Annotated in this window: 61 protein-coding genes and 2 pseudogenes (1 of these 63 running past the window's edge); 5 read left to right on the top strand and 58 right to left on the bottom strand. The window is 59.8% G+C overall.

From position 1 onward, the window contains the following. The 10 genes and pseudogenes from VM94_RS00305 to pilM all read right to left on the bottom strand — a co-directional run. Window positions 1–127, bottom strand: partial view of a molybdopterin dinucleotide binding domain-containing protein gene (locus VM94_RS00305; RefSeq protein ID WP_046681684.1) — the start only. Its footprint begins 3,095 nt before the window's first position; the window shows 127 of its 3,222 coding nt (coding positions 1–127); its start codon is at window positions 125–127; its stop codon lies beyond the left edge, outside the window. A 10-nt stretch (window positions 128–137) separates the two neighbouring features. After that, the gene (gene nrfD, locus VM94_RS00300; protein WP_046681683.1) at window positions 138–1,244 is read right to left on the bottom strand and encodes an NrfD/PsrC family molybdoenzyme membrane anchor subunit; all 1,107 of its coding nucleotides are present in this window, start codon (window positions 1,242–1,244) and stop codon (window positions 138–140) included. A 3-nt stretch (window positions 1,245–1,247) separates the two neighbouring features. Further along, complete coding sequence (gene dsrO / locus VM94_RS00295) at window positions 1,248–1,958, bottom strand: sulfate reduction electron transfer complex DsrMKJOP subunit DsrO (protein ID WP_046681682.1); 711 nt, start codon at window positions 1,956–1,958, stop codon at window positions 1,248–1,250. A gap of 204 nt (window positions 1,959–2,162) precedes the next feature. Beyond that, on the bottom strand, window positions 2,163–3,311 hold the full coding sequence (locus VM94_RS00290) for a deoxyguanosinetriphosphate triphosphohydrolase (protein WP_046681681.1): 1,149 nt from the start codon (window positions 3,309–3,311) through the stop codon (window positions 2,163–2,165). 1 nt (window position 3,312) lies between these two features. Further along, window positions 3,313–4,932: a bifunctional shikimate kinase/3-dehydroquinate synthase AroKB gene (aroKB, locus tag VM94_RS00285; RefSeq protein WP_046681717.1), complete on the bottom strand. Its 1,620-nt coding sequence runs from the start codon at window positions 4,930–4,932 to the stop codon at window positions 3,313–3,315. A gap of 106 nt (window positions 4,933–5,038) precedes the next feature. After that, on the bottom strand, window positions 5,039–7,252 hold the full coding sequence (locus VM94_RS00280) for an Ig-like domain-containing protein (protein WP_046681680.1): 2,214 nt from the start codon (window positions 7,250–7,252) through the stop codon (window positions 5,039–5,041). 112 nt (window positions 7,253–7,364) lie between these two features. Then, window positions 7,365–8,690 (bottom strand): annotated as a pseudogene (locus tag VM94_RS00275) (type IV pilus secretin PilQ); the annotation flags it as partial. Window positions 8,691–8,782: 92 nt separating this feature from the next. Further along, the gene (locus VM94_RS27105) at window positions 8,783–9,817 is read right to left on the bottom strand and encodes a pilus assembly protein PilP (protein ID WP_052755435.1); all 1,035 of its coding nucleotides are present in this window, start codon (window positions 9,815–9,817) and stop codon (window positions 8,783–8,785) included. 15 nt (window positions 9,818–9,832) lie between these two features. Then, on the bottom strand, window positions 9,833–10,372 hold the full coding sequence (locus VM94_RS00265) for a PilN domain-containing protein (protein WP_160309260.1): 540 nt from the start codon (window positions 10,370–10,372) through the stop codon (window positions 9,833–9,835). 5 nt (window positions 10,373–10,377) lie between these two features. After that, window positions 10,378–11,010, bottom strand: coding sequence for a pilus assembly protein PilM (pilM, locus tag VM94_RS00260; protein ID WP_160309259.1), 633 nt, complete (start codon window positions 11,008–11,010; stop codon window positions 10,378–10,380). A 300-nt stretch (window positions 11,011–11,310) separates the two neighbouring features. On the opposite strand from pilM, the gene VM94_RS00255 reads away from it, so the two are divergent. After that, entirely contained in the window at window positions 11,311–13,656 is a 2,346-nt protein-coding gene (locus tag VM94_RS00255; RefSeq protein ID WP_046681678.1) for a penicillin-binding protein 1A, read from the top strand. 66 nt (window positions 13,657–13,722) lie between these two features. On the opposite strand, the gene cyaY is transcribed toward VM94_RS00255, so the two are convergent. Beyond that, window positions 13,723–14,052, bottom strand: coding sequence for an iron donor protein CyaY (cyaY, locus tag VM94_RS00250; RefSeq protein WP_035824041.1), 330 nt, complete (start codon window positions 14,050–14,052; stop codon window positions 13,723–13,725). Here cyaY and lptM point away from each other — a divergent pair. Beyond that, window positions 14,051–14,275: an LPS translocon maturation chaperone LptM gene (lptM, locus tag VM94_RS29300; RefSeq protein ID WP_099378447.1), complete on the top strand. Its 225-nt coding sequence runs from the start codon at window positions 14,051–14,053 to the stop codon at window positions 14,273–14,275. The two genes, cyaY and lptM, sit on opposite strands and share 2 nt — an antisense overlap. On the opposite strand, the gene VM94_RS00240 is transcribed toward lptM, so the two are convergent. From VM94_RS00240 to VM94_RS00220, 5 genes are all read right to left on the bottom strand, one after another. Continuing rightward, window positions 14,272–14,925: a sulfite oxidase heme-binding subunit YedZ gene (locus VM94_RS00240; protein ID WP_046681677.1), complete on the bottom strand. Its 654-nt coding sequence runs from the start codon at window positions 14,923–14,925 to the stop codon at window positions 14,272–14,274. The genes lptM and VM94_RS00240 overlap by 4 nt on opposite strands. Before the next feature lie 9 nt (window positions 14,926–14,934). Then, window positions 14,935–15,912, bottom strand: coding sequence for a protein-methionine-sulfoxide reductase catalytic subunit MsrP (gene msrP / locus VM94_RS00235; RefSeq protein ID WP_046681676.1), 978 nt, complete (start codon window positions 15,910–15,912; stop codon window positions 14,935–14,937). Between the two features lie 72 nt (window positions 15,913–15,984). Next, window positions 15,985–17,136 (bottom strand): c-type cytochrome biogenesis protein CcsB, encoded by a 1,152-nt coding sequence (ccsB, locus tag VM94_RS00230; protein WP_046681675.1) that lies wholly within the window; start codon window positions 17,134–17,136, stop codon window positions 15,985–15,987. Between the two features lie 64 nt (window positions 17,137–17,200). Continuing rightward, on the bottom strand, window positions 17,201–19,297 hold the full coding sequence (locus VM94_RS00225) for a cytochrome c biogenesis protein ResB (protein WP_046681674.1): 2,097 nt from the start codon (window positions 19,295–19,297) through the stop codon (window positions 17,201–17,203). Window positions 19,298–19,480: 183 nt separating this feature from the next. After that, on the bottom strand, window positions 19,481–20,152 hold the full coding sequence (locus VM94_RS00220; protein ID WP_046681673.1) for a c-type cytochrome: 672 nt from the start codon (window positions 20,150–20,152) through the stop codon (window positions 19,481–19,483). A 186-nt stretch (window positions 20,153–20,338) separates the two neighbouring features. Here VM94_RS00220 and yihA point away from each other — a divergent pair, with 186 nt between their 5' ends. Next, window positions 20,339–21,082 carry a ribosome biogenesis GTP-binding protein YihA/YsxC gene (gene yihA / locus VM94_RS00215; RefSeq protein ID WP_034778293.1) on the top strand — a complete coding sequence of 248 codons (744 nt, stop codon included), beginning with the start codon at window positions 20,339–20,341 and terminating at the stop codon, window positions 21,080–21,082. Window positions 21,083–21,158: 76 nt separating this feature from the next. Here yihA and VM94_RS00210 read toward each other — a convergent pair whose 3' ends face one another. The 5 genes from VM94_RS00210 to VM94_RS00190 all read right to left on the bottom strand — a co-directional run bounded on the left by VM94_RS00210 (window position 21,159) and on the right by VM94_RS00190 (window position 28,780). Beyond that, entirely contained in the window at window positions 21,159–22,067 is a 909-nt protein-coding gene (locus tag VM94_RS00210; protein ID WP_046681672.1) for a hypothetical protein, read from the bottom strand. A 259-nt stretch (window positions 22,068–22,326) separates the two neighbouring features. After that, complete coding sequence (locus tag VM94_RS00205) at window positions 22,327–25,437, bottom strand: efflux RND transporter permease subunit (protein WP_046681671.1); 3,111 nt, start codon at window positions 25,435–25,437, stop codon at window positions 22,327–22,329. Further along, on the bottom strand, window positions 25,434–26,606 hold the full coding sequence (locus VM94_RS00200; protein ID WP_046681670.1) for an efflux RND transporter periplasmic adaptor subunit: 1,173 nt from the start codon (window positions 26,604–26,606) through the stop codon (window positions 25,434–25,436). Before VM94_RS00200 ends, VM94_RS00205 begins: the two co-directional genes overlap by 4 nt. 90 nt (window positions 26,607–26,696) lie before the next feature. Next, window positions 26,697–28,055, bottom strand: coding sequence for an ATP-binding protein (locus VM94_RS00195; protein WP_046681669.1), 1,359 nt, complete (start codon window positions 28,053–28,055; stop codon window positions 26,697–26,699). Further along, complete coding sequence (locus VM94_RS00190) at window positions 28,052–28,780, bottom strand: response regulator (protein ID WP_034753223.1); 729 nt, start codon at window positions 28,778–28,780, stop codon at window positions 28,052–28,054. Before VM94_RS00190 ends, VM94_RS00195 begins: the two co-directional genes overlap by 4 nt. 186 nt (window positions 28,781–28,966) lie before the next feature. Here VM94_RS00190 and VM94_RS00185 point away from each other — a divergent pair, with 186 nt between their 5' ends. Further along, a complete protein-coding gene (locus VM94_RS00185; RefSeq protein WP_160309257.1) occupies window positions 28,967–29,470 on the top strand; it encodes a Spy/CpxP family protein refolding chaperone in 504 nt (167 codons plus the stop codon). A gap of 105 nt (window positions 29,471–29,575) precedes the next feature. Here VM94_RS00185 and dsbD read toward each other — a convergent pair whose 3' ends face one another. The 33 genes from dsbD to creB form a co-directional block, all read right to left on the bottom strand. Further along, on the bottom strand, window positions 29,576–31,519 hold the full coding sequence (gene dsbD / locus VM94_RS00180) for a protein-disulfide reductase DsbD (RefSeq protein ID WP_046681667.1): 1,944 nt from the start codon (window positions 31,517–31,519) through the stop codon (window positions 29,576–29,578). A gap of 170 nt (window positions 31,520–31,689) precedes the next feature. Further along, window positions 31,690–32,082, bottom strand: coding sequence for a 50S ribosomal protein L17 (gene rplQ, locus VM94_RS00175; RefSeq protein ID WP_034753219.1), 393 nt, complete (start codon window positions 32,080–32,082; stop codon window positions 31,690–31,692). A 142-nt stretch (window positions 32,083–32,224) separates the two neighbouring features. Beyond that, window positions 32,225–33,202 carry a DNA-directed RNA polymerase subunit alpha gene (locus VM94_RS00170; RefSeq protein WP_008444343.1) on the bottom strand — a complete coding sequence of 326 codons (978 nt, stop codon included), beginning with the start codon at window positions 33,200–33,202 and terminating at the stop codon, window positions 32,225–32,227. Between the two features lie 106 nt (window positions 33,203–33,308). Further along, a complete protein-coding gene (gene rpsD / locus VM94_RS00165) occupies window positions 33,309–33,932 on the bottom strand; it encodes a 30S ribosomal protein S4 (protein WP_010394478.1) in 624 nt (207 codons plus the stop codon). A 258-nt stretch (window positions 33,933–34,190) separates the two neighbouring features. Further along, window positions 34,191–34,595: a 30S ribosomal protein S11 gene (gene rpsK, locus VM94_RS00160; RefSeq protein WP_010394475.1), complete on the bottom strand. Its 405-nt coding sequence runs from the start codon at window positions 34,593–34,595 to the stop codon at window positions 34,191–34,193. 17 nt (window positions 34,596–34,612) lie between these two features. Further along, window positions 34,613–34,978, bottom strand: a complete 366-nt coding sequence (gene rpsM, locus VM94_RS27610; protein ID WP_046681666.1) for a 30S ribosomal protein S13 — start codon at window positions 34,976–34,978, stop codon at window positions 34,613–34,615. Window positions 34,979–34,992: 14 nt separating this feature from the next. Then, window positions 34,993–35,106 (bottom strand): 50S ribosomal protein L36, encoded by a 114-nt coding sequence (gene rpmJ / locus VM94_RS27605; protein ID WP_010394471.1) that lies wholly within the window; start codon window positions 35,104–35,106, stop codon window positions 34,993–34,995. A gap of 42 nt (window positions 35,107–35,148) precedes the next feature. Beyond that, window positions 35,149–35,367, bottom strand: coding sequence for a translation initiation factor IF-1 (gene infA, locus VM94_RS00150; protein WP_005663428.1), 219 nt, complete (start codon window positions 35,365–35,367; stop codon window positions 35,149–35,151). An 18-nt stretch (window positions 35,368–35,385) separates the two neighbouring features. Beyond that, window positions 35,386–36,720, bottom strand: coding sequence for a preprotein translocase subunit SecY (gene secY / locus VM94_RS00145; RefSeq protein ID WP_010394438.1), 1,335 nt, complete (start codon window positions 36,718–36,720; stop codon window positions 35,386–35,388). Between the two features lie 32 nt (window positions 36,721–36,752). Further along, a complete protein-coding gene (gene rplO, locus VM94_RS00140; RefSeq protein WP_034753211.1) occupies window positions 36,753–37,184 on the bottom strand; it encodes a 50S ribosomal protein L15 in 432 nt (143 codons plus the stop codon). A 30-nt stretch (window positions 37,185–37,214) separates the two neighbouring features. After that, window positions 37,215–37,394: a 50S ribosomal protein L30 gene (gene rpmD, locus VM94_RS27600; RefSeq protein ID WP_010394435.1), complete on the bottom strand. Its 180-nt coding sequence runs from the start codon at window positions 37,392–37,394 to the stop codon at window positions 37,215–37,217. Between the two features lie 10 nt (window positions 37,395–37,404). Then, window positions 37,405–37,923, bottom strand: coding sequence for a 30S ribosomal protein S5 (gene rpsE / locus VM94_RS00135; protein ID WP_010394433.1), 519 nt, complete (start codon window positions 37,921–37,923; stop codon window positions 37,405–37,407). Window positions 37,924–37,932: 9 nt separating this feature from the next. Next, entirely contained in the window at window positions 37,933–38,295 is a 363-nt protein-coding gene (rplR, locus tag VM94_RS00130) for a 50S ribosomal protein L18 (protein WP_010394431.1), read from the bottom strand. A 13-nt stretch (window positions 38,296–38,308) separates the two neighbouring features. Next, a complete protein-coding gene (gene rplF / locus VM94_RS00125) occupies window positions 38,309–38,842 on the bottom strand; it encodes a 50S ribosomal protein L6 (protein WP_034778281.1) in 534 nt (177 codons plus the stop codon). 10 nt (window positions 38,843–38,852) lie between these two features. Then, window positions 38,853–39,248: a 30S ribosomal protein S8 gene (rpsH, locus tag VM94_RS00120; protein WP_034753208.1), complete on the bottom strand. Its 396-nt coding sequence runs from the start codon at window positions 39,246–39,248 to the stop codon at window positions 38,853–38,855. A gap of 14 nt (window positions 39,249–39,262) precedes the next feature. Beyond that, window positions 39,263–39,568: a 30S ribosomal protein S14 gene (gene rpsN, locus VM94_RS00115; protein WP_010394423.1), complete on the bottom strand. Its 306-nt coding sequence runs from the start codon at window positions 39,566–39,568 to the stop codon at window positions 39,263–39,265. A gap of 2 nt (window positions 39,569–39,570) precedes the next feature. Continuing rightward, window positions 39,571–40,110: a 50S ribosomal protein L5 gene (gene rplE / locus VM94_RS00110; protein ID WP_010394421.1), complete on the bottom strand. Its 540-nt coding sequence runs from the start codon at window positions 40,108–40,110 to the stop codon at window positions 39,571–39,573. A 6-nt stretch (window positions 40,111–40,116) separates the two neighbouring features. After that, window positions 40,117–40,431 (bottom strand): 50S ribosomal protein L24, encoded by a 315-nt coding sequence (gene rplX, locus VM94_RS00105; RefSeq protein ID WP_034753204.1) that lies wholly within the window; start codon window positions 40,429–40,431, stop codon window positions 40,117–40,119. Window positions 40,432–40,440: 9 nt separating this feature from the next. Beyond that, entirely contained in the window at window positions 40,441–40,809 is a 369-nt protein-coding gene (rplN, locus tag VM94_RS00100; RefSeq protein ID WP_008444317.1) for a 50S ribosomal protein L14, read from the bottom strand. 253 nt (window positions 40,810–41,062) lie between these two features. Continuing rightward, a complete protein-coding gene (gene rpsQ, locus VM94_RS00095; protein ID WP_010394415.1) occupies window positions 41,063–41,335 on the bottom strand; it encodes a 30S ribosomal protein S17 in 273 nt (90 codons plus the stop codon). Then, window positions 41,332–41,523, bottom strand: coding sequence for a 50S ribosomal protein L29 (gene rpmC, locus VM94_RS00090; RefSeq protein ID WP_010394412.1), 192 nt, complete (start codon window positions 41,521–41,523; stop codon window positions 41,332–41,334). Before rpmC ends, rpsQ begins: the two co-directional genes overlap by 4 nt. 12 nt (window positions 41,524–41,535) lie before the next feature. Further along, entirely contained in the window at window positions 41,536–41,955 is a 420-nt protein-coding gene (gene rplP, locus VM94_RS00085; protein ID WP_034753201.1) for a 50S ribosomal protein L16, read from the bottom strand. Between the two features lie 2 nt (window positions 41,956–41,957). Beyond that, window positions 41,958–42,782: a 30S ribosomal protein S3 gene (gene rpsC, locus VM94_RS00080; RefSeq protein ID WP_034753199.1), complete on the bottom strand. Its 825-nt coding sequence runs from the start codon at window positions 42,780–42,782 to the stop codon at window positions 41,958–41,960. 9 nt (window positions 42,783–42,791) lie between these two features. Beyond that, entirely contained in the window at window positions 42,792–43,124 is a 333-nt protein-coding gene (gene rplV / locus VM94_RS00075; protein WP_170840583.1) for a 50S ribosomal protein L22, read from the bottom strand. After that, window positions 43,121–43,396 carry a 30S ribosomal protein S19 gene (gene rpsS / locus VM94_RS00070; RefSeq protein WP_008444295.1) on the bottom strand — a complete coding sequence of 92 codons (276 nt, stop codon included), beginning with the start codon at window positions 43,394–43,396 and terminating at the stop codon, window positions 43,121–43,123. Before rpsS ends, rplV begins: the two co-directional genes overlap by 4 nt. Before the next feature lie 10 nt (window positions 43,397–43,406). Then, complete coding sequence (gene rplB, locus VM94_RS00065; protein WP_034753198.1) at window positions 43,407–44,234, bottom strand: 50S ribosomal protein L2; 828 nt, start codon at window positions 44,232–44,234, stop codon at window positions 43,407–43,409. Next, a complete protein-coding gene (rplW, locus tag VM94_RS00060) occupies window positions 44,234–44,551 on the bottom strand; it encodes a 50S ribosomal protein L23 (RefSeq protein ID WP_010394398.1) in 318 nt (105 codons plus the stop codon). Before rplW ends, rplB begins: the two co-directional genes overlap by 1 nt. Further along, entirely contained in the window at window positions 44,548–45,168 is a 621-nt protein-coding gene (gene rplD, locus VM94_RS00055; protein WP_034753197.1) for a 50S ribosomal protein L4, read from the bottom strand. The genes rplW and rplD overlap by 4 nt, the downstream gene beginning before the upstream one ends. Window positions 45,169–45,171: 3 nt before the next feature. Further along, a complete protein-coding gene (gene rplC / locus VM94_RS00050) occupies window positions 45,172–45,828 on the bottom strand; it encodes a 50S ribosomal protein L3 (RefSeq protein WP_010394393.1) in 657 nt (218 codons plus the stop codon). 301 nt (window positions 45,829–46,129) lie between these two features. Next, on the bottom strand, window positions 46,130–46,324 hold the full coding sequence (locus VM94_RS00045) for a hypothetical protein (protein WP_046681665.1): 195 nt from the start codon (window positions 46,322–46,324) through the stop codon (window positions 46,130–46,132). 219 nt (window positions 46,325–46,543) lie between these two features. Then, entirely contained in the window at window positions 46,544–47,929 is a 1,386-nt protein-coding gene (gene creD / locus VM94_RS00040; protein WP_046681664.1) for a cell envelope integrity protein CreD, read from the bottom strand. A gap of 86 nt (window positions 47,930–48,015) precedes the next feature. Next, complete coding sequence (gene creC / locus VM94_RS00035) at window positions 48,016–49,437, bottom strand: two-component system sensor histidine kinase CreC (protein ID WP_046681663.1); 1,422 nt, start codon at window positions 49,435–49,437, stop codon at window positions 48,016–48,018. Next, entirely contained in the window at window positions 49,434–50,165 is a 732-nt protein-coding gene (gene creB, locus VM94_RS00030) for a two-component system response regulator CreB (protein WP_046681713.1), read from the bottom strand. Before creB ends, creC begins: the two co-directional genes overlap by 4 nt. A gap of 166 nt (window positions 50,166–50,331) precedes the next feature. Between creB and VM94_RS27095 the strand changes: the two genes are divergently transcribed. Then, complete coding sequence (locus tag VM94_RS27095) at window positions 50,332–50,877, top strand: tetratricopeptide repeat protein (RefSeq protein ID WP_051991374.1); 546 nt, start codon at window positions 50,332–50,334, stop codon at window positions 50,875–50,877. 21 nt (window positions 50,878–50,898) lie between these two features. Here VM94_RS27095 and VM94_RS00020 read toward each other — a convergent pair whose 3' ends face one another. The 4 genes and pseudogenes from VM94_RS00020 to VM94_RS27595 all read right to left on the bottom strand — a co-directional run. Then, window positions 50,899–51,744 (bottom strand): DUF817 domain-containing protein, encoded by an 846-nt coding sequence (locus VM94_RS00020; protein ID WP_046681662.1) that lies wholly within the window; start codon window positions 51,742–51,744, stop codon window positions 50,899–50,901. Between the two features lie 143 nt (window positions 51,745–51,887). Continuing rightward, window positions 51,888–54,623: a TonB-dependent receptor plug domain-containing protein gene (locus tag VM94_RS00015; protein WP_235432774.1), complete on the bottom strand. Its 2,736-nt coding sequence runs from the start codon at window positions 54,621–54,623 to the stop codon at window positions 51,888–51,890. Between the two features lie 513 nt (window positions 54,624–55,136). Further along, the gene (rpsJ, locus tag VM94_RS00010) at window positions 55,137–55,454 is read right to left on the bottom strand and encodes a 30S ribosomal protein S10 (protein WP_010394389.1); all 318 of its coding nucleotides are present in this window, start codon (window positions 55,452–55,454) and stop codon (window positions 55,137–55,139) included. Between the two features lie 179 nt (window positions 55,455–55,633). After that, window positions 55,634–55,757 (bottom strand): annotated as a pseudogene (locus VM94_RS27595) (elongation factor Tu); the annotation flags it as partial.

Genomic DNA, 55,757 nt, shown 5'->3' with positions numbered 1-55,757 from the left:
TGGAAAAGCTGGCGGCAAACGCGGCCAGTCCGCCGCCGATGGCGCCGTAGCGCAGCAGCTTGCGGCGTTTTTCATTTTCGTCTTCGGGGACGTCGTTGCGGTCGTCGTTGTTTTTGCGTTCGTTCATTTTTGACTCCTCAGTGCGTGGCCATGGCGGGACGGTTGCGCAGCATGCGTCCGGCCCATGGCAAAAATTCCAGCATCAGCAACAGCAGCGCGATCCACAGGCCCGCCGTGCCGATAATCCCCATCAAGCCGTCGTTCCCCATCGGCAGGTGGTAGTCGTACAGGCCGGCGCCCGTTTTCGGGATCGTCTGGCCGCCGATGAATATCGTCCAGCGCATCATCCAGGCGCTATGCAGCGCGATCAGGCCGTTGACCAGGCCACTCGTGGCCGGGCGCCAGATGGCCAGGGCCATCGGCACGATGGCCGACAGCACGGCCCAGACGGCCGTGAACTGCCATTGCGGCATGCCGGCCACCTGCGTAAATGCCATGCTGTGGCTGGCGCTCACGCCGGACAGGCTGACGAACAGCCAGCCGCCGCCCAGGGCCAGCACCAGCGCCAGCGACAGGGCCAGCGCCCGGTTCAGCGATACTTCCAGCGCCAGGTCGCGGCCCGGCAGGAAACGGTTGAACAGCAGCGCCAGGCCCACCGCCCCGACAAAGGCCGTGGCGGCAAATTGCGCCGGCAGGAAGGGCGTAAACCACAGGGGACGGGCGCGCACCACCATCACTTCCATCCCCGTGTACAGGCCCACGACAAAGGCGGCCAGCAAGGTGCAAGCGGCGGCGGTGACGATGGCCTTGCGCGAGGCGGCGCCACCGCGCCCCAGCAGGCGGTAGGCAAAGGCCAGGCGGTCCTGGCCATGCCCCCGCGTGGCGAAGTCCACGCGCAGCGCCAGCCACGCGTACAGCATCAGACAGCCCAGATACAGGGGAATGAAGAACGAACCCCACGACATCCACGACTGCGGCTGGAAGTAAATGTAGAAATGGTAGAAGCGGCCCGGCCCGTGCAAGTCGGCCAGCAGCGCCACGGGCGCCGTCATGCCGCACACGAGCGACGCCAGCAGCGCGATGCGCCCCAGGCGTTCATACGCCTTGCGGCCGAAGACGAAGTACGGCAAGGTCAGCATGAAGCTGCCGTAACTGAGGCCGATGAGGAAAAAATACTGCACCGCCCACGGCAGCCATGCCGCTTCGCGCGTGACGTTGACAATTTCGGTGATGTGGCTGTCCATGGTTTATTTCCCGTGTTTGCTCGGTTGCCAAAGAGTCGCTTCGCCTTCGACGTGGCCGGCGAAGCGCGTGTCCAGTCCCAGGTAGAACACGTGGGGCTGGGTGCCCTGCTCGGGTTTCAGCACCTTCACCTTGTTCTCGGTGAGCAGCTGGTGCACCAGGCTTTTGGGGTCATTGAGGTCGCCGAAGATGCGCGCGCCGCCCACGCAGGTTTCCACGCAGGCCGGCAGCAAGCCTTCATCGACGCGGTGAGCGCAGAACGTGCATTTATCGGCCTTGCCCGTCTCGTGGTTGATGAAGCGCGCGTCGTACGGACACGCTTGCACGCAGTAGGCGCAGCCCACGCAGCGGTCGCCATCGACAACGACGACGCCATCCTTGCGCTGGAAGGTGGCGCCCACGGGACAGACGGGAATGCAGGGGGGATTGGCGCAGTGGTTGCACAGGCGCGGCAGCATGTAGGTACCGCAGCGGTTCTCTTCCTTGACTTCATAGGTCGAGACGACGGTGCGGAAGCTGTTTTCCGGCACGGCGTTTTCCATGATGCAGGAGACCGTGCAAGCCTGGCAGCCGATGCACTTCTGCACATCGACCACCATCGCCCAGCGCTGGCCGCCTTCGCCCTTCGTGGCCGCCTTGCTCGGCAGCGGCGCGATGGCCGCCCCGATGGTTACAGCTGGCAAGGCGCGCAAGAAACTGCGGCGCGATTCAATCATGACACTCTCCTTGACTATGGGCGGCAAGCCCTTGTTGACTTGCTGCCATGATAGAAAAGAAGGTGCTGCGGGGGTATTGGGGTGATAGTGCGGGGACCTAGATGATCATGCCAATTGACAGAGGATGTCGGATGGGTGTACGCGCTTATAACCCAACGGCAAATGCTGGGGTCAGACCCGGCGGGTCTGACCCCAAAATGACGGTTACAGCTCGTCGAGCGAATACAACCGGCGATGCTCGCGGATCGCGTAGCGGTCCGTCATGCCGGCGATGTAGTCGGCGATCTTGCGCGCCTGCTGCGTGACGTCGCCATCCTTATCGTGGCCAATCAGCTGATAGTCGGGGGGCAGCAGGGCCGGTTCGGCCATGAAGCTGTCGTACAGTTCGCGCACGATGCGGCTGGCCTTTACGCGCATGCGGTTGACTTGATAGTGGCGGTACAGGTTGGCCCGTAAAAAGCGTTTCAGGTCCGTCGCGTCCTTGCGCATGGCGTCCGAAAAACGGATCAGCGGGGCACTGGCGCGCACTTCGTTCACATCACGCGGCGCGGCATCGGCAATCAGGCCGGTCGAGGTGACGATCAGATCGTCGGCCAGGGCCGTGATCAGGCGGCGCAGGGTTTCATAGATGGCGCGCCGGCCCGACAGGCCGGGAAACGCCTGCTGCACGTCGCGCCACAGACGGCCGAAGAATTCCACCTCTTCCAGCTGGGCGATGGTGATCAGGCCGGAACGCAGGCCGTCGTCGATATCGTGGCTGTTGTAGGCGATTTCATCGGCCAGGTTGGTCAGCTGCGCTTCCAGGGTCGGTTGCGTGCGGTCGATGAAGCGCTGCGCCACGGGACCCAGTTCGCGCGCATGCGTCAGCGAGCAGTGTTTCAGGATGCCTTCGCGCGTCTCGAACATCAGGTTCAAGCCATCGAAGGCGCCGTAGTGCTCTTCCAGGGTGTCGACCACGCGCAGGCTTTGCAGGTTGTGCTCGAAGCCGCCATGCTCCTGCATGCATTCATTGAGCACGTCCTGGCCCACGTGGCCGAACGGCGTGTGGCCCAGGTCATGCGCGAGCGCGATGGCTTCGACCAGGTCTTCATTGAGGCGCAGGTTGCGCGCGATGGAGCGGCCCACTTGCGCCACTTCCAGGCTGTGCGTCAGGCGCGTGCGGAACAGGTCTCCCTCGTGGTTGAGGAACACCTGGGTCTTGTATTCGAGGCGGCGGAAGGCCGAGGAGTGGATAATGCGGTCGCGGTCACGCTGGAACTGGCTGCGCGAGGCGTGCGGCGCCTCGGCAAAGCGACGTCCCTGACCCTGTGCCGAATGGGCCGCGTAGGGGGCAAGGAAGTCTTCGGGCAGCATGTTATTGCACTCCGGCGGCCAGGGTGGCCAGCACCAGTTCGTGCGGCGCGGACGTGATGCTCGGGCTGCCCAGGGGTTTCAACAGGATGAACTTGATGGCGCCGCCCTCGTTCTTCTTGTCGACCTCCATCAGTTCCAGCCAGCGCGCGACACCGAGGTCCGGCGCCTTGACGGGCAAGCCAGCGGCGGCGACGAGCTTGCGCACGCGCTCGACGGCAGCCTGGTCGATATAGCCCATGCGGCAGGACAGGTCGGCCGCCATCACCATGCCGCAGCCGACGGCTTCGCCGTGCAGCCAATGGCCGTAGCCGAGGCCCGCCTCGATGGCGTGGCCGAAGGTGTGGCCGAAGTTCAGGATGGCGCGCAAGCCGCCTTCGCGTTCGTCCTGGCGCACCACGTCGGCCTTGATTTCGCACGAGCGGGCGATCGCATACGCGAGGGCGCCCTTGTCGCGCGCCATCAGCTTGGCCATGTTCGCTTCGATCCAGTCGAAGAACGCGGCGTCGATGATGGCGCCATGCTTGATCACTTCGGCCAGGCCCGCCGACAGCTCGCGCGCCGGCAGGGTTTCCAAGGTCGAGGTGTCGGCGATCACGGCGCGCGGCTGGTAGAAGGCGCCGATCATGTTCTTGCCCAGCGGGTGGTTGATGCCCGTCTTGCCGCCGACGGAGGAATCGACCTGCGCCAGCAGGGTGGTTGGCACCTGCACGAAGCCGATGCCGCGCATGTAGCTCGCTGCCGCATAGCCGGTCAGGTCGCCGATCACGCCGCCGCCCAGCGCCACCAGGGTGGTCTTGCGGTCGCATTTATTGGCCAGCAGCGCGTCGAAGATCTGCATCAGGCTGGCCCAGTTTTTATATTCCTCGCCGTCCGGCAGGACGATGCTGATCACTTCGCGGCCATCGCTGGCCAGCGCCGCCTGCAGGCGGCCCAGGTACAGCGGGGCGACGGTGGTGTTGGTGACGATGGCCACCTTGTGGCCGCTGATATGGCGCAGCAGCGCATCGGCATCGGCCAGGAGGCCAGGACCGATGGCGATCGGATAACTGCGTTCGTCGAGGTCTACGCTCAACAACATTTTGGATTGCTCGTTCATCGAAGGCTCTGCATGAATGACGCAGTTGGGCGAAGCCTCGCATTCGAGGCTGGCCAGCTGCATCAGGATGGTCTGGACCATCGATTGTACGTTAGGACGGCCCGTGTCGATCACAATGTCGGCCACTTCCATGTAATGGGGCTCGCGCTGCGCCGTCAGCTCTTCAAGCTTCCTGCGCGGGTCGGCCGTCTGCAGCAGGGGACGGTTCTTGTCGTGGCTGGTGCGCGCGAGGATGTTGCTCACGCTGGCGCGCAGGTACACGACCGTGCCCCGTTCCTTCAGATAGGCGCGGCTGTCGGCGTTGAGGATGGCTCCGCCGCCAGTGGCCATGACGATGCCTTCCTGGGCGCTCAGGTCGCGGATGACCTCGGCCTCGCGCCGGCGAAAGCTGGCCTCGCCCTCGATTTCAAAGATCCACGGGATGGTCGCTCCCGTGCGTGCCTCGATTTCGTGGTCGGAATCGACAAAGCGCAAGCCCAGCTTGCGGGCCAGGATGCGCCCGATCGTGGTTTTGCCTGCGCCCATGAGGCCGACAAGAAAGATATTACTGTTGGAAATTTCGGACACTTTTTATATCAATCAATCAGAAAATAACGGGTGCCACCCTCGACGGCCCCCGCTCCCCCGCAGGTCAAGGACAGGAGAATGTCAGTCTAAACGGGTAACTGGTGGCGTTGCCCAGCGGCGTCGTCACTGTCACATTAAACGTATTGACTACATCGGCTACACAGTTGGTCGGCGTCATACTGTTAATTGTAACGGTATGCAGGCTGCCCTGGTTACCCTTGATGTTGTTGCCCGTCCTGTCATCGACACCAAGCATATTGTGCGGGTAGATATTTTGCACGCTCGCCGGCAACACTGAAACCTGCCCATTGACGGCATTCGTGATTGTCACCGTACTACCGGATGGCATGGGATTTTGATGCAGATCGCTGATCAGCAGGCGGAATGTGCGGGGCAGGCTCGCCGACCGGGAACCCAGGTCATACGCCTGCGTCCCCAGGACAGCGGCGCTGCCATCGTCGTTCGTCAGGAAGACCTTGTCAGGATGGCTGTCGCTCAAGAAGACCGCGATCTTGGCAAACAATGTCGTGCTGCCATCCGACGTGCTGGCGCACACGGTCGCCAGGCCCGGCCAGTTACTGTCCGCCGTGCCGCCGTTTTTGAGGTCATTGCAGGGCGTCGCCGGCGGATTGGTCGCCACACGCGGATTCTGGCTGCGGAAATCGACCGAGCAGCCGCCATTGGTAGTGGTGCAGCCACCCATGCTCGATGAACCGATAGAGCCCAGGTTGCTCTGGAACGCCACCGGCGTGCCATCCGGTACCGGATTGCCCGCCTGGTCCGCCAACAGGACAGTGACGGTGGTGGCGGGGTTGCCCACGCCGCTGTCATAGGACCAGCCTTCCACGTTGGATTTAACCACGCTCAGCGAAAATGCCGTTTGCACGGGCAAGCCGGTCGTCACCAGGATGGAGTCGGACAAGGTGGATACGCCGGATACCAGGCTGGCCTTGACGCGGAACGTCGTCGGCGTAAGACCGGAATTGACCGTGGTGATGACTTCACCGTTGGCATCGGTGATGTCCTTCAGCTTATTCAACGTCACACCTGGGCCGTTCAGCAGCGAGAAAGTGACTTCCTGGCCTGGCAAAGGCCTGTTAAAAGTATCGAATACGCGGAAAGTCAGGGTCGCCGTTTCCGTGCGCGACAAGCCGCCCTGGCCTTGAATGACAAGCGATTTCCCCACCGGACTAACGGCGGAAAACTGTACCGATGCCGGCGTCGCCCGCGCGACGTTCAGGGTGGCGTGCAGTGCGGCGTTGCTACCGGTCACGGAGGCAAACAGCATGTCCGCGCCGCCGCAACCGAGATCGCGGTACACGGCCGTCGCCTTGCCATTGACGGCCGGCACGCCGCTGCTCACGCTGGCTTTGCCCGCAAAGACACAGTTCGAACCAAAATCCACCGTTACTCCCGTACCGGTGTAGGCCTTGCTGCCAGCCATGATATCGACCGACACATTTGCCGTGCCATAGGCAGGGATGCTGGCGGGCGAAAAGGTCATGTTGGCCAGCGTCAGATCTGTTGTTCCCAGCACATAGTTAATTTGGGTGCTGGTAAGAGCACCATTTACTGTCGTGCTTGCCCGCAAGCTAGCGGCGCCGCTGCTCGTCAGACTGAAAGGACGCATGGTAACGCTGGCCATACCCGTCGCGTCAGTCAGTGCCGTCCCTACCGACGGGGACAGTACAGCAACGGCATTGTCGGTAGAAAAAACCACCAGGGCATCGGCGATCGGCTTGCCGCTCAAGTCGGTAACAAGCGCCTTGGCCGTCAATGGCGTGGCGCTCGATAAAGAATTGCTTGCGCTGCTACCGCTGAACAGCGACAGCGTCATTTTCGCGCCAGCAGCTTGCGCTGCCTTGATTTCATAGCTCGCCTCGCCGGTGACCGTGGCGGTGGCCGTTGCGACAGTGGCCGTCAGCTTGCCCGCACCAGCGACCGTCGCATTCAAGGCCGAGACAGTGATGCTGGCATAGCCCTTGGCGTCGGTCAGCGCCGTGCCGTTGGTCGATGACAACGTTACCAACGCGGCGTCGGCCGAAAACGTGACCACGGCATTGCTGACAGGAACGCCATTTTTATCGTTGACGAGCGCCTTGGCCGTCAGCGGCGTAGTACTGCTGAGCGTACTGCCAGGCTGGCCAGCAGCGTTAAACAGGCTTACCGTGACCGTCGCGCCCACGCCGCCCGTCGTCCCACCACCATTGCCGCCATCGATGGTCGGATCACCGCCACCGCCGCCACACGCGGCCAGTACAGAGCTAATGACCAGCAAGACCAGCCAATTCGATACCCGACTCCAATAAGTGTTGCCCCAAGATACATTCCGCATAGTCGCCATCAGTCCGCTTTCGTGTGCATTGTTACTTAAACGTAAAGATGTGACATTAACGTGTTGCTGGCCGATCTGCCACTATTTTCGGCGTAATAAACACCATTAGTTCCGTTTTTTCTTGACTGCGGCCCGTGCTGCGGAAAAAAACACCGAGCACGGGGATGTCGCCAAGAATCGGCACCTTGCTGTCCGTGCCCCGTTCGGATTGCTGATAAATACCGCCCAGCACCACCGTGCCGCCGTCTTCCACCATCACTTGCGTGCGCACGTGCTTGGTGTCGATGGCGAAGCCGGAACGGGTTTCCTGGCCCACGCTATCCTTGTTAACGTCCACTTCCAGCACCACGTTGCCATCCGGCGTGATCTGCGGCGTCACTTCCAGACGCAAGTTCGCCTTGCGGAACGTGATCGACGTGGCGCCGCTGCTGGTGGCCACCTGATACGGCAGCTCGATGCCTTGCTCGATCAACGCCAGCACCTTGTCGGCCGTCACCACGCGGGGGCTGGAAATGATCTTGCCCCGGCCGTCCGCTTCCAGCGCGGACAATTCCAGGTTCAAAAAACGGTTGGCGGCCGCCGAAAACAGGCTCAGGGCGAAGCTGGCCGGCTGCAAGCCATTGATGCTGGCGGCCGGCAAGTTGACGAATTGCGTGTTCGGCACGAAGGCGCCGCTGCCGGCCACCGTTTGCCCCGTCGCCTCGCCCACGCCTTGGTAGCTGCCGCCGACAGCCGCGCGGCGCCCGCTGCCGCCCAGGGAAAAACCGGGCAACTGGCCTGCCGCCAAGCGCTGGTCCGTAAAACCCAGGCGCGCGCCCAGGTTACGGCTGAAACTGTCGTTCGCCTCGACGATGCGCGCCTCGATCATCACTTGGCGCGTTGGAATATCCGTCTTGGCAATCAGTTGGCGGATCTGTTCCAGGCGCGCCGGCACGTCGGTGACGAACAGCTGATTCGTACGCGGCTCGATCAGCACACTGCCACGGCGCGACAGCAGCCGGCTGCGCCCTTCCCCCGCGTCCAGGCCGAACACGGTGCGAAACGCTTCGGCCTTCTGGTAATTGAGCTGGAAGATGGCTGATTGCAAGGGTTCCAGTTCCGCGATCTGCGCGCGCTGTTCCAGTTCCAGCTTTTCGCGCGCAAGGATTTCCTCGCGCGGCGCGATCCACAGCACGTTGCCAGTGCGCCGCATGTCCAGGCCCTTGGCCTGCAGCAGCACGTCGAGTGCCTGGTCCCACGGCAAGTCGCGCAGGCGCACGGTCACATTGCCCGCCACGCTGTCGCTGGCGATGATGTTTTGCCCCGATGCATCGGCCAGGATGTGCAGGGCCGCGCGCACGCCCACGTTCTGGAAATCGACGGAGATTTTGTCGCCCGCATACAGGCGCGGCGCCGTCACCTGCACCACGGCCTTCTGGGCAAGACCGTTGGCATGCAGACACAGCATGGCGGCCAGGAGCATGCGGCGCGGCCTCATGGCGCCGCCTCGGGCACGCTGGCCTTGGCGTCGCCCGCCTTGCTCAACGACAGGCTGCCGCGCCGCTCGCGCCACCCGCCTCCCCCGTCCTGCAGCAACTCCTTGTACTGCAGCGCTCGTTCGCTGATGTCCGTCACCACGCCGTGATTTTGCCCCAGGTACTGGCCCACCGTCACCCGGTACACGCGCTGGCCCGCCAGCAGCAGCGCGCTCAGGCGCCCGTCCTGTTGCACGCTGCCAACCATGCTGATGGCGGGCAAGGCCACGCTTTCCAGCGGTTCGCGCATCCGCCGCAGGTCGGGCCCCGCCACACCGCCCCGCTGACCGGACACGGGCGCCGGCGGCAAGACATTAAATGGATCGGCCAAGGCAGCCGCTTCGTAGGGATGCGGCGCGACAGCGGCAAGCGGACGCCAAGTTGGTGTCACTGCGGGCGCGCCCGCCTTGGGCGGCAATGTCGCTTGCGCCGCCAGCTCCACCGCTTCGGGCAAGCGATACGCCTGCAGCACGGCGTCAAAGGTCAGCAAGCGATCCTTGCCGAGGGTCAAGACCAGCTCGTGCACCGTGACGATGCGCGGCAGGCGCGCCAGGTCCGCCAGCAACGCACCCATGGCGTGGTAACCGCCGCGCAACTGTATGGCGATCGGCAAGGCAACATACGGCGCTTGCGGCCGGGCAACACCCGGCTTGAACAGTGAAATTTGCAGGCCGCGCGACTGGCCTGCTGCGTTAATGTCCGTCAACAGCGCCGCCATTGCTTGCTGATCGGGCAGTTGCTGTTCCAGCAAGGCCAGTTCGGCGCCGGCCTGACGCTGCTGCGCACGCCACTGCGGCAACTGCTTCGCCCTGGTCTGTGCCGCCAGATAGTCGGCGCGCAAGCGGGCCGCCTCACTTTGCGCCACCTGCACGGCAGTCATCAGTCCAACCAGCCATGCAAGGTGCAGCAGCGTGGCCACCAGCGCACCGGCCAGGGCGGCGCAAGCGAGGCGCACCGGTAGCGGCCACAGCGACGCGGTCTTCAAGCTCAGCATGATCAACCTCCTGGATTAGGGTGCCAAAGCCAGCCGTATCGTCCACTCCACGGCGCCATCGACCGCGCCGCGCACTTCCAGCACTTCCGGGCGGGACCAGGGCGCGGCCTGCTCCAGCGCCAACAACAGTGCCGCGACCTTGTCCTGCGACACAGCCTGCCCTTGCAGGCGCACCATCACTGTTTCCTGGCGCACACTGTGCAAGGCCACGCCGGCCGGCATCGCCTGGGCCAGAACCGCCAGCATGCGCACCCAGGCATTGCGTTGCTCTTGCAAACTGGCAATGGCTTGCTGACGCCGCAGCAGCGCCCCCGTCTCCCCCTGCACCCGCTTGCCGGCGGCGAGGACGGCATTAACTTGCTGCATGGCATGGAGCCAGTCCTCCTGGCGGCGCAGTTGCGCGTCAAGCCGGTACTGCAGCCAGGCGCCCGCCGCCAGGGCCAGCAGCAGTCCCAGCAGCGCCCCGCCCGCCAGCTGCCACAGCAGCCACTGAACGCGCCTGCGGCGTGCCGCCTGGCGGTACGGCAAAAGGTTGATACATGGCACTTCCGCCACGGCTTTCATCGGGCGTACCGGTGCATAGCCAGGCCCCAGGCCAACTGGTAGCTCAGACCGCCGTCGGGCAAGGCTTGCCAGCCACCTTGCGCGAGCGCCGCCTGCAAGGCCAGCGCCTCGCTATCCATGATGACGGGCGTCAATCCGGCTGCCTTGGCCGCATCCAGACGGCGCTGCACGCTGGCGCGCCGCGCCGCCACCAGCAGTACGTCGATCTCGCTGCCCGTCTGGCCGGCAAGCGGCGGCGCGGGCCCGAGAATGAAAAAATCCAGGCTGGCGTCTTCCAGCGGAAACGGCATGTATTGCGCCGCCTCCAGTTCCACGAGGATTTCCAGCTGCTCCTCCGGTAATCCGGCAGGCAGGCGGATCGCGTGCGTGATCAGGGCCGTGGCCGGCATGGCCAGCGCCACGCGGGTGCAGCCGCTGCCACTGTCGCGATAAGCCTGGTGCACGGCATCGGCCAGGCCCTGCAGATCTTCGATATTGCCTTCAAGCATCACCCCTGCTGCCAGCGCAGAACTGCCGCAATGCCGGCACGACAGTTTTCCCCGCCGGCATCTCAACTCGACCACGCGCACGGCATCGTCCGCCATGTCGACGCCCAGCAAGCCGATGCCAAGAAAACTACTGATGGACATGTTTTTCATAGAGAAACGTCAGCGTGGAAGGAGGTCCTGCCATCCGAAAGCCTAGTCCCGGCAGCGCTGGCTTGTAAATGGATTTCACGCTCGTGTCTGCGGCGCGCGGCGCCTATCTGGCGGGGCCGTGATCTGGCGCAGGATAATTGTTACCAAATCCTGGTTGCCAGCGGGCCAATACACGCTTATATAGAGTATCGGCAAGTTTCGACACTCCCCCGGCGAGCGCCACGGCGCGCTGCCACCCCGGCAAGCTCGCTTATAATTGGCCGGCATAATTAACCGAAAGACATACGACGCATGACATCTTCAAAATCCGCTGGCCCCGCTGGCTCGAAGCCGCCCACCAAGGGCAGCAAACCCAAACGTTTCCTGCTGATGGCCCTGGCATCGCTGCTGGGCCTGGGCATCGTCGGCGTGCTGCTGGTGGTATTCGGCCTGGCCATGGCCTATCCGAACCTGCCGGCACTCGATACCTTGACCGATTACAAGCCCAAGATGCCGCTGCGCGTGTTCACATCCGACAGTGTGCTGATCGGCGAGTTCGGCGAAGAGCGCCGCAACATGGTGCACATCAAGGATATTCCCGATGTCATGAAGAAAGCCGTGCTGGCCATCGAAGATGACCGCTTCTATGAACATGGCGGCGTTGATTACCTGGGCATCACGCGCGCGGCCCTGCACAACCTGACGGGCGGCGCCAAGCAAGGCGCCTCGACCATCACGCAGCAGGTGGCGCGCAATTTCTTCCTGTCCAGCGAACAGACCTTGAAACGCAAGGCGTATGAAGTCTTGCTGGCCTGGAAGATCGAGAAAAACCTCAGCAAGGACCAGATCCTCGAAGTGTATATGAACCAGATTTATCTGGGTCAGCGCGCCTACGGCTTCGCCTCGGCCGCGCAAATCTATTTCGGCAAGAATATCCAGGACCTGACCGTGGCCGAAGCGGCCATGCTGGCTGGCTTGCCAAAGGCGCCATCGGCCTACAACCCCGTCGTCAATCCGAAACGCGCGCGCATGCGCCAGCAATACATCCTGCAACGCATGGCGCAGCTGGGCTACATCACGCCAGAGCAATACACGGAAGCCAAGAATGAAGAGCTGAAAGTGAAAACCGACAGCAGCGCCTTCGGCGTGCATGCGGAATACGTGTCGGAAATGGCGCGCCAGCTCGTCTACGAGCAATTCAAGGAAGACACCTATACGCGCGGCCTGAACGTCTACACCACCATCACCAAGGCGGACCAGGACGCCGCCTACATCGCCTTGCGCAAGGGCGTGATGGATTACGAGAAACGCCACGGCTATCGCGGCCCCGAAGCGTATATCGAGATTCCGAAAACCAAGGCCGAAGCGGATGACGCGATCGAAACGGAACTGGCCGACCACCCGGACAGCGACGACATCATCGCCGCCATGGTGCTGCAGGCGTCACCCAAATCGTTGCAGGCAGTCACCTCGGCCGGCGAGGAAATCACCATTACCGGCCCCGGCCTGACCTTCGGCGCGGCCTGGCTGTCGGAAAAAGCGGCGCCGAACCGCCGCATCAAGCGCGGCGCCGTGATCCGCGTCATGCAAGAAGGCAACGCCTGGGTCTTGACGCAGATGCCGGAAGTGCAATCGGCGTTCGTCTCGGCCAGCACCACGGACGGCGCCATCCGCGCCATGGTGGGCGGCTTCGATTACAACCGAAACAAGTTCAACCACGTCACGCAGGCGTGGCGCCAGCCCGGTTCGGCCTTCAAGCCCTTCATCTACTCCGCTTCGCTGGAACGGGGCCTGTCGCCGGCCACCATCATCAACGATGCGCCGATCTCGTTCGACGCTGGCCAGACGGGCGGCCAGGCGTGGGAACCGAAAAACTACGACAGCAAATACGATGGCCCGATGACCATGCGCAAGGGCTTGATGAAATCGAAGAACATGATTTCCATCCGCATCCTGCACAAGATCGGCGCCAAATATGGCCAGGAATATGCGACGCGCTTCGGCTTTGACGCGGACAAGAACCCGCCGTACCTGACCCTGGCCTTGGGCGCCGGCAACGTGACGCCGCTGCAGATGGCGGGCGCGTATGCCGTGTTCGCCAATGGCGGCTACAAGATCAACCCGTATCTGATCGCCAAGGTCACCGATAGCGATGGCAATGTCTTGTCGCAAGCCAAGCCGGACCTGGCGGGCGAGGAAGCCAACCGGGTTATCGACGAGCGCAATGCCTTCATGATGAACAGCATGCTCAACGACGTCGTGCGCTTCGGTACGGCCAATAAAGCCATGGCATTGAAGCGCCCCGACCTGGCCGGCAAGACGGGCACGACCAACGATTCCATCGATGCGTGGTTTGCCGGTTACCAGGCCAAGCTGGTCGGTATCGCCTGGATCGGCTACGACCAGCCGCGCAACCTGGGCAACCGCGAAACGGGCGGCGGCCTGGCCTTGCCGATCTGGATCAGCTACATGGCGAAAGCCCTGAAAAGCATTCCCGTCGAGGAACGCGCCGTGCCGGAAGGCCTGATCCACGTGGGCGACGAGTATTACTATGCTGAAAACCCACCGGGCACGGGCGTAGGCAGCCTGGAAGGCGCGGCGCGCGGCACGCCGGAGGAAGAAAAGGCGAAAGAAGCCGTGAAGAACGAGTTGTTTTAAACGGTAATCATGCAAAAAGGGCAGCCTGCAAAGGCTGCCCTTTTTTTATTGCCACGGCAGTCAGAATTACTTCAGGACCACCGGCGCACCCGCCTGTTCGCTGGCCATGGCCGACAGGGCCGCGAACAGTTCCGAGCCGTCGCGCGTGTTGATCCACTCGTCGCCCACGCGCTTGTAGTGGAAACCGCCGGAACGGGCGGCCACCCACATTTCGCGCATGGGGGCCTGGCTGTTGACGATGATTTTCGTGCCGTTATCGATGAATTCGATTTCCAGCACATTGCCGCTGCGGCTGCATTCGACGTCGAGCACGTCTTCATCGTTCAGCCGGTCCAGCGCCGCCTCGATCTGGGTCAGGGTGGCTTCGGCCAGGGCCAGGAATTCCGATTCGCTCATGCTACACTCCAAAGATCTTAATCAAACCGTGATTCTAATCGTGAAGTCATCCTCAGCGTTTTATATCGGCACCGCCATTGTGGTTTCTAGCGTCCTGGCCGGCTGCGGCCAGCCCGGTCCCCTGTACCTGCCCAAGCCGCCAGCGGCCAAGGGCGCGCCAGCCAAAGGCCCCGTCGAACCGGCGCCCGTGCCGCCGCCACCGGTGATCGTGCCGGCAACCTAAGTCGAGCGTACCGGGGTGGCAGCCTTGGCCGCCCTGGCGCTTTTCTCGCGCTTGCTCCAGGCAAAATAAACGCGTATTAGCAGCAGTAGCGCGACGATGCTGCCGAACAGGATCGGTTGCGCAAAATTATTCTTGCCCGCCTTCATCCACCAGAAGTGCAAGATGCCCAGCGGCGCGATGATGTAGATGAGCCGGTGCAACCACTGCCAGCGCTTGCCTCCCAGGCGTTTCACCATGCCGTTCGTGCTCGTCACGGCCAGCGGAATGAGCAAGACGAAGGCAATAAAGCCTACCGTGATGAATGGCCGCTTGAGCACATCCTTCCACATTTCCTGCACATCGAAAAAGTGATCGAACCATAAAAACGTGGTGAAGTGCAGCGCCGCATAGAAAAATGCGAACAGGCCCAGCATGCGCCGCAGCTTGATCAGCCAATTCCATTGCGTAAAGCGCCGCAAGGGCGTCACTGTCAGACTGATGCACAGGAAATACAGGGTCCAGTCGCCCGTGCCGCGCGTGATGAATTCCAGCGGCTCCACCAGTTGCCCCGTGTACGTCAGCCAGACCATGCGTCCAAATGGCAGCAGCGCCAGCAAAAAGATCAGGCTTTTCAGCAGCGATAACTGCCTGCTCGTGGGGTTGAGGGCCATGGTCTTTCCTTAAAAGAACTTTTTCAGGTCCATGCCCGCGTACAAGGAAGCGACATCGTTGTAGCCGTTGAACATCAGGGTCTTGCGCTTGCGCGCGAGAAAACCGTCTTCCCCGATGCGCCGCTCGGAAGCTTGCGACCAGCGCGGATGATCGACGTTCGGGTTCACGTTCGAGTAAAAACCGTATTCGGACGGCGCCGACAGGTTCCAGGACGTGCGCGGCTGTTCCTTGACGAAACGGATCTTGACGATGGATTTGGCCGACTTGAAACCATATTTCCACGGCAATACCATGCGCACGGGCGCGCCGTTCTGGTTCGGCAAGGTTTCGCCATACATGCCTAGGGTCAGCAGCGCCAGCGGATGGTTCGCTTCATCGATGCGCAAGCCTTCCGTATAAGGCCACTGCAGCACGCGGCTGCCCACGCCCGGCATTTGCTTCTTGTCGGCCAGGGTGATGAATTCCACATACTTGGCATTGCCAGTCGGCTCGACCTTCTTGATGATTTCCGAGAAGGAATAACCGACCCACGGGATGACCATCGACCAGCCTTCCACGCAGCGCAGCCGGTAGACGCGCTCTTCCAGCGGCGCCAGCTTCAGCAGCGCATCGAGATCCAGGGTCATCGGTTTCTTGACTTCGCCTTCGATGCTGACCGTCCACGGCCGTGTGCGCAGGGTGCCCGCGTTTTGCGCCGGGTCGCTCTTGTCCGTGCCGAATTCGTAGAAATTGTTGTAGCTGGTTGCGTCTTTATAGGCTGTCTGCTTGTCCAGCGCCGAATAGGCGGGATTGAGCTTGGCGGCCAGCTTGGGATTGGCGCCTTGCGCGAACGCTTCGCGGCTGGCCATTTCCAGCAAGGCCGCGCTGGACATCGAGCCCAGCGCCACTTGCTTGATGAAGCTGCGGCGCGATTCAAACACGGCGCGGGGCGTGATTTCGGAAGAATACGGCAACTCAATGCCGTTGGGACTGCGCTTGATCAACATGGCGGCTCCGGAAAAAGGTGATTGGATATACCTTACACCAGTTTTTCCGGGCCGTTCATGACGCTTCTGTCATTAAAGTTTGCCGTAAGAATGCAAGCCGGAAAGGAACATATTCACGCCCAGGAAGGCGAACGTCGTCACCAGCAATCCCACCAGCGCCCACCACGAGGCGACGCGGCCGCGCAAGCCCGTCATCAGGCGCATGTGCAGCCAGGCTGCATAGTTGAGCCAGACGATCAGCGCCCACGTTTCCTTCGGGTCCCACGACCAGTAGCCGCCCCATGCTTCGGCCGCCCACAGGGCGCCCAGGATGGTCGCTACCGTGAAGAAAGCGAAGCCGACGGAAATGGCTTTGTACATGACGTCGTCGAGCACTTCCAGCGACGGCAAACGATCGACCAGGTAGCCGCTCGATTTGAGCAGGTACGCTGCCGCCACCATGGCCGACAGGGCAAACGTGCCGTAGCCGATGAAGTTGGCCGGCACGTGGATCTTCATCCACCAGCTTTGCAGGGCCGGCACCAGCGGCTGGATTTCGGCCGCGTCGCGCGTGACCGTGTACCACATCAGGAAGACGACGGCCGCCGAAATGACCAGCATGACGAAGGCGCCCAGCTGGCGCGTCGCGTAATGCTGCTCGTAGTACAGGTAGAACATGGCCGTAATCAGGGAAAACAGGATGAACACTTCATACAGGTTCGACACGGGAATATGGCCCACGTCGGCGCCGATCAGGTAAGACTCGTACCAGCGCACCAGCATGCCCGTCAGGCCCAGCACGACGCCGGCCCAGCACAGCAGGGAGCCGACGGACGAACCGAATTCCGAGCGCGCCACGAGGCCGATCCAATAGAACAGGGTCGACAGCACGAAAAGCGTGCCCATCCACAGGATGGCGGACTGGCTCGACAAGATGTATTTCAGAAAGAATTTCTGGTTCGCCATCTCCAGGTGGCCCGCGTACAGCTCAATGGCGAACAGCGACAGCACGGCCGCCACGGGGATCAGCCAGCGCACCGGCTTCCAGTACCAGCCCAGCCACGCGAACGTGGGCGCGGCCACCAGCAGGATGGCTTTTTCATAGATATCCATGAAGGCGCCAAAACGCATCAGGCCGAACAGGGAGGCGGCCAGCAAGCCGGCGCCATACAGCCAATCGATCAGGCTCAGGCGCTTGAAAAATCCCGGTTCCTGCGTATATATTTGCTTGTTTGCCAATTCCATCATTTTCTCCATTCCCGGCGACGCCGCAGCGTCCCGAAACTCAGCCAATCCAACTCAGCGCAGCTTACGCCGATTGCGGCAGCTTTGCCTTCAAAGTCTCAAATTCTTTTTCAAAATCCAGGGTCTTGCGTTGCGTGCTCATGGCCATCAAGGCTTCGCTGCCGCCCTCGCCATCCTTGATCCACACCCACAGGCGGCGCTCGCGGATATAGAACATGGAAAATACGCCGATCACAAGGAACAGGCAACCGAGGTAGACCACGCTCTTGCCCGGCGAACGCGTCACCTGCAATACAGACGCCTTGATTTCCGTAAAGTCGTCGAGCTGCAGATACACGGGTGCGCCATAGAAGAAGCTGTCGGACAAGGCATTCGTGGCCAGCTGCAGGAAGCGGCCATGCTTGTCATCGGCCTCGATGGCTTTCAAGCCATCCTGGGCGCGCGCCGCCTGCCACAAGTCCCACAGGCTGCCATTCAAGATTTTCATGAAGATATCGGCCGCTTTTTCTTGCTCGGCGGCAGGAATTTTCTCCAGGAAACGCGAAATGGCGAGGAAACCGCCCTCTTGTCCATTGCCGGCAAAGATGCCCAGGCTTTTCGCGGCCGATTCCTGCAGCTGGCCGCGCAAGGCTTCCGCGTTCGCCTGCGGCATGGCGCGCGCCGCATAGCGCGTGGCCGCCTGCTGGCGCAACGCCGGATCTTGCAGGGCGGCACGCAAGCGCATCCATTCGTTCACGCTGTAATTGTCATCGGCGGGAATGCGCAGATAGCTGAACGGGTCGCTGGGGTTGATGCGCATGCCGGCCAGGAACACCGTCGTGCCATCGACGGTGACGGGCTGCATGTAGTTCTGGTACTCGCGCGCCTGGCCTGTCTTGTCGCGCAATTTGTATTGCACCGAGGGGCCGACGTTCTTGAGATCCTTGTTATTCGCGTTCTTCGCGGCCGAGCCGAGGCGCTTGTCCAGGCCGACGGAGAATTTCTCGTTGAAACTTTCCGCCTTGCTGACGGCGCGCACATCCTGGCCCGCGCTGAGGTTTTCCACGTTAAACGGACGGAAACCCGACCATTCCACCGTGTAGGAATTGCCATCGCTGCGCTCGAGCGGCGTGCTGCCGCCCACTTCGCCGCCGATATCGAAGCGTTTCGTCGTCTTGCCCGTCATGGGAAAACCCGTCAACTTGAGCTTGCTGCCGCCATCCTCAAAGCTGGACTGGTACAGGGCCAGGCCCTTGTACAGCAGCGGCTGGTTGACTTTGATGGTGGCAGGGAAGGTCTCGCCCGTTGCATGGTCGGTGATGACGACATCGCTGGCAAACAGCTTGGGCATGCCCGTGCTGTAGAAATCGATATGGAATTTCTTCAGCAGGATGGTGATCGGCAGATCCTGGATCAGCACGCCATCGGCCTGGGGAATGATGGCCGTGTTGCTCGACGAGCCTTCCGGGATCATGGTATTGCCGCGGAAAGTAGGGTTCGACAGGCTCAAACGGTGCTGGGCGGGAATGTCGGCGATCACGCCGCTGCCGGAAAACGGCGTCTTGCCGAAGAACCATTGCTGTACGCGGATCGGCATTTCCGAATCGAGCAAGCCGCCCACGCAGATGATGACGATGGCGCCGTGGGCAAAGATGTAGCCCCATTTATTGGCCGCGCCCCGCTTGGCGGCGACCAGGGTGGCGTTGTCCTTCTCGACCACCTTGGCCGCGTAGCCGCTGTCTTTCAGGCGCATCACCATCTGCTGCGCCAGCACGGCGCGCGGCAGCGACACCTGCCACTCCATCTTGTGGTGGAAATTGCGCAACGATTGCTCGCGCACGGTTTCGCGCCAGCTGCGCATGTCCTTGAGCATCTTCGGCGCATTGCGCACGATGCACAGCGAGGTCGAGGCGACGAGGAAACCCATGATGACGAGGAACCACCAGGCCGAATACACGGAATACAGGCTCAGCTTGTCGAAAACGGCGAACCAGAACGGACCGAACTGGTTGACATAATTGGGCATGGGCTCGTTTTGCTTGAGCACGGTGCCGATGATGGATGCGACAGCGATCAGGGTCAGCAGGCTGATGGCAAAGCGCATCGACGAGACCAGCTCGACGAATTCAGCCAGGCTGCGGCGTTGGGTCTTTAACTCGATTCCGGTCGTGCCTGTGCTCATACGTGAATACTCATACGGGATATGCAATCTTCAAGAAAATGTGGCGTGGAGCAGATAGTTTCTCCGCGCAAGGCGGCAGCATACTCCTGTTTGGCCCCTGCCATAAAAAAGGGCAGCCTGTTGAAACGGCCGCCCTTGATCATGCGCGCTGGTGCGCCGGCAATCTCTTGCCTCTATGAAAACTTACTTCAGGCCGGCAATGTAATCGGCCACGGCGGCGATCTCGTCATCCGACATGCGGGCGGCGATGGTGTGCATTTCCGCGCTGTTCTTGCGGGCATCCGCCTTGGTGCTGCGGAACATCGTCAGCTGGGCCACCGTGTAATCCTGGTGCTGGCCGGCGATGCGCGGATACTGGACGGGAATGCCATTGCCCGTCGCGCCATGACAGCTGGCGCAGGCGGCAACTTGCTTGGAAGCAATGCCACCACGGTAGATTTTCTTGCCCAGGTCGATCGTGTCCTTGTTTTTCGCGGCGCCCGGCTTGGACAGCTGCGCGCCCAGGTAGGCGGCGATATTCTTCTTGTCGGCGTCGCTGAGCATCTTCGCGTACGTCGTCATGACGGGCTGGTTGCGCTGCGGCGTCGTGAAGTCGACCAGTTGCTTGTAGATATAGTTTTCGTGCTGCCCGGCCAGCTTCGGATTGACCGTGATGGTCGAATTGCCGGCCGCGCCATGGCAGGAGACGCAGGCAGGCAAGCCGCGCGCCGCATCGCCATCGGCGTACAGGGTAGCGCCCTTGGCAGCGTCGGCCTTGACGGCCGGTTTCGGTGCTTCGACCGCGGAGGCAGTTGCCGATACAGCCAGCAAAGCGAGCAGCATGGATTTGAACAACGGTGAAAACGCACGATTCATTCAGGCACCCTGAGACAGTGAGAAATTAGTGGTGGACATTGCCGCGCCCTGTGGATTTTTGCTTTATTTTCAGGGCCGCAAGCCGCATCGCTGCTACGCCGGCAACAATAAACAACCCCTTATTGTACAATAGCTTCTTGGCGTTATCGCTCCCTTATCGCTCCCTTTTGTTGCTTTACTACTCCCATGTCAAAACTCTGGCAAGCCCGCTTCTTTACGACCGTCAACCAATTGCGTGACCTGCCCGATACCACGGTGCCGGAAATCGCCTTTGCCGGCCGCTCCAATGCCGGTAAATCGACCGCCATCAACATCTTGTGTAATCAGAAAGGCTTGGCGTTCGCCTCCAAGACACCTGGCCGTACCCAGCACATCAACTACTTCTCCATCGGCGGCGCCCACGTGGCGCAGCACCGCAAGGATGCCACCATCGTCGAAGAGATCGAATGCCTGCTGGTCGACTTGCCGGGCTACGGCTACGCGGAAGTTTCGGGCTCGGCCAAATTGCACTGGCAGCGCCTGCTGGGCGACTACGTGCAGCGCCGCGAGCAGTTGGCCGGTTTGATCCTGATCATGGATTCGCGCCGCCCGTTCACCGACCTGGACATCCAGATGCTGGAATGGTTCGCCCCGACGGGTAAACCGATCCACTGCATCCTGACGAAAGTCGATAAGCTGAACCGCAATGAGTCGGTCAACGCACTGCGCCAGGCGAAAGCCAAGCTCGACAGCTATGTGGATGAAGACGGCGTCGGCTTCCCGTTCACCGTGCAACTGTTCTCGGCCTTGAAACGTGTCGGCATCGACGAAGCCAACGACAAGATCATGGAACTGGCCGGCATCAGCGAAGACGGCGCGGCCCAGATGGTCGAACTGATCGACATGGAAGACGACGTCGAGCCGGAAGCGGGAACCGACAAACCGGCTTGATCGAAATCAACGCTGCGTAAAAAAGGCTGCCCGTTCACACGGCGCAGCCTTTTTTTATGGCAACGAGTCCTGGCGTCTAGCGCCGTCCCGGCCCTGGCCGCTTCTCCGAAAAGAACTCCTGGCGCAGGAAGGCGCTCAGCTCGGCCGTATCTTCCACCCTGGCGCTGAGGTTAACGTTACGCCCCAGGCGCCGCGATTCCCACACGAAATCGCCGGGTTTTTCCGCACGGATCAGCTGGATCATCTTCTTGATGATGGCCGTTTCGATATCGGGCTCATTGCCCAGCTCCACTTTTTCCTGCTTCAGCCAGTTGCGCTTGAAGTTGCCATTCCAGCCCTTGAACTTGACTTCCGCGCTGAACGAGGTCTGGTTGACGATGGAAAACACACCGCCCGAATCCTCGCGGTCACTGCCGGCATTGCGCCCCTGGGCGCCGGCGATATTCGCCTTGGCCACGCGCATGGCGCGGTCGTTTTCGCTTTCCTCGGCCGGCGGCGCGGGATTTTGCGCCTCGCGCTGCTTGCGGCGTTGCTCGATCATCGAGCTCATGTCTTCAGCCGGCGGCGGCGGCAACGGCACTTTCGACACCAGCGGCGGCGTGTAGGTTTCCAGTTTCGGCTTGTCGCGCGGCACGTCTTTTGTCACCACGCGCTTGCTCGGGGCCGGCGGCGGTTTTACCTTGGCCACTTTCGTGTCCTTCGGTTTCGGCGTGGGTTTCGGTTGCGGCTTCGGTTGCGGCTTGTCTTTCAGCGGCGCGATGTAGACCATCGCGCTTTCCTTCTTCGGCGGCGGGATCTTTTCGATCTTGTCGCTACGAAACAGGACATACGCCGCCAGCAGCACGTGCAGCAAGACGGACACGCCGAGCGCCACCTTGCGCGTCGTGCTGGTCTTGGACCCGTAGGCCGGTGGTGGCTGGATTACTTGCCCGCAGGTGGGGCAAACATCGGAATCGGCAGCCAACAAATGGGTCGTGTCATGCAAAATGAATCGTGCTTTCTGTGTAGCGAAGAAATAACATTACAGGGCAGCCATAGTGCCAGAGTCCCTTGCTTTTGGGAACACTTCCTCGGCCTTTCCAACCCGAAGCGTACAGGATAGCGACATTCCTTGCAGCGCTGACCAGAGTACCCGAGCCCTCCCTTGACGGTTGTTACCGTATGTATCACTGCCCATACAAAACCGGCGCCCCATTCACGCAGGAAGGGGACGCCGGTCACGGGTCACGCAAGTGCTCAAGTAATCAAGCCTTGTTATCGAGCGCCACCAGTTGCTCGTCCGTCATCGGCCCCGTGCCGCTGTACTTATCCAGGAACAAATAGATGACGGGGGTGATGAACAAGGTAATCACTTGCGAAAACAGCAATCCACCGACCACGGCCAGGCCCAGCGGCTGGCGCAGCTCGGCGCCGGCGCCCAGGCCCAGGGCGATCGGCAAGGCGCCCATCAGGGCTGCCGCCGTCGTCATCATGATGGGACGAAAACGCAGGATGCACGCCTGGCGGATCGCCTCTGCCGGTGCCAGCCCCTCGTTGCGCTGCGCATGCAGGGCGAAGTCGATCATCATGATGGCGTTTTTCTTGACGATGCCGATCAGCATCAAAATGCCGATGATGGCGATCATGGTCAGGTCCATGCCGAACAGGCGCAAGGTCAACAGCGCCCCCACGGCAGCCGACGGCAAGCCAGCCAGGATGGTCAGCGGGTGGATATAGCTTTCATACAACACGCCGAGCAGCACATAGATCACGCCCAGCGCGGCAATGATGAGGATGATCTGGCTCGATTGCGAACTCTGGAACACGGCCGCGTCGCCGCCATAGCGCGTGATGATGGAGGCCGGCAAGCTCATGTCCTTGGCCATCGCGTCGATCTTGCCCGTGGCGATACCCAGCGGCACGTCCGGCGCCAGGTTGAAGGCGATGGTGACGGCCTGCAACTGCCCCTGGTGGTTCACGGACGTGGGCCCGATCGTGCGTTCCACGTAGGCAATACTCGACAGTTTCACCAGTTCGCCCGTCTTGCTGCGCACGGACACGCGCGTGAGCGCATCGTCATACTGACGGTCTGCCGTGGCCGCTTCCAGGATCACGTAATAGCTGGCTGCCGACGAGTAGATGGTCGACACTTGCCGCTCGCCAAAGGCACTGTACAAGGCCGTGCGGATATCGGACATTTGCACGCCCAGCAGGTTGGCCTTGTCGCGGTCGATCCTGAGGGACGCCTGCAAGCCCTTGATCTGCGAATCGCTGGTCACGTCGCGGAAGGCGGGATCCGTGCGCATACCGGCAATAAACTTTTCCGCCCAGTCATTCAAGGCGTCGGGACTGACGCTTTGCAAGGTGTACTGGTAGCGGCTCTTGCTCTGACGCCCGCCCAGCTGCAAGTTTTGCACGGGCCGGAAATACACGGCCATGCCGGGCACGGTGCCCGCCGCGCGGCGCAGGTTTTCCAGCACCACGGGCATTTTCGGCCGCTCACTGCGCGGTTTCAAGACCATGAACATGCGGCCCGTGTTGCCGCCGCCGACGAACGAGGTCACGTCCTGCACGCTCGGATCCGCCTTGAGCACGGCCGCCACGCGCGCTTGCAAATCCTGCAGTGCCGCGGATGAGATGTCTTCCGACGCTTCCGTATTCACCTGGATCTGGCCCAGGTCTTCCTCCGGGAAGAAACCTTTCGGAATGGTCGCGTACAGCAGCACCGTCAGCGCGAAAGTGCACACGGCAACAAACAGCACCACGTTGCGGTGCGCCAGGGCCTTGTCGAGCAGATGCACGTAGCCGTTGCGCAATGCCGTGAAACCGGCCTCGAAATGGCGGCCGATAAAGGTTTTCTCGCCATGGCTGGGGTCGCTGTCATTGTGCTCGCGCGAGTCGGCCGGCAGGAAGCGGCTGGCCAGCATCGGCACCAGGGTCAGCGACACGATGGCGGACACCAGCACGGCCAGCGAGACGACGACGGCGAACTCATGGAACAGCAAGCCGATCACGCCCGGCATGAAGAAGATGGGGATGAACACGGCCACCAGCGAGACGGAAATCGAGATGATGGTAAAGCCCATCTCCTTCGCCCCTTCCAGCGCCGCACGTATCGGTTTCTTGCCCATCTCGATATGGCGCACGATGTTTTCCAGCACCACGATGGCATCGTCGACGACAAGGCCGACGGCCAGGGTAATACCCAGCAGGGACACGTTGTCGAGGCTGTAGCCGAGCCAGTACAGCAGGGCCAGGGCGCCCAGCAGCGAGATCGGCATGGTGACGGCAGGAATGAAGGTGGCGGCCGCGCGGTGCAGGAACAAAAAGATCACCAGCACCACCAGCACCACCGTCAGGGCCAGGGTCAGATTCACGTCGTGGATGGCTTCGCGGATCGACAGCGAACGGTCGTTGACCAGGCTGATCTGTATCGACTGGGGCAGCTGCTCCTTGAAGCCCGGCAGCAAACGGCGCACGCCATCGACCACTTGCACGGTGTTGGCGTCCGGCTGGCGCTGCACCATCAGGCTGATCGAGCGCTCGCCATTGAAACTGCCGACGGCCTTGATCGATTGAAAACTGTCTTCCACCTCGGCCACGTCCTTCAAGCGCACGGGCTGGCCGTTGCGGCTAGCGACGATCAGCTCGGCAAAATCGGCCGCTTTCATCATTTGCGGATTGCCCTGGATGGTCAGGGTCTGGCTCGGGCCGTCAAGGATGCCCAGCGGGGAATTCGTGTTCGAGGTGCGCAAGGCGGTGGCCAGTTCGTCCATCGTCAGGTTGCGCGCGTTCATCAGGTCGGCACGGGCGCGCACGCGCACGGCAAAGCGCTTCTGGCCATTGACGATGACCTGGGCCACGCCAGGCAAGGTGGACAGGCTCGGCGCAATCAGGTTTTCCGCATAATCGTTGAGGTCAGACAAGTTCAGCGAGGGCGACGTCATCTGGATGAACAGCACGGGCGCATCGGCCGGATTGACCTTGCGGTAGGACGGCAAGTCCGTCATTTCCGTCGGCAACTGGCGTTGCGCGCGCAGCAGGGCCGCCTGCACGTCGACGGCCGCCTCGTTGACATTGATGCTGGCGTCAAACTCCAGGGTCAGCGAGGTATTGCCCAGGGTACTCGTGGAGGTGATCAGGCTGAGGCCGGAAATGGTGGAAAACTGCTTTTCCAGCGGCAAAGCCACGGACGAGGCCATGGTTTCCGGGCTGGCGCCGGCCAGGTCGGCGCTCACGTTGATGACGGGCGTGTTGTAGCTCGGCAAGGCCGCCACGGGAATTTGCAGGTAGGCCAGCACGCCGGCCAGGATGATGGAGAGGGACAGCAGCACCACCATGACGGGGCGGCGGATGCTCAGTTCGGACAGGTTCATGCTGGCTTGCCCTGCGCTGCGGCCGCGCCATCGGCTGCCTTGTGTTTTTCCGTCAGGCGCACCTTGCTACCCGGACGCAAGTTCTGCTTGCCATCGACGATGACTTTTTCATCGCCCGCCAGGCCGGTGACGACGGCGCTCGGTCCGAATGCATACACGCGCGCAACCTTGCGCATCTTGGCCGTGCTGTCCGCCTCCATCGAGTACACGAAGGTGCCGGCGGTACTCGTGATGATGGCGTTTTGCGGGATCACCAGCGCATCCTTCAGGGTGCGCACGGTCAGCTGCGTATTCACGTACTGGCCTGGCCACAAATCGGTGCCGCCATTATTGAAACGGGCCTTGATCTTGATCACGCCCGTGGCGGGATCGACGGCATTGTCGATAAAGTTCAGTTTGCCGTCGAGCTGCTTGCCGCCCGCGTCCGACAGCAGCGCCTTGACGGCCACCTCGCCCGCCTTTTGCGCCGCCAGCAAGCCCGACAGGCTGCTTTCCGGCAAGGTAAAGACCACATCGATCGGGTCGAGCTGGGTGATGCTGGTCAGCGACGTGGTCGGCTGCACGAGGCTGCCCGCGTAGACATTGATGGCGCCCACCCTGCCCGCCTGCGGCGCGCGCAGGACGGTGTAGCTGGAGTCGACCTGGGCGGCGCGCAAGGCGGCCTGGTCGGCGGCCAGCAAGGCGCGTGCCGCGTCGAGCTGGCTTTGCAGGGTGTCGACGGCGCCTTGGGCGATGAAATTCTTGCTCAGCAAATCCTGGTTGCGCTTGAGCTGGCGCTCGAAGTCCTGCACCGAGGCGCGGTCGCGCAAGACCTGCGCCTGCGCCTTGTCGACATTCGCATGCTCGCTGCGCGCGTCCAGCGTAAACATCAGCTCGCCCTGCTTGACGAACTGGCCTTCGCGGATATGCACCTTGGTAATCGTGCTGGTCGTCTGCGGGTGCAAATCGACGCTGCTGATCGGCATCACGCTGCCATTGGCTTGCAGCAGCATCGGCACATCCTGGCGCACGGGCGCGACCACGCTCACCGTCGTCGGCGCCTGTCCACCCTTGCCCCCTTTGCCATCCTGCCCACCGGCCGCTTTGCCTGGCTGATGATTGAAATACCAGATGCCGCCACCGATACACAGGGCAGCACCCACGAGGATTGCCAGACTAGTCTTTTTCATTGTTCTGTCACGCTGTCGCAGCGCAGGGCTGCAGGTTGAATGTAGTAGTTGCCAGGGGGCATAAAGCACAATATTGTCGCACGGAAATGCTCACTTTCCTGCGTAATACTCTGGCACGATGAGGGTGACTTCCAGTCCACCGTCGACGTGATTGGACAGCAAAACCGTGGCGCCGTGCTGCTCGGCGATATTGCGCGCGATGGTCAAGCCCAGGCCCGTGCCGCCCGATTCGCGCGAACGCGACGTCTCGATGCGGTAAAACGGTTCGAACACCTTGGCCAGTTGATCTGGCGCAATCCCCGGCCCGCCATCGCGGATGCGGATGCGCGCGGCGCCGGCGATGCGCTCGACCGTGACCTGCGCGTACTGGCCATATTTGACGGCATTGTCGATCAGGTTCACCAGGCAGCGCCGCATGGCGATGGGGCGCGCCATCAAGGCCATGCTGGCTTGCCCGGACAAGGTGACATTCTGGCCGGCATCGGCCGCGTCGGAGCAGACGCTATCCAACAGGGAATCGAGATCGAGGGCCTGCATCGCTTCCGTGCTGTCCATCGAGCGGGCCAGGTCCAGCCCTTCCTTGACCATGCTTTGCATGGCCGACAGGTCGCCCACGAGACGGTCATACAATTCCGTATCGGCCACCTTTTCCAGGCGCAGGCGCAAGCGCGTGAGCGGCGTCTGCAAGTCGTGCGTGATGGCGGCCAGCATCTGTGTCCGCTGGGAAATGTGCTGGCGGATGCGCGCCTGCATGGCGTTGAAGGCGGCGCTGGCCTGGCGGATCTCGCTGGCGCCCGACAGGGTCAGCGGCGGGTGGTTGATGTCGTTGCCCAGGTCTTTCGCCGCCTGCGCCAGTTGCTTGAGCGGGCGCATGGTCATGCGCGTGACCAGGTAGGCGAGGATGGCGATGCTGATCAGGAAAGGCAGCAAGGTCATCCAGTCGTTATGTTCATTGAATGGCGGCTGCTGGCGCGGCGGCAAGACCATCAGGCGCAGCACGTGGCCATCCTGCATGCGCACGTCGAGGTTTTCGCAGGTGCCGCCCCATGGCTTGGCGGAAAACATGCCCGGCGTCTGGCGCGGTTTGACGCAGGCGGCCGGACGTTCGGCCAGCGCGCTGACCTTGAAGCCTTCGCCCAGTTTGGCTTGCAGGGCGGTGGAAAATTCCGTTGGCTTGCCCGGCACATGCTCGACGTCGGGACGCAATTCCAGGCGCACGCTGCCCTTGTTGGCCACTTTCAGGTAGGCGGCACGCGAGGCCAGCGGCACCACGTCGGCCGCCATCACCAGCTGCTCGGCCCGCTCGACGGCGTGGTAGTCGCGGTATTGTTCAATGGCGCGCTGGCGTTCGCCCACGGCCAGCCACTGCGTCAGCGCGGCCGAAGCGACGATGCCGATCAGCAAGAACATGAAGACCCGGCCCGTCATCGAGCCCAGGAAGGCCTTCACGCGTGCGGCTCCACATTGACCTGGCCAGCCAGCACGTAGCCGCCGTTGCGCACGGTCTTGATGATTTGCGGCAAGCGGGCATCTTCGCCGAGCTTTTGCCGCAGGCGGCTGATCTGGATATCGATCGAGCGGTCGAACGGATCGGCGTCGCGGCCCTGCGTCAGGTTCAGCAGCTGGTCGCGGTTGAGCACGCGGTTCGGGTGTTCCAGGAAGACGCGCAACAGGCGGAATTCCGCGCCCGACAGCATGATCACCAGGCCGCTGGGATTGAGCAGGTGGCGCGCCGTCAAGTCCAGGGTCCAGCCGGAAAAGCGGATTTGCTGCGCCTTGTCCGACGGCACGTTCGACGGCATGGCATGACTGCGACGCAGCACGCTGCGTATGCGCGCCAGCAATTCGCGGGGCTCGAACGGTTTCGGCAAGTAATCGTCGGCGCCCATTTCCAGGCCCAGGATGCGATCGAGCGGCTCATTGCGCGCCGTCAGCATGATCACCGGCACGGTTGACTGCGCGCGCAGCTTGCGGCACAAGGTCAGGCCGTCGTCGCCAGGCAGGTTCAAGTCGAGCACGATCAAATCGGGCCGCGTTTCATCGAGAATTTTCCACATGGCCGTGCCATCTGCCGCGCCCAGGGTGCGGTAAGCGTTCGTTTCCAGGTAGTCCGCCAGCAAGCTGCGGATATCGCGGTCATCGTCGACGATGAGAATTGTAGAAGTGGGTTCCATGGTACGAATTATCCCCACTTCCCCCGGCCTTGCACAACGCATTTGTATCGTCTTGTATATAGAAGACCCGAAGAAACATATAGATACAAACTGTCTGGCAGCGGACACTTCGGGGAAACATGGCGCGTCCACCATGGATTCATGTGCAGCAACATGTACATCCCTCACTTTTACAAAGGAATCCAGATGAACGCCTCAATGAAGACTTTACGCAAGAATTTGATCATCGCCATGAGCGTACTCGGCATGGGTGCGGCATCGCTGACCGTTTACGCCCAGGAAGCGGCCGCCAGCGCGCCTGCCGCCAGCACCAAGATGCAACATGAAGGCCACCGCGGCGGCAATCCCGCCGAACGCATGGCCAAATACCAGGCCCGCCTGCACGACAAGCTGAAGCTGACGGCCGCGCAGGAACCGGCCTGGGCCACGTTCACGGCCGCCAATGCGCCGAAAAAACCGATGGGCGACTGGAAAGCCAAGCATGAAGCGATGGCCAAGCTGTCGGCGCCGGAACGCATGGAGCAATGGATCGCCATGTCGAAGGAACGCATCGCCGACCAGGAAAGCCGATTGGCCTCGCTGAAAACCTTTTACGCCGTGCTGACGCCGGAGCAAAAGAAAGTGTTTGACGACAGTGTGCCTGGCGGCAAGTACGGCGGCCATCGCGGTGGCCACCATAAAGCAGGCTGAGCGTAGGTCGGATTAGCGGCGGAACGCCGCGTAATCCGACAACCTTGTTGACGCGTGCGGTGGTGTCGGGTTACGCCCTGGCGGGCTAACCCGACCTACCCCGACCTACTCGTCGAGTTTGCGCAACGAGGTCAGGAAGGTGGCAGCGTTCTGGAAGCCGATCACGCGCGACTGGGCGATTTCCTGCCCTTGCGGGTTGAACATGATGATACCCGGCGGGCCGAACAGCTGGAAACGTTTCAGCATGGCCTTGTCGTCCGCATCATTGGCCGTCACGTCCACTTGCAGCAGCACGGCTCGTCCCATCTTCTCGCGCACGGCGGGATCGACGAAGGTCAGCTTTTCCATCTCGATGCACGACACGCACCAGTCCGCATAAAAATCCAGCAAGGCCGGCCTGCCACCCAGCTGGGCCAGCGCCGCGTCGAGCTGCGCCACGGTCTTTACGCGCGTAAACGGTTGCGCATGGACCTGGCCGCCACCGAGGTGCGCCAGCGGCGCCAGCGGGTCGCGGCCACCGCTGGCCACGCCGACCAGTTGCATCGCGCCCAGCACGGCAAATACGAGGCCGAAGGCCTTGGCCACCCAGGCGTTCTTCGCGCCGCTCTTGCCCACCAGCAGATACATGCCGTAGCCGACGAACAGCATCGTCCAGCCCAGCATCTGCACGGCGCCCGGCAGCACGGGCGAGACCAGCCACCAGGCCACGCCCAGCTGCAGCACGCCAAAGAAGCGCTTGACGGCATCCATCCACGCGCCGGCACGGGGCAGCAAGGTGCCGGCCGACACGCCCACCAGCAGCAGCGGCACGCTCATGCCCACTGCCATGGCAAACAGGGCGCTGCCGCCGATGACGACGTCGCGCGTCTGGCTGATGTACAGCAAGGCGCCGGCCAGCGGCGCGGCCACGCATGGCCCCACGATCAGGGCGGAAATGGCGCCCATGACGAACACGCCCGCCAGGCGGCCCGACGATTGCTGGTTCGATACGGACGTCAGCTTGCCTTGCAGGAAAGCCGGTACTTGCAGCTCATAAAAACCGAACATCGACAGGGCCAGGCCCGCCATCAGCAGGGCAAAGAAACCCAGCACCCACGGGTTTTGCAGTTGCGCCGCCAGGCCTTCGCCCGCCAGGCCGGCCGCCACGCCCAACGCCGTGTAGACGATGGCCATGCCCAGCGCGTACGTCAGCGACAGCAGCAAGCCGCGCGAACGGCTGACCTTGGCGCCATCGCCGATGATGATCGACGACAAGATCGGCACCATCGGCAGCACGCACGGCGTAAATGCCAGGCCCAGGCCCAGCAGCATGAACAGGGGCACGATGACGAGCAGCTTGCCACCCTTCAGTGCCGCTTCGATCTTGCCCATTTCGCTTTGCGCCGGCGCCGCGCTTGCCGCCACGGGGGCCGCCGCGACCCGCTCGGGCGTGCTGGTGATATCGGCCTGGGGAATGCTCATCACCGACACGCCAGGCGACGCTTGCGCCTGCGGGCCGTTGACGGCCGCCGTGTCGACTGCCGGCGCGGCTGACAGCGCAAACTTCGACGGCAAGCCGCCCGGCGCCATGCTCTGGCCACCACCACCCACCAGCTGGGCCGTGGCATCCTGCGGCGCATAGCACAGGCCCTTGTCGGAGCAGCCCTGGCCCGTCGCCTTCAGGGTAAAGGCCCCGGCCGCTTCCACGGGTATCGTGATGGTGAGGGTCTTGCGGAAGGTTTCCACGTTCTTCTGGAAAGTCTCGTCAAACTTGACCTTGCCAGCGGGATACACTGGCGTGCCCAACTTGGCGCCCACGGCCTCGAACTTGAAGCGCTCGTGGTACATATAGTAGCCATCGGCGATCACATAGGTGACGGCGATGGTGGACGGGTCCTGCATGCGGGCGGAAAACTTGAAGGCCAGTTCCGGATCGAGGAATTCATCGTCGGCGCGGGCCTGGCTGGCGCCAAAGACGGCCATGGCCAGCAGCAGACAGGTGGCAAACCAGAGCAACAGTTGACGTAGTGGGGCGGCGCGCGCGGTGGCGCTGGAAGGGAAACGGGACATGAACGACCTTTTTCTGCGGCATCAGCTGTGCCATTCAACAAGAGACGCGCGGGGCGTGCAGTGGCTGCAGGGCCGGCGCGAAAGAAGAATAGTACACCGCAGCAAGGATAGCTGCAGCAGAAAACAAAAAAGCCAGGCTAAGCCTGGCTTCTCAGATGCAATTACTGGGATTACTCGCCAGCAACTTCAACTGCTTCGGTCGTATCTGGACGATCCATCAGTTCAACGAACGCCATAGGAGCGTTATCGCCGACGCGGAAACCCATTTTCAGGATACGTACATAACCACCGTTACGGTTGGCGAAACGTGGGCCCAGTTCAGCGAACAGTTTGACGACCATTTCACGGTCGCGCAGGCGGTTGAAGGCCAGACGCTTGTTTGCCAGGGAGTCGGTTTTGCCCAGGGTCAGAATTGGCTCGACAACGCGGCGCAGTTCTTTTGCTTTTGGCAGGGTGGTTTTGATCGCTTCGTGACGCAGCAGCGATACTGTCATGTTGCGCAGCATTGCCAGACGGTGGGACGAGGTACGATTCAGTTTACGGAGGCCGTGACCGTGACGCATGATAAATCCTTTCGGTGAGTGTTTAAATTCCAGCTCTTCGATCAATGAGGCAGAAGCTTCATCGCGGGCCGGTTTGGTACTACAAAATAAAAGCCTGGGACACCTGTCCCAGGCAGTTTGCTACAAAATGCTTTGACAGCGATTACTTTTCCAGGCCGGCAGGCGGCCAGTTTTCCAGCTTCATGCCCAAGGTCAAGCCGCGCGATGCCAGCACTTCCTTGATTTCGTTCAGGGACTTGCGGCCCAGATTTGGCGTTTTCAGCAGTTCGTTTTCCGAACGTTGGATCAGGTCGCCGATGTAGTAGATGTTTTCCGCTTTCAGGCAGTTCGCCGAACGCACGGTCAACTCCAGATCGTCGACTGGACGCAACAGGATAGGATCGACCAGCGGAGCGCGCGATGGCGCTTCGGCGGCGGCTTCCGTGCCTTCCAGGGCAGCGAACACATTCAACTGGTCCACCAGAACGCGGGCCGACTGGCGGATCGCTTCTTCCGGCGAGATCACGCCGTTGGTTTCGATGTTGATGATCAGCTTGTCCAGGTCGGTACGCTGTTCAACGCGGGCCGATTCAACGAAGTACGATACACGGCGCACTGGCGAGAACGACGCATCCAGAATGATGCGGCCGATGGTCTTGTTCGTGTCTTCCGACAGGCGACGCACGTTACCAGGAACGTAGCCGCGGCCTTTTTCAACCTTGATCTGCATGTCCAGCTTGCCACCAGCGGTCAGGTGAGCGATCACGTGGTCAGGGTTGATCAGTTCGACGTCATGCGGCAGGTCGATGTCGGAGGCCAGGATCGCGCCTTCGCCTTCTTTTTTCAGGGTCAGGGTTACCGAATCGCGGTTGTGGACTTTGAAAACCACACCCTTCAAGTTCAGCAACAGATCGACGACGTCTTCTTGCACGCCATCGAGGGAGGAATATTCGTGGACGACGCCGGCGATCGTCACTTCGGTCGGCGCGTAGCCTACCATCGACGACAGCAGAACGCGGCGCAACGCGTTACCCAATGTGTGGCCATAGCCGCGCTCGAACGGTTCCATCACGACCTTGGCGTGACCTGCACCGAGAGCTTCAACATCGATAATACGTGGCTTCAACAAACTGTTTTGCATGAAATGTCCTTTTCAATACCCTCGGCTCATTACACCGATAAGGCTGATGGCATTAGTAAAACGCCCACTCAAGAAAGTGAGTGGGCGGGAGTCTTGCTAACTACTATTAACGCGAGTACAGCTCGACGATCAGCGATTCGTTGACGTCGTTAGCGATTTCGTTACGCTCTGGCAGGGACTTGAAGGTACCTTCCATTTTCTTGGCATCAACCGAAACCCAGCTAGGCATACCAACTTGTTCAGCCAGCGACAGTGCTTCAACGATACGCACTTGCTTTTTCGATTTTTCACGAACAGCAACGATGTCGCCGACTTTGACTGCGTACGAAGCGATGTTCACAACGATACCGTTCACGGTGAACGCTTTGTGGCTGACCAATTGACGCGCTTCAGCGCGGGTCGAGCCAAAGCCCATGCGGTAGCAAACGTTGTCCAGACGCGTTTCCAGCAACTTCAACAGCGTTTCGCCGGTGTTGCCTTTACGACGGTCTGCTTCAGCGAAGTAGCGGCGGAATTGACGTTCCAGCACGCCGTACATGCGCTTGACTTTTTGCTTTTCGCGCAGTTGGTTACCGTAGTCCGAGGTGCGGGCGCCGGATTTGACACCGTGCTGGCCTGGCTTGACGTCCAGTTTGCACTTGCTGTCCAGCGAGCGACGTGCGCTCTTCAGGAACAGGTCTGTACCTTCACGGCGGGAAAGTTTTGCTTTAGGTCCGATATAACGTGCCACGATACTTCCTTTTTTTAAATGATAACGCCCCAGCCACATGCATGATCAAACACACTGATGCGGTTAGGCGCTAGTCTGATTTGGTTTCAATCAGACGGTGGCTGAAAACGAAAAACCCGTCAAACAGGATTTGACAGGCAAGAACAGCCGGGCAGTATAACCGTTTCCGGCTCCCTGCTCCAGCGTTTTCACACAACTGTACTGAGTTACAACAGACAGCAAAGCAGCTGGCGCCGAAGCGCCCTCTGCAACACTATCTTAGATACGACGACGTTTCGGTGGACGGCAACCGTTGTGCGGTACCGGCGTCACGTCCTGGATCTCGGTGATCTTGATGCCCAGGTTGTTCAGCGCGCGAACGGCGGATTCACGACCAGGACCTGGGCCCTTGATACGTACTTCCAGGTTCTTGACGCCACACTCAACAGCCACTTTACCAGCGGCTTCCGCGGCGACCTGCGCTGCGAATGGGGTCGATTTACGCGAACCCTTGAAGCCTGCACCGCCGGAGGTAGCCCACGACAAGGCATTGCCTTGACGATCGGTGATGGTAATGATGGTGTTATTGAACGATGCGTGGACATGTGCGATGCCTTCAGCGACGTTCTTTTTAACTTTTTTACGCACGCGTGCTGATGCGGCGTTATTTTGCGACTTAGCCATAATTATTCCCTAGCGGATTATTTTTTCAGCGATTGAGCGGCTTTACGCGGTCCCTTGCGGGTACGTGCGTTCGTACGCGTACGCTGGCCACGGCAAGGCAGACCCTTACGATGACGCATGCCGCGGTAGCAACCCAGATCCATCAAACGCTTGATGTTCATGGACAGTTCACGACGCAGATCGCCTTCGACGATGAATTTACCTACTTCATCGCGCAGCTTTTCCAGTTCGCTGTCATCCAGATCTTTGATCTTTTTGTTGGTTGCTACACCGGTCGATGCACAGATTTTCTCTGCGCGTGGACGGCCCACACCGTAGATGGCCGTCAGGCCGATAACGGTATGCTGATGATTTGGGATATTAACCCCTGCAATACGTGCCATTTGTTATTCCTCGATTAACCTTGACGCTGCTTGTGACGTGGTTCCACGCAGATAACGCGGACTACGCCTTTGCGCTTGATGATCTTGCAGTTGCGGCAGATCCGCTTGACTGATGCGAGAACTTTCATTTTTGGGCTCTTTCTTTCGCTTCTTTGGTTTGATTCAGTGTGTTACTTGGTACGGAACACAATGCGGGCTCGGCTCAGGTCGTACGGCGTTAACTCCACCGTCACCTTGTCTCCAGGGAGAATGCGAATATAGTTCATCCGCATTTTACCTGAAATATGCCCGAGCACCACGTGTCCGTTCTCCAGCTTCACTCGAAATGTTGCATTTGGGAGATTCTCAAGAATCTCGCCCTGCATCTGTATGACGTCGTCTTTTGCCATTCGGTATGTTTACCGCGCTTAACGCGTCGGAATTCCGCCCTTGAAATTTGCTTTGCGCAGCAGCGAATCATATTGCTGCGACATCACGTAGTTCTGTACTTGCGCCATGAAATCCATGGTGACAACTACAATAATCAATAAAGAAGTACCGCCGAAATAGAATGGTACTTTCCACTGGGCTTGCATAAATTCCGGCAATAAACACACCAGGGTGATGTAGACTGCGCCGGCAAGTGTCAAGCGTGTCAGGATCTTGTCGATGTAACGGGCTGTCTGCTCGCCTGGACGAATCCCGGGAATGAACGCACCGCTTTTCTTCAAGTTATCCGCTGTTTCCTTGCTGTTAAAGACCAGCGCTGTATAGAAGAAACAGAAAAACACGATCGCCACTGCGTACAACAGCGCATGGATAGGCTCACCAGGCCCCATCGATGCTGCCAAATCTTTCAAGAACCGCACCGCAGGGTTAGCGTTGTCGGCGCCCTTTGAAAACCAGTCCACGATAGTGGCCGGGAACAAGATGATCGAAGAAGCAAAGATCGGCGGGATCACGCCGGCCATGTTCAGCTTCAACGGCAAATGGCTGGTTTGACCGCCATAAATCTTGTTGCCTACCTGGCGCTTCGCGTAATTGACCAATATTTTGCGCTGACCACGTTCGACGAATACAACGAAGTACGTTACCAGTGCTACCAGGATCACGATGAAAATCGCGCTGAAGCTGCCGATCGAACCATTCGACACCTGAGTGAACAAGCCACCCAACGCCGACGGCAGACCTGCTGCAATCCCGGCAAAAATGATGATCGAGATGCCATTCCCCAAGCCACGCTCGGTAATTTGCTCACCCAACCACATCAAAAACATTGTTCCGGTCAACAAAGTGACGACCGTCACGAAGCGGAATGCAAGACCAGGTTCCAACACCAGACCAGCTTGCGACTCCAGTGCGACTGCAATGCCTAACGCTTGGAACAGTGCCAGGGCAACCGTGAAATACCGGGTGTACTGGGTGATCTTGCGACGACCTGCTTCGCCTTCTTTTTTCAACGCTTCCATCTGCGGTGACACGATCGACAGCAATTGCATGATGATCGAGGCCGAGATATAAGGCATGATACCCAGCGCAAACACTGTAAAACGAGACAAGGCACCGCCCGAGAACATGTTGAACATGCCCAGGACGCCGCCTTCGTGCTCCTTGAACAGCGAGGCTAATTGTGTCGGGTCAATCCCGGGAACCGGGACGTGAGCACCGATACGATAAACCACCAATGCGCCAAGCAAAAACCAGAGCCGTCCCCAAGGGAAACCGGCCGCTGCACTTTTAGCAAGTTGTGGATTAGTCGCCAATTTTCGCTCCGATCAAGCTGTTAGCGGTCAACTCAGGCTACCGAGCCGCCGGCTGCTTCGATGGCTGCTTTCGCGCCAGCGGACACTTTCAAGCCCTTCAAATTCACCGCTTTGGTGATTTCGCCGGACAAGATCACGCGCACGTCACGGGCCAACACGCCCAGAACGCCAGCTTGCTTCAAGACCAGAATGTCGACATCGCCAACAGCCAGGTTGTTCAGATCGGACAGGCGCACTTCAGCTTTGAAGGTTGCGTGCATCGATTTGAAACCGCGCTTAGGCAGACGGCGTTGCAGAGGCATCTGACCGCCTTCGAAACCGACTTTATGAAAGCCGCCCGAACGCGATTTCTGACCTTTGTGACCACGACCCGAGGTTTTACCCAGGCCGGAGCCGATACCGCGACCGACGCGACGCTTGTAGTGCTTAGCGCCTTCGGCTGGTGCAATAGTATTCAATTCCATGATTTGCTCCGTTCGTGTAAGCCCGAAGGCTTACCCGACAACTTTAACGAGATACGATACTTTATTGATCATGCCGCGTACGGATGGGGTGTCTTGCAATTCGGAAACCGAATTTACACGACGCAGACCCAGACCGCGCACGGTAGCGCGATGCGATTCGCGCGTACCGATCAAGCCCTTGACCAATTGCACTTTGACTGTGTTTGTCATTTTGTCCACCTTAAGCCAGAATGTCTTCGACCGACTTGCCGCGTTTGGCAGCGATATCGGAAGCAGTGCTCATTTTCGACAGGCCGTCCAGCGTAGCGCGTACCAGGTTGTATGGGTTGTTCGAACCGGTGGATTTCGCCACCACGTCCGTCACGCCCATCACTTCGAAGATAGCGCGCATTGCGCCACCAGCGATAACGCCAGTACCCGGCTTAGCTGGGTTCATCAGGACCTTGGAGGCGCCGTGACGACCAACAACCGTGTGATGCAAGGTGCCGTTTTTGAGCGGTACTTTGATCAGGTTGCGACGGGCTTCTTCCATTGCCTTCTGCACGCCAACTGGCACTTCTTTCGATTTGCCCTTGCCCATGCCGACGCGGCCATCGCCATCACCAACTACGGTCAGCGCGGCGAAACCCATGATACGACCACCCTTGACCACTTTGGTCACGCGGTTGATCGCGATCATTTTTTCGCGCATGCCATCATCCGGCTTGTCGCTTTGCATTTTTGCTTGCATTTTTGCCATGATTGATCCTTAGAACTTCAGACCGGCTTCGCGTGCGGCTTCTGCCAACGCTTTCACACGGCCGTGGTAACGGAAACCGGAGCGGTCAAACGCAACTTCGGTAATCCCTGCTTTCAACGCTTTTTCAGCGACGCGCTTGCCGATCAAGGCTGCAGCAGCGGCATTGCCGCCTTTGCCGGATTGGCCTGCCAGTTCAGCGCGAACTTCCGCTTCAGCCGTCGAGGCCGAAACCAGGACTTTAGCGTCCGGGCTGATCAGGTTGGCGTAAATGTGCAGGTTGGTGCGATGCACCGACAAGCGATTTACTTTCAATTCCGCAATCTTGATGCGGGTTTGGCGTCCGCGGCGAAGCCGTGATTCTTTCTTATCCATCGTCAGCCCCTAATTACTTCTTCTTGGTTTCTTTAAGCTTAACCACTTCGTCCGCATAGCGAACGCCCTTGCCTTTATAAGGCTCAGGAGCGCGGTAAGCACGAACTTCAGCGGCTACCTGGCCAACCTGTTGACGGTCGATACCTTTAATCAGGATCTCGGTCGGGGTTGGTGTTGCGCAGGTAACGCCAGCTGGCATGTCATGCACTACAGGGTGCGAGAAACCCAGGGACAGATTCAACTTGTCGCCTTGAGCTTGCGCCTTGTAACCCACGCCTACCAGGTTCAGCTTTTTCTCGAAACCCTTGGTGACGCCAACAACCATGTTGTTGACCAGTGCGCGCAGCGTGCCGGACATGGCATTGGCTTCGCGGCTGTCGTTCGCCACGTCGAAACTCAGGGTTCCTGCATTGTTTTCCACTTTGACCTGGCCGGTGAGGGCCTGGGAAAGTACGCCCAGCGGGCCTTTTACGGTGATCGCTTGTGCGGAGATGGCGACTTCGGCGCCAGCTGGCACTACGATAGGCATTTTAGCTACTCGAGACATGTGTAACTCCTTAAGCCACGTAGCAAATAACTTCGCCGCCGACACCGGTAGCGCGTGCTTTGCGGTCAGTCATGACGCCTTGCGGAGTCGACACGATCGCCACACCCAAGCCATTCATCACAACAGGGATCTCGTCTTTACCCTTGTAGACGCGCAGACCCGGACGGGACACGCGCTCCAAGCGCTCAATGACGGGACGGCCAACATAATACTTCAAACCGATTTTCAGTTCCGCTTTGCCACCAGCTTCGGCAACAGCGAAATCTTCAATGTAACCCTCGTCCTTCAGGACGCTGGCAATCGCAATTTTGACTTTCGACGATGGCATGGCCACGGTCGTCTTTTGCACGCCTTGTGCATTGCGAATGCGGGTCAGCATATCGGCGATAGGATCGCTCATACTCATTGCATATTCTCCTATTACCAGCTTGCTTTTGTCATACCCGGAATTTCACCACGCATGGCGAATTCACGGAGCTTGATACGACCCAGACCGAATTTACGGAATGTGCCGCGCGGACGACCAGTGATGGCGCAACGGTTACGTTGACGCGTCGGGTTCGAGTTACGTGGCAGCGCCTGCAGTTTCAGGCGAGCTTCGTAGCGCTCTTCTTCCGATTTCGATTGGTCATCGACGATGGCCTTGAGAGCTTCGCGCTTAGGGGCGAATTTCGCCACCAGGTCAGCACGCTTGATCTCACGATTAATCAGTGACAGTTTGGCCATGATCAGTTCCTGAAAGGGAATTTAAAGGCGGCGAGCAAAGCTTTGGCTTCGTCATCGGTCTTAGCGGTTGTCGTGATGCTGATATTCATACCGCGCAACGCGTCAATCTTGTCGTATTCGATTTCAGGGAAAATGATCTGTTCCTTGACACCGATGTTGTAGTTGCCACGACCATCAAATGCACGGCCGTTCACACCACGGAAATCGCGTACGCGCGGCAGAGCCACGGTAATGAAGCGATCCAGGAACTCGTACATGCGAGCGCCGCGCAGGGTGACCATCGTACCGATCGGGTAACCTTCACGGATTTTGAAGCCTGCGATCGCTTTGCGGGACTTGGTGGTCACTGGCTTCTGGCCGGCGATCTTGGTCAAGTCAGCAACTGCGTGCTCGAGAACTTTTTTATCCGCGATAGCCTCACCAACACCCATGTTCAGGGTGATCTTGGTCAGGCGTGGAACTTCCATTACCGACTTGTAACCAAACTTGCTGGTCAGGTCGGCAACGACTTTTTCTTTATAGAATTCTTGGAGACGTGCCATGATTTCTTAAGCCTTCACTACTTCGCCGGAGGATTTAAAGATGCGAACTTTCTTGCCGTCCACTTCTTTGAAACCCACGCGATCTGCCTTGCCAGTCGCTGCATTAAACAATGCAACGTTGGACACGTGAATTGGCATGGTCTTATCGACGATACCACCAGTTACGCCAGTCATCGGGTTTGGCTTAGTCGCTTTTTTAGCGATGTTAATGCCGTCAACCACGATATGTTCAGCATCGATACGCTGCTGTACCACACCACGTTTGCCCTTGTCTTTCCCGGTCAGAACGATGACTTCGTCGTTTTTACGAATCTTATCCATTACGACTCCTTACAGGACTTCCGGTGCCAGGGACACGATTTTCATGAACTTCTCAGTACGCAGTTCGCGTGTGACAGGTCCAAAAATACGGGTACCGATCGGTTCCAGCTTGGCGTTCAACAGAACGGCGGCGTTGCCGTCGAACTTCACCAGGGAACCGTCTTGGCGGCGAACACCTTTAGCGGTGCGCACAACCACGGCGTTATAAATTTCACCTTTTTTGACACGGCCACGTGGCGCAGCAACCTTAACGGTTACCTTGATCACATCGCCAATGCCAGCATAACGGCGCTTGGAGCCGCCCAATACCTTGATGCACATTACTTCTTTGGCACCGGTATTGTCAGCCACTTCGAGCCGGCTTTCAGTTTGAATCATAGTATTCTCTTTCCCAACTTAAGCCGAAGAATCCACACAATGTAGACCCACGGTCAGTCTTGGTCCCGCCAGAGCCGCCCTGCTGGGCTTCACTGTTTGGGTGCATGACCTTCATACATCAACTGACCGCGAATGCTACTGTCTGTGGCCAGACACTTTGCGGCGTTACATGAACGAAGCCCGCAAGTATTACATACAATTTGCGGGCCTGCAAGTACTAATTAAAACCCACCGCCGAAACGGTGGTTTTTATTTAAACGGTTGGTGCGGCTTGAACCACACGTGTCACCGTCCATGCCTTCGTTTTGGAGATCGGGCGACCTTCCTGGATCTCGACCGTGTCACCGGCCTTGACTTGGTTGGTCTCGTCATGTGCGTGATACTTGTTCGAGCGCATGATGATCTTGCCATACAAAGGATGTTTTACGTGGCGCTCGATCAGAACGGTAACGGTCTTGTCCATCTTGTCCGAAACCACTTTACCGATCAGCGTGCGCTTGAGCGACTGTTTCACTGGTTCGTTCATTTGGCTTCCTTCAGATTCATTACCGTCTTCACACGCGCGATATCGCGGCGTACCTTCTTGAGCTGCGAAGTGTTGCTCAGCTGCTGCGTAGCGATTTGCATGCGCAGGCCGAACTGTGCCTTCAACAGGTCATTCAGCTCTTTTTGCAGAGCTGGCTGGTCCTTGCCGCGGAGTTCAGATGCTTTCATATACAACTCCAATTATTGGCCGACTTGGCGGATGACAAACGTCGTCGCCAGTGGCAGTTTAGCGGCGGCAAGACGGAATGCTTCCCGTGCCAGCGCTTCATCAACGCCATCCATTTCGTACAGTACTTTGCCTGGCTGAATTTCAGCGACGTAGTACTCAGGATTACCTTTACCGTTACCCATACGGACTTCAGCCGGTTTGTTCGAAATCGGTTTGTCCGGGAAAATACGGATCCAGATACGGCCACCGCGCTTGATGTGACGCGTCATTGCACGACGCGCCGCTTCAATTTGACGCGCAGTGATACGACCGCGCGCAACTGCCTTCAGACCGAATTCGCCAAACGACACGGCGGTGCCGCGGCTGTGCGAAATACCGGTATTACGGCCTTTCTGCTCTTTACGATACTTTCTGCGTGCTGGTTGCAGCATGATTATTCTCCTGCTTTCTCAGCTGGTGCTGCTGCGGCGGCCGGTTTAGCGGCGGTACGCACACGTGCACCTGGTGCTGTGGATGGTTTCGCACCGGCACCGGCTGGACGTGGACGGCCAGCTGGCTTGCCATCGTCACGGCGTGGGCCGCGGCTTTTCTTCTCGTCAGCTGGGGTATCGATGACTGGTGCATCGCCGTTAGGCGCGCGGTCACCTTTGTATACCCACACCTTGACACCGATGATGCCGTAGGTGGTCGACGCTTCGCTGGTACCGTAGTCGATATCGGCGCGCAGGGTATGCAAAGGCACGCGGCCTTCGCGGTACCACTCTTTACGCGCGATTTCGATACCGTTCAGACGGCCGGACGACATGATCTTGATACCGAGAGCACCCAGGCGCATTGCATTTTGCATTGCACGCTTCATGGCGCGGCGGAACATGATCCGTTTTTCCAGCTGCTGAGCGATCGAATCGGCGATCAGTTGCGAATCGATTTCTGGCTTGCGAATTTCTTCGATGTTCACGTGAACAGGTACGCCCATGATCTTGGTCAGCGCCGACTTCAGTACTTCGATGTCTTCGCCTTTTTTACCAATGACCACGCCTGGACGCGAGCTGTAGATCGTGAAGCGCGCGTTCTTGGCTGGGCGCTCGATAACGATGCGGCCAACGGAAGCGTTCTTCAGTTTCTTTTTCAGGTAAGCACGTGCTTTCAAGTCTTCGTTCAGCATGGCAGCGAAATTACCGTTGCCTGCATACCAGCGCGAAGCCCAGTTACGGGTGACCGCCAGACGGAAACCGGTTGGATGAATTTTCTGACCCATCGTGGCTCCTTAGTTACCGACAGTCACGTAAACGTGACAGGATTGTTTCGAAATACGGTCGCCACGGCCTTTTGCACGCGCGGTGAAGCGCTTCAGGACCGGGCCCTTTTCGACGTAGATCGTTTTCACGAACAATTCGTCGATGTCCGCGCCATCATTGTGTTCCGCATTGGCGATTGCCGATTCCAGAACACGCTTGATGATCGCAGCACCTTTTTTCGGGCTGAATTGCAAGATGTTGAGTGCAGCGTCAACTTTCTTGCCACGGATCAGGTCAGCAACCAGGCGGCCCTTTTGGTCCGACAGGCGCACACCTTTGAGGATAGCTTTAGTTTCCATTATTTCTTAGCCTTTTTGTCAGCTGCATGGCCCTTGAACGTACGGGTCAGTGCGAATTCGCCGAGCTTGTGACCAACCATGTTTTCGGAAACATAAACCGGCACGTGCAGCTTGCCGTTATGAACCGCGATCGTCAGGCCGATAAAGTCAGGCATGATTGTCGAACGACGCGACCAGGTTTTGATTGGCTTTTTGTCTTTGGCTGCTTGCGCGGCTTCAACTTTTTTCACCAGGTGGGCGTCACAGAACGGCCCTTTTTTCAATGAACGTGTCATGTGCTACCCCTTATTTCTTGCCGCGGCGCGAGACGATCATGGAAGTAGTACGCTTGTTGCTGCGTGTCTTCTTACCCTTAGTCTGTTGGCCCCAAGGCGAAACTGGATGACGACCAGCTGCTGTTTTACCTTCACCACCACCGTGCGGGTGATCGACCGGGTTCATGACCACACCGCGAACGGTAGGACGAACACCGCGCCAGCGCATCGCACCAGCTTTACCGATTTTACGCAGGCTGTGCTCGGCATTGCCGACTTCACCAACCGTTGCACGGCACTCGATGTGCACGCGACGTACTTCACCCGAGCGCAGACGCACTTGAGCGTAGGTACCTTCACGTGCCATCAGCACAACGCCAGCGCCGGCGGTACGTGCCATTTGGGCACCTTTACCTGGCAGCATTTCGACGCAATGCATCACGGTACCGACTGGGATGTTACGGATTGGCAAGCAGTTACCCGATTTGATCGGTGCTTCCGAACCGTTCATCACGCTGTCGCCAACGGCCATGCCTTTGGTTGCGATGATGTAGTGACGTTCGCCGTCGGCGTAGCACAACAGAGCGATATTCGCGGTGCGGTTTGGATCGTATTCGATACGTTCCACTTTCGCTGGAATACCATCTTTGGTGCGCTTGAAGTCGATCAAGCGGTAGTGTTGCTTATGACCACCACCGATATGACGGGTGGTGATGTGACCGTTGTTGTTACGACCAGCGGTCTTGGATTTCTTTTCAACCAGGGCAGCGAATGGACGACCTTTGTACAGGTCGGCATTCACCACCTTCACCATGCCGCGACGGCCTGGCGAGGTTGGTTTCATCTTAACGAGTGCCATTATGCAGCCTCCTCGGAGAAGTTGATTTCCTGGCCAGGCTTCAGGCACACGAAAGCACGCTTGGTATGGTTACGACGACCGTTGAACTTGCCGGTGCGCTTTTGCTTACCTTCGCGGTTTGCAGTTTGCACGGACAGAACTTCAACCTTGAACAGCAGTTCGACCGCTGCCTTGATTTCAGGCTTGGTTGCATCCGGCAGTACGCGGAATACAATTTGCTCGTTCTTTTCCGCGACCATGGTGGCCTTTTCGGAAATCACGGGCGCCAACAGCACCTTCATCAAGCGTTCTTCGCTATGTTTCAAAATCGCGCTCATGCCAGCATCTCCTCAATCTTGGCCAATGCAGCTTTGGTGACCAGGATCTTCTTGTAGAACACCAGGGACATCGGGTCTGCGTGACGTGGCTCAACGACGAGTACGTTAGGCAGGTTGCGCGATGCCAGTTCCAGGTTTTCGTTCAGAACGTCGGTGATGATCAGAACCGAATCAAAGCCCAGGCCGTTCAATTTTTGCGACAGCAGCTTGGTTTTTGGCGCGTCGATCGTCAGATCGTCGATGACGATCAGGCGCTCTTCGCGAGCCAGCTGCGACAGGATCGAGCAGATACCTGCGCGATACATCTTTTTGTTCACTTTGTGGGTGAAGTTTTCGTCAGGCGAGTTCGGGAAAATCCGACCACCGCCGCGCCACAGTGGCGACGACGACATACCAGCACGAGCGCGGCCGGTACCTTTTTGGCGCCATGGCTTTTTCGTCGTGTGGTGAACTTCTTCACGGTCTTTTTGCTTGCGGTTACCACTACGTGCATTCGCTTGATAAGCGATGACGACTTGGTGGATCAGCGCTTCATTGTAGTCACGGCCGAAAATCGTATCGGCTGCAGCAACGTTCGAGGCGGCTTGACCTTGCGCATTCAGAAGCTTGAGTTCCATCGTTTAAGCTCCCTTCTTGGCTTTGGTTTTGATGGCTGGCGAGACAACTACCTGGCCATTTTTCGCACCTGGAATCGCGCCTTTGACCAGCAACAGCTGACGGTCGGCATCGATACGGGCGATCACGAGGTTCTGGATCGTACGGTTAACGTCACCCAGATGACCGGTCATGCGCTTACCAGGGAAAACGCGACCTGGATCTTGTGCCATACCGATGGAACCTGGAACGTTATGCGAACGCGAGTTACCGTGCGTTGCACGGCCAGAAGCGAAGTGGTAACGTTTGATAACGCCTGCATAGCCTTTACCGATGGTAACGCCTTGCACGTCGATCTTTTGACCGACTTCGAACAGGGAAGCAGCGACAACATCGCCAGCTTTCAGTTCAGCGGCTTTGGCAGCGTCGACACGGAACTCTTTCAACAGAGTACCGGCTTCAACACCAGCTTTAGCGTGATGACCAGCAACAGCTTTGGTCACGCGGGAAGCGCGACGTTGACCGAATGCGACCTGAACAGCGGAGTAACCATCTGTTTCAGGGGTTTTGATTTGCGCAACACGGTTGTTCGATACGTCCAACACGGTGACAGGAATCGAATCCCCTTCATCCGTGAAAATGCGCATCATACCAACCTTGCGACCGAGAAGGCCTAGGCTCATTTTTTCTCCATTCCCACCTGCGATTGGGCGGGGCTTGTTTAACTACAAAGTAACGTAGGACTCAAAAAAGACGAATCCATACCGAAGCCGGCTAGTATATAGCACAAAAACCCTTGACGCAACAAGTTAACACGAGGTATGTCAAAGTGTTGCGCGACGCCCCTGCGGGAGTTGTTCAGCGCCGTCCACAATTGACCGTTCCCCGGCGCAAAGCGGCCATCCATGCGCCTTGGCGCCACAAAAAAAGGCGCGGACCGGGCTGGTGCCCTGTCCGCGCCCATGCGCCATGCCAGCCGCTGGCCTAGCCGTTGCAGCGTTCCAGGCAGTGCTGCATCAGCTCACGGCAAATCGGGCTGCCGCCGAGCGAATTGGTGCAGCCGACATAACTGCTGTCGCAGCGCGAACGGCATTGCGACACATCCTCGCTCGTGGCGGCATACGCATAGCCGGCACTCAGTCCGCAAGCAAAGAGGAAAAAAGCCAGTTTCTTGATCATGGTGCTGTCTCCAGGTTTTTATGTTGGGATGAAAGGAATTGCCCGGTGGCGGCAAGCCATCCTTCCCGCCGCCACCCTACTGCTCTGGTACGCCGCCGCACGCAATTCCGTGCTTTGCGGAAATTAATACCAAAGAGTACCGTAAACAATACCAACTTAAAACCACTTATTTACCAAATAATCAATCTTTCCATGCGTGAGTGACGCTGACCCTGGGGCTTACTGCCCTCCCCTGCCCACCTGATACCAGTCCACCTTGCGTGTCGCCACCATGATGGCCGCCAGCACGGCGAACAGCAGGATGCTGCCCATCACCAGCGCATTGTTTTCCGAGCTGAGCAAACCGTACAGGGCGCCATACAGCACCGTCAGCGCCACGCCGAAGCCGATGCCGCGCCAGGCGTTGTGCAGCACGTGCACCAGATAAAAGCTGGTCAGTGCGATACAGGCGGCGCTGGCGATCAGGTAGGCGGCCAGGAAGGCGATGTGCTCGGCCAGGCCCACCAGCAGCAGGAAGAAGATCACCAGCGACAGGCCCACCAGCAGATATTGCACGGGATGGATCGGCAGACTCTTCAGGATCTCGAAGATGAAGAAGGCAGCAAACGTCAGCGCCACAAACAGCAAGCCATACTTGGTGGCCCGGTCCGACTGCGAATACACATTGATCGGCTCGATGAAGCCGACGCTGAAACGGTCCACCTGGCCCAGCGGTGCGCTGTCGGGCACCTTGAACTCGCCCTCGATCGTGCTCAGCTGCGTTTGCGCATTGCTGGCCAGCGACGAGATATTCCATTCGACCTGAAAGCCATCGGCATTGATCTGGCGGTGTTTCGGCGACGGCAGGAAGCGCCCGCCAAACTGCGGATGGGGCCAGTTCGACTTGATGCTGATCTGGCTGTTTTTCGCCACCGGCACGAAATGCTGGCGTTCGATGCCATCGAGGCCCAGGTCAAAGCTGAATTTCACCTGCTGCGGCGCCGCCAGCGGCATGGCCCCCAGCGGCGCGTGCAGGCCGCTGCGGAAGGCAAACAGGTCGGTGCCCTGCTCGAATTCGATCTTCTGGCCGCCCCAGTCGATTTTCGGGATGTTGCGGATGCCGCGCACGTCCTCGATGGACAGGGCCACGAAAGGTGCGCCCAGGGTCACGCGCGAGTCCGGCGACTTGCGCGGCAACTGGCTGCTGGCCGGCACCGTGAAGTCGCCCTGAAACGCATGCTGGCCGCTGTAGACCAGTACCTGGTGAATGCCGCGGTAGCGGCGATCCGCGTCGATGCTGCCATTGATCAGCAGGTTGTTCGGGTAGACGAGAAAGCGGCGCTGCACCGTGCGGCGCAGCAACTCCGTGCGCACGGGCGACTTCGCTTCCTTGTCATCGCCGCTGGCCACTTCCACGCGCTCTTCATATTGCTCCGTGTAGGGAATCACGAGGATGGGGCCGATGATGGTTTGTTCGCGCACCGAATCGGCGGCGATGCTGTTGACGGCTTCCTGGCGGAATTCCATCCGTTCCTTGATCGTTTCCTGAATCATCAGCAAAGGCAGGCCGATCAGCAGCATCAGGCCGAACACGATCAACGCTTTGACTAAGAGGGTTTTTTGCATGGCGCATCCTTGAAGTAAGGGGGCCAGTGTAAAAAAGCTGTATGCGTTGACGATGCAGTCCGTGTGAAGCGGGCAAATAAAGTGCGCTAGGCGAGTGGAAGGCACAGGCGCGCGCAGGCGCCGCCCTCCGCATGATTGAGCACTTCGACCGTGCCGCCGTGCAGCGAGGCGACCTCGCGCACAAAGGGCAGGCCCAGGCCCGTGCTCTTGCCGGCGCTCGGACGCGGCAGGGAATAAAAGCGCTCGAAGACGCGCTCGAGCGCATACGCGGGGATGCCCGCGCCGCGGTCGCGCACGGCAATTTCCACCTGGCTGCCCTGGCGCCGCGCCGTCAGCTCGATGCAGCTGCCCGGCGGCGCAAAGCCGGCCGCGTTGTCGAGCAGGTTGCCCAGCGCCTGGCGCAGCAGCAGGGCGTCGCCCGCCACACTCGCCTCGTCGTGTTGCAGCTGCAGGCGCACGCCGCGCGCCGCCAGGGTGGCGGCCGCGTCCCGCGCCACTTGCGCCAGCAGGGGCGCCAGCGCGATGCGCTCGGGATGATCCAGGCGCTGCTGCTTTTCCACGCGCACGAGGGCCAGCAGCTTGTCGATCAGCTGCCGCTGGCGCGCATTCTGTTCCAGGATGCTGGCAAGGAACTGGCGGCGCTCGGCCGGCGGCATGTCTTCCTGCAGCAGCTCGGCCGAGGCCTGGATGGCGGCGATCGGGCTTTTCAATTCATGCGCCAGGGTGTGCATCAGCTGCTCCACGTATTCCTTGCCTTCCAGGCGCGTGCGCATCGCCTCCAGCGCCCGCCCCAGGGTACCGATCTCGTTCTTGCCCAGCGCCGGCAGCGCCACCTTGCGCCCTGCCTCCACGTCGCCGATGTAATGCATCAGCTTGCCCAGCGCATGGTGCAGCCACCAGGCGAATGCCAGGCCGATCAGCAGCGACAGCAGCAACAGGATGGCGCCACGCTGCAATATCTTGCGCTGGCTGCGCTCGACAAACGCTTGCACGCTGGCATTCGGCTTGGCCACCGTCAACACGCCGATCACCTCATTGCCGTCGCGAATCGGCGCGGCCACGTGCATCACCGTCGACATTTCGTCGTCAGGCAGGCTGCGCGTGCTGCGCGCGCCATACTTGCCCTGCAAGGTGAGATACACGTCATTCCAGCGCGAATAGTCGCGCCCCACGTCGCGCCCGCTGGAATCGAACAGCACGATGCCGTGCCGGTCCGTGATGGTGATGCGGTAATCGAGCGTGCGCTTGCGCACGCCATTAATATTGACGTCCACGCCATGGCGCGCGTAATCCTGCATGCGCTCGGCCACGGGCGACTGCGCCAGCGTGCCCGCCTTCATGTCGGGCGCCACCAAGCTGGCCAGCAGTTGCGAGGTATCGACCAGCGTGTCTTCCAGGGTCGAGCGCACGCCCGGCTTGACCTGTTCCATGAAGACATTCAGCAGGAACCACGCGGCCAGTCCCACGATCAGGAAGTAGCCGAGCAGGATGCGCAGGCCGATCTTCATGCGCCGGCCAGGCTGTAGCCGAGGCCACGGTGGGTGTGGATGGGATCGACCTGCGCATCGACGGCGCGCAGCTTGGCGCGCAGCGATTTGACGTGCGCATCGACGGTGCGCTCGAGCGTGTCGGGCGCACCGCTCCACACGCGCTCCATCAACTGCGCGCGCGACAACACGTGGCCCGGATGCTCGAGCAGGGTCTTCAGCAGCAGGTATTCATAGCGGGTCAGGTCCAGCGGCTGGCCGTGGAACAGCACCCGCGCCTCGAGCGCGCGCAACTCGAAGCGCGCCGGCGCGGTCGCCGTGACGGCAGCGGCTATCGTCATGCCAGTCTCGCGGGGTACCTGAGCGACACCGGCGCGGCGCAAAATGACGCGGATGCGCGCCACCAGTTCGCGCGGCGAAAATGGTTTGGTGACGTAATCGTCGGCGCCGATTTCCAGGCCGACGATGCGGTCGATCTCGTCGCTGCGGGCCGTCAGGAAGATCACGGGAATCTCGGAAAACTGGCGCAGGCGGCGGCACACTTCCAGCCCGCTCATGTCGGGCAAGCCCACGTCCAGCACGACCAGAACGGGCATCTGCGCCGCTTCGCCGGGCATAGGGCGCAGCGCGGCCAGGGCGTGTTCGCCCAGCATCACATGGCGCGGCGTAAAGCCGTCCGTGCGCAAGGCATAGGCGATGCTGTCGGCAATCGCCTGTTCATCTTCCACGATCAGGACAGTCTTGGACATGGCGGCGGCACGCATTAATGGACAAGCCCGGAGTATCACTGAAGCACGCAAGCGGCGTCAATCGCGTGCGCTGGCGAAAAGCCACCCACCCCAAAAAAACTTATAGTATATTTATTACGGCATGACTCCACCGATACACCGTGTTTGACACCCGTCCGAGGAGACTATGAAGACCCATACCATCAGCCTGCTATGCGCTGTCAGCCTGCTGGCCGCCTGCGCGGCGCCAGCGACACTCACCACCTCCAATGAACAGCAGGACGCCTGCAACGCGGCCGAACTCAAAGGCCAGTTTGGCGAAGCGGAACTGGCTTGCGTACAAGCGCTGCGCAGCGCCGAACAGGCAGGGGCCAGCGCGGACATCCTGTCGCAGCGCCAGTACAACCTGGGCCGCATCAAGCGCTTGCAGGGCAAGAATGCGGAAGCGGAGCAACTGTACCGGCAAGCCCTGGCCACGGAAGAAGCGGCGCAGCCGCGCAGCGATGCGCGCGTCGGCCGCCGCATGGTGGAACTGGCGTCGGCCCTGGCCGCGCAAGGCAAGTGGCAGGAAGGCACGGGCTATCTGGAACGTGTGCTGCCGCTGCTGCCGAAGCTGTCGCCCGCGTCGCGCACCTATTCGGCGGAAGTGCTGCGCCAGTACGCGAAACAACTGCAAGGCGGCCCGCAAGCGGCGCTGGGTGCGCGCTTCGACGTGGTGGCAGCCAGCTTGTAACAAGTCGTCCCGAAGCCCAGCCTAAGGCTGGGCGACGTGGATGCTGGCCTTGATGTGCTTGAGGTGGGCCACGATGGTGAACGTCATCACCACCAGCAGCGACCATGAACTCCATTTGCTGACGTGCACGACCGACCACGCGCCAAGCTGGTTCGGATAGCGCCACACGCCCCAGAAGGTGCTGATGTTTTCAGCCAGCCAGATGAAGAAGCCGACCAGCACGAAACCGAGCAGCAAGGGCATGCTGCGGTCGCGGTCGAGCGGGCGAAACACCACGGTGGTGCGCGCATACAAGCCCAGCGCACAGGCGGCCAGGTACCAGCGGTAGTCGCCGATGTAGTGGTGAGTAAAGAAGTTGGCGTAGATCAGCAGCGCGATCAGCACCGCCATCCAGTACGGCGGATGGTGGCGAATGCGCATGTCGAGCAGGCGCCAGGTCTGGATGATGTAGCTGCCGACGGCCGCATACATGAAGCCGGAAAACAGCGGCACGCCGAACACCTTGGTGTAGGCGAAGTCGGGATAACTCCACGACTGGATCGTCCCCGACACCTTGAACACTTCCAGCGCGAAGCCAACCGCATGGAACAGGCAGATGGCTTTCAATTCATCCCACGTCTCCAGACCGCTCCAGACCATCGCGCCCTGGATCGCCAGCGCCACCAGCAGCAGCACGTCATAGCGCGGCAGGCCGAACAGGCCGGCACGCGGCACCAGGAAGACGGCAGCAAAGAACAGCCCCACGAACAGGCACGACCTCGCCTCCTTGATGCCGAAATACAGGAACTCGGTCAGGAAGCGCGGCCAGCCGCGCAGGCGCTCACGGGGAGCCGCATTTAACAGGTGGGTATCGAGGGCGTTAAGCATGCGGCAACTTTATCTGCCAGCCGCGGCACTGTAAAGCGATATCCCCCCATGCATCGATGGCAGGCAAAAAAAAACCAGGCACGTGGCCTGGTTTTTGACACGTCCGGCATCGCTGCCGGACGGTGGGTATCAACTGACGACGATCAGAGGAAGGTGTAGCTGGCCGATACGCCGATACGACGCATCTGGAATGTTTCAGCGTAGCCTGCGCGCCACTGAATCGGTGCAGCCTTGTCGAACAGATTGTCGATGTACAGGCTCAGACGCGTGTTCTTGATGCCGCCATACGACAGGTTGTAATCGACCGTGGTGTTGCTGCCTACACGCGAGCAAGTCGCCATATTCTCGGCCGATACCTTGTTGGTGACGCAGTAGGTCGACGAAGTCTGGTTGTCGTTGCTGAAACCGCTGGCGTAGTTCAGGGTCATGCCGTGGTCGAACTCGCCGGCTTTCAGGCTGGCGCGCAGCTTGGTTTTCAGACGCGAACCCAGGTCATAGTTACCGGCCAGGTTGGTGTCATAGGCATTGTCGGTGACGCTGAACTCCTGGTATTTCCACAGGTAGCTACCTTCCAGTTTCAGGCGAACTTGGCCAATACCGGTGTTGAAACGGCCACCCGCATCAAAGTCGAAGCCCGAAGCACGGGTCTTGCCGCTGTTGACGTATGGGTTGTACAGCAGGCCGATGGCGCCAACGCCGCCGAAGTTGGCAGTATTGCTTGGTGCGTATTTTTTCACCAGTGCCAGGAATTGCGCATCGGAAGCCGAGTTATCGACACGCACCAGCTGTCCGGCTGGCAGGCCAGCTTCGCCGCGCAGGATGTCAGCCACGGCACGGGTACCGATTTCGTCCTTGCGTTCGATATGGTAGTAGTCCAGTGCCACGGTCCAGTTCTTGATCGGTTCGAAAACGAAACCAGCGGTGATCGAACGCGAGGTTTCCGGCTTCAGGTCCTTGTTCGCCGACACGAAGCTAGGCACGCCGCCCGAGCAATCGCTGTTGCGGAAGGTATTCGCCTGCGCCTTGTCGACGGTGGTGGCGGCCGGATTGTTCTGCACCAGATTGTTCAGGGTGCTGGCGGTCGAGCAACGACGTGGATCGCTGACGCTGGTCGCGAACGAGCTGCGGCCCAGGCCATTACCGGTTTCAACGATGTTTGGCGCGCGGAAGCCGCCAGCTGCCGTAGCGCGCAGCAACAGGGTGTCGGTCGCGTTGACGCGCAAGCCCAGTTTCGGCGAGAAGTGCACGTCGCTGTTGGTGGACTTGTCGGCACGTACCGCGGCACTCACTTCGACACGCTTGACCACTGGAATGGTCGCTTCGGCGAACAGCGCGTAGTGATCCATGGTGTCTTTGACTTGCAGGCCGGCGATGCCGACCAGGTCGCCACGCAGCACGTTGTCCGAGCTGGCCATTTCATACTTTTCGCGACGGATGTCGGTACCGAATGCCACGTTCAAAGGACCGGCAGGCAATTGCGCCACTTCGCCGGACACGGTTGCGTCGACGAAAGTGATTTTCGACTCGCCCTTGGTGGTACGCACAGGGAACATCGACTCCAGCAGCGCAGTATCGTTTTGCTGGCCGAACTTGTAGGTGCCGTTGACGATGGCATTGTTGTAGCCGGTAGCGCTCACGGCACGGGTGGCCTTGGTCGCTTTCGAGTTCATGTAGCCGACCGCGGATTTCCAGTCGAAGTTGCCGATGTCGCCGTTCAGGCTCAGCATGACGCGCGTCTGGTCGGATTCGGTGCGGTTGAAGTTGAAGCCGTTGCCTGTGTCCATCATGCGGGCGCGGTATTCCACCGGTACGCCGTAAGGATTGTTGGCGTGGCCAACTGGCAATTTCGGATAGAAGTAGGGTCCGACCATCTTGCCGTTGATCGCGTCGTACCAGGTGCTCGACGACGTGGTGGCGCTACCGTTGCTGACGTTGAATGGCGCGACGATGTAGTCGTTGCTGGCGCCGGCATTGGTGATCTCGAAGTTGGCATCGATATCCTTGCCAATGCGGAAATGCGTGTTGCTGGCCAGCGCATAGCGCTTCGCATTGGTGGTCAGGCCGGTGTACGGCAGGACATCCATCTTGCACAGCTTGTCTTTCGGGTCGATCTTGTCGGCCGGGCAACCTGGCGCGGCAACGATGTTCGTGCTGTTCAGGAAGTAGTTGCCGGTTGGCGAGAACGCGCTCAGGGCGTCCCAGGTCGAACGGCCCGGGGTCTGGCGGTGCCATTCCGGGTAGTGGCTGCGCAGGTCGTCAGCGGTGTAACCGTCGTTCTTGTAGGCTTCGTACGTCAGGTAGGTGTTGAAACCGTCCTTGTCGATATCGCCATAACCGACGATGCCGGACACGTTGCGGCTGCGCTGGTCTTTGAAACCGTCGGTTTCCTTGTAGTTGCCGGTGATCTTGGCGCCTTCGAAGTTTTTCAGCAGGATGATGTTGATCACGCCAGCGATGGCGTCGGAACCGTAGATTGCCGACGCGCCATCTTTCAGGATCTCGATGCGTTCGATGGCGGCAGCCGGGATCGCGTCCAGGTTGGTGAAGTTCTGTTGTGCGCCATCGGCCAGGCCGTATTGTGCAATGCGGCGGCCGTTGACCAGCACCAGGGTCGCGACCTTGCCCAGGCCGCGCATGCCCACGCCCGAGGAACCCGTGGCGAAGCTGCCGGAGCTGCTGCTCGACGAGTCGATCGACGTGCTGATGGCAGCGGAGGAATTCAGGATGCCCAGTGCCGTGGTCTGGCCGGTACGCTCGATGTCGTCGCGGGTCAGCACCTGCAGCGAGCCAGCTGTTTCAGCTTCGGTACGCTTGATGCTACTGCCGGTGACTTCGACGCGTTGCAGTTTTTCTGCAGGTGCGGCAGCTTCTTGTGCCACAGCGTATTGGGAGAAGGCCAGTGTCAATGCTATCGCAAGGGTGCTTTTCTTCAGACGGGGTGTATTGCTCATCACTGTACTTTTCAAAACTACTCCTCAAATATTGTTTTCGTTTTATAAATCGATGCGTTGCACTGACCATTTTTGTAAAATAATCACACATTCTCACGCATGTTACAAATTTCTCACATTTGGCGCGTATGGGAAAGAAACAATTAACAATTGTTGTATTAACCCCACTTTATAGGCCGAGCTCTTTGCTGGAATCAAGCTGGCGCGCATTACACTCGCAGGCGATCCCGGCGAGGAGAGGTGAAAAGAAGAAAACGGATGGGGTAGGATGAAGACAAGCCGGAAGCACCCGCCAAAGGTGCGGCACCAATAGCAATGGGGCCGGGCGCACTCACGATCGTAAGCAGGCCCGGCCCCATCATCAGGCAGCGGGACACCCCGCCGGCCTGGAACAGCTGTCAATACTTGATGCTACGGTGTTGTCAGCTGCCCTTGAAACTCTTATTGCAGTTTGATTTCAACATCAACACCAGCTGGCAGGTCCAGCTTCATCAGCGCGTCAACGGTTTTGTCCGTTGGGTCAACGATGTCCATCAGGCGTTGGTGCGTACGGATCTCGAACTGATCGCGCGAAGTTTTGTTGACGTGCGGGGAACGCAGCACATCGAAACGCTGAATACGGGTAGGCAGTGGTACTGGGCCTTTGACGACAGCGCCGGTGCGCTTCGCGGTTTCAACGATTTCCAGAGCGGACTGGTCGATCAGTTTGTAATCGAAAGCCTTCAGGCGGATACGGATTTTTTGGTTTGGTGCCGACATGATATTTCCTTAAAAGAACGAACCGCGCGGTTTGCACGGCAATGAGGTCATACGGGAATTTCTGACGCAACAACCGTCAGGGTCGACATGATAGCACCAAAATGCTTGCCAACCCCGGCAGTTGAATAAAAAGAAGGGCGCCGGGCGACGACGCGTCTTCTTTTATGCAGGCTTAAGAATTAAGCCAGGATTTTTGCAACAACACCAGCGCCGACGGTACGACCGCCTTCGCGGATAGCGAAGCGCAGGCCTTCTTCCATCGCGATCGGGTTGATCAGCTTGACGGTGATCGACACGTTATCG

The sequence above is a fragment of the Janthinobacterium sp. KBS0711 genome, from assembly GCF_000988085.1.
Taxonomy (GTDB): Bacteria; Pseudomonadota; Gammaproteobacteria; order Burkholderiales; family Burkholderiaceae_D; genus Janthinobacterium; species Janthinobacterium lividum_E.
The sequence above is the reverse complement of the archived record's forward strand: the minus strand, read 5'-3'. Positions and strand labels throughout refer to the sequence as shown.

What these genes read in the sequence shown, in the direction of transcription:
- nrfD (WP_046681683.1), bottom strand. Translation starts at nt 1,244, where the DNA reads ATGGACAGCCACATCACCGAAATTGTCAACGTCACGCGCGAAGCGGCA.
- dsrO (WP_046681682.1), bottom strand. Translation starts at nt 1,958, where the DNA reads ATGATTGAATCGCGCCGCAGTTTCTTGCGCGCCTTGCCAGCTGTAACC.
- VM94_RS00290 (WP_046681681.1), bottom strand. Translation starts at nt 3,311, where the DNA reads ATGCTGCCCGAAGACTTCCTTGCCCCCTACGCGGCCCATTCGGCACAG.
- aroKB (WP_046681717.1), bottom strand. Translation starts at nt 4,932, where the DNA reads ATGGGCGCAGGCAAAACCACGATCGGGCGCATCCTGGCCCGCAAGCTG.
- VM94_RS27105 (WP_052755435.1), bottom strand. Translation starts at nt 9,817, where the DNA reads ATGCTGAGCTTGAAGACCGCGTCGCTGTGGCCGCTACCGGTGCGCCTC.
- pilM (WP_160309259.1), bottom strand. Translation starts at nt 11,010, where the DNA reads ATGTCCATCAGTAGTTTTCTTGGCATCGGCTTGCTGGGCGTCGACATG.
- VM94_RS00255 (WP_046681678.1), top strand. Translation starts at nt 11,311, where the DNA reads ATGACATCTTCAAAATCCGCTGGCCCCGCTGGCTCGAAGCCGCCCACC.
- lptM (WP_099378447.1), top strand. Translation starts at nt 14,051, where the DNA reads ATGCTACACTCCAAAGATCTTAATCAAACCGTGATTCTAATCGTGAAG.
- cyaY (WP_035824041.1), bottom strand. Translation starts at nt 14,052, where the DNA reads ATGAGCGAATCGGAATTCCTGGCCCTGGCCGAAGCCACCCTGACCCAG.
- VM94_RS00240 (WP_046681677.1), bottom strand. Translation starts at nt 14,925, where the DNA reads ATGGCCCTCAACCCCACGAGCAGGCAGTTATCGCTGCTGAAAAGCCTG.
- msrP (WP_046681676.1), bottom strand. Translation starts at nt 15,912, where the DNA reads ATGTTGATCAAGCGCAGTCCCAACGGCATTGAGTTGCCGTATTCTTCC.
- ccsB (WP_046681675.1), bottom strand. Translation starts at nt 17,136, where the DNA reads ATGGAATTGGCAAACAAGCAAATATATACGCAGGAACCGGGATTTTTC.
- VM94_RS00225 (WP_046681674.1), bottom strand. Translation starts at nt 19,297, where the DNA reads ATGAGCACAGGCACGACCGGAATCGAGTTAAAGACCCAACGCCGCAGC.
- VM94_RS00220 (WP_046681673.1), bottom strand. Translation starts at nt 20,152, where the DNA reads ATGAATCGTGCGTTTTCACCGTTGTTCAAATCCATGCTGCTCGCTTTG.
- yihA (WP_034778293.1), top strand. Translation starts at nt 20,339, where the DNA reads ATGTCAAAACTCTGGCAAGCCCGCTTCTTTACGACCGTCAACCAATTG.
- VM94_RS00205 (WP_046681671.1), bottom strand. Translation starts at nt 25,437, where the DNA reads ATGAACCTGTCCGAACTGAGCATCCGCCGCCCCGTCATGGTGGTGCTG.
- VM94_RS00200 (WP_046681670.1), bottom strand. Translation starts at nt 26,606, where the DNA reads ATGAAAAAGACTAGTCTGGCAATCCTCGTGGGTGCTGCCCTGTGTATC.
- VM94_RS00190 (WP_034753223.1), bottom strand. Translation starts at nt 28,780, where the DNA reads ATGGAACCCACTTCTACAATTCTCATCGTCGACGATGACCGCGATATC.
- VM94_RS00185 (WP_160309257.1), top strand. Translation starts at nt 28,967, where the DNA reads ATGAACGCCTCAATGAAGACTTTACGCAAGAATTTGATCATCGCCATG.
- dsbD (WP_046681667.1), bottom strand. Translation starts at nt 31,519, where the DNA reads ATGTCCCGTTTCCCTTCCAGCGCCACCGCGCGCGCCGCCCCACTACGT.
- rplQ (WP_034753219.1), bottom strand. Translation starts at nt 32,082, where the DNA reads ATGCGTCACGGTCACGGCCTCCGTAAACTGAATCGTACCTCGTCCCAC.
- VM94_RS00170 (WP_008444343.1), bottom strand. Translation starts at nt 33,202, where the DNA reads ATGCAAAACAGTTTGTTGAAGCCACGTATTATCGATGTTGAAGCTCTC.
- rpsK (WP_010394475.1), bottom strand. Translation starts at nt 34,595, where the DNA reads ATGGCTAAGTCGCAAAATAACGCCGCATCAGCACGCGTGCGTAAAAAA.
- rpsM (WP_046681666.1), bottom strand. Translation starts at nt 34,978, where the DNA reads ATGGCACGTATTGCAGGGGTTAATATCCCAAATCATCAGCATACCGTT.
- rpmJ (WP_010394471.1), bottom strand. Translation starts at nt 35,106, where the DNA reads ATGAAAGTTCTCGCATCAGTCAAGCGGATCTGCCGCAACTGCAAGATC.
- infA (WP_005663428.1), bottom strand. Translation starts at nt 35,367, where the DNA reads ATGGCAAAAGACGACGTCATACAGATGCAGGGCGAGATTCTTGAGAAT.
- rplO (WP_034753211.1), bottom strand. Translation starts at nt 37,184, where the DNA reads ATGGAATTGAATACTATTGCACCAGCCGAAGGCGCTAAGCACTACAAG.
- rpmD (WP_010394435.1), bottom strand. Translation starts at nt 37,394, where the DNA reads ATGACAAACACAGTCAAAGTGCAATTGGTCAAGGGCTTGATCGGTACG.
- rpsE (WP_010394433.1), bottom strand. Translation starts at nt 37,923, where the DNA reads ATGGCAAAAATGCAAGCAAAAATGCAAAGCGACAAGCCGGATGATGGC.
- rplR (WP_010394431.1), bottom strand. Translation starts at nt 38,295, where the DNA reads ATGGATAAGAAAGAATCACGGCTTCGCCGCGGACGCCAAACCCGCATC.
- rplF (WP_034778281.1), bottom strand. Translation starts at nt 38,842, where the DNA reads ATGTCTCGAGTAGCTAAAATGCCTATCGTAGTGCCAGCTGGCGCCGAA.
- rpsH (WP_034753208.1), bottom strand. Translation starts at nt 39,248, where the DNA reads ATGAGTATGAGCGATCCTATCGCCGATATGCTGACCCGCATTCGCAAT.
- rpsN (WP_010394423.1), bottom strand. Translation starts at nt 39,568, where the DNA reads ATGGCCAAACTGTCACTGATTAATCGTGAGATCAAGCGTGCTGACCTG.
- rplE (WP_010394421.1), bottom strand. Translation starts at nt 40,110, where the DNA reads ATGGCACGTCTCCAAGAATTCTATAAAGAAAAAGTCGTTGCCGACCTG.
- rplX (WP_034753204.1), bottom strand. Translation starts at nt 40,431, where the DNA reads ATGGATAAGATTCGTAAAAACGACGAAGTCATCGTTCTGACCGGGAAA.
- rplN (WP_008444317.1), bottom strand. Translation starts at nt 40,809, where the DNA reads ATGATTCAAACTGAAAGCCGGCTCGAAGTGGCTGACAATACCGGTGCC.
- rpsQ (WP_010394415.1), bottom strand. Translation starts at nt 41,335, where the DNA reads ATGAACGAACCAGTGAAACAGTCGCTCAAGCGCACGCTGATCGGTAAA.
- rpmC (WP_010394412.1), bottom strand. Translation starts at nt 41,523, where the DNA reads ATGAAAGCATCTGAACTCCGCGGCAAGGACCAGCCAGCTCTGCAAAAA.
- rplP (WP_034753201.1), bottom strand. Translation starts at nt 41,955, where the DNA reads ATGCTGCAACCAGCACGCAGAAAGTATCGTAAAGAGCAGAAAGGCCGT.
- rpsC (WP_034753199.1), bottom strand. Translation starts at nt 42,782, where the DNA reads ATGGGTCAGAAAATTCATCCAACCGGTTTCCGTCTGGCGGTCACCCGT.
- rpsS (WP_008444295.1), bottom strand. Translation starts at nt 43,396, where the DNA reads ATGACACGTTCATTGAAAAAAGGGCCGTTCTGTGACGCCCACCTGGTG.
- rplB (WP_034753198.1), bottom strand. Translation starts at nt 44,234, where the DNA reads ATGGCACTCGTTAAGATGAAACCAACCTCGCCAGGCCGTCGCGGCATG.
- rplW (WP_010394398.1), bottom strand. Translation starts at nt 44,551, where the DNA reads ATGAGCGCGATTTTGAAACATAGCGAAGAACGCTTGATGAAGGTGCTG.
- rplD (WP_034753197.1), bottom strand. Translation starts at nt 45,168, where the DNA reads ATGGAACTCAAGCTTCTGAATGCGCAAGGTCAAGCCGCCTCGAACGTT.
- rplC (WP_010394393.1), bottom strand. Translation starts at nt 45,828, where the DNA reads ATGAGCCTAGGCCTTCTCGGTCGCAAGGTTGGTATGATGCGCATTTTC.
- VM94_RS00045 (WP_046681665.1), bottom strand. Translation starts at nt 46,324, where the DNA reads ATGATCAAGAAACTGGCTTTTTTCCTCTTTGCTTGCGGACTGAGTGCC.
- creD (WP_046681664.1), bottom strand. Translation starts at nt 47,929, where the DNA reads ATGCAAAAAACCCTCTTAGTCAAAGCGTTGATCGTGTTCGGCCTGATG.
- creC (WP_046681663.1), bottom strand. Translation starts at nt 49,437, where the DNA reads ATGAAGATCGGCCTGCGCATCCTGCTCGGCTACTTCCTGATCGTGGGA.
- creB (WP_046681713.1), bottom strand. Translation starts at nt 50,165, where the DNA reads ATGTCCAAGACTGTCCTGATCGTGGAAGATGAACAGGCGATTGCCGAC.
- VM94_RS27095 (WP_051991374.1), top strand. Translation starts at nt 50,332, where the DNA reads ATGAAGACCCATACCATCAGCCTGCTATGCGCTGTCAGCCTGCTGGCC.
- VM94_RS00020 (WP_046681662.1), bottom strand. Translation starts at nt 51,744, where the DNA reads ATGCTTAACGCCCTCGATACCCACCTGTTAAATGCGGCTCCCCGTGAG.
- rpsJ (WP_010394389.1), bottom strand. Translation starts at nt 55,454, where the DNA reads ATGTCGGCACCAAACCAAAAAATCCGTATCCGCCTGAAGGCTTTCGAT.